This window comes from Calyptranema fuscum S582 (genome assembly GCF_055793305.1).
Genome location: NZ_JBSLYH010000002.1, coordinates 172,473 through 230,143 on the forward strand (window position 1 = coordinate 172,473; position 57,671 = coordinate 230,143).

51 protein-coding genes and 1 tRNA gene (1 of these 52 only partly in view) are annotated in these 57,671 nt (G+C 49.1%); 32 read left to right on the forward strand and 20 right to left on the reverse strand.

The window, feature by feature from the left end:
• The first annotated feature begins 98 nt into the window (after positions 1-98).
• The 5 genes from ACR6Z4_RS02245 to infB all read left to right on the forward strand — a co-directional run bounded on the left by ACR6Z4_RS02245 (position 99) and on the right by infB (position 8,015).
• Positions 99-1,568: a hypothetical protein gene (locus tag ACR6Z4_RS02245; protein WP_479715581.1), complete on the forward strand. Its 1,470-nt coding sequence runs from the start codon at positions 99-101 to the stop codon at positions 1,566-1,568.
• Positions 1,569-1,898: 330 nt separating this feature from the next.
• Positions 1,899-2,366, forward strand: coding sequence for a ribosome maturation factor RimP (gene rimP / locus ACR6Z4_RS02250; protein WP_479715582.1), 468 nt, complete (start codon positions 1,899-1,901; stop codon positions 2,364-2,366).
• Between the two features lie 263 nt (positions 2,367-2,629).
• On the forward strand, positions 2,630-4,084 hold the full coding sequence (gene nusA, locus ACR6Z4_RS02255; RefSeq protein ID WP_479715583.1) for a transcription termination factor NusA: 1,455 nt from the start codon (positions 2,630-2,632) through the stop codon (positions 4,082-4,084).
• A gap of 23 nt (positions 4,085-4,107) precedes the next feature.
• Entirely contained in the window at positions 4,108-4,380 is a 273-nt protein-coding gene (locus tag ACR6Z4_RS02260; protein WP_479715584.1) for a YlxR family protein, read from the forward strand.
• Positions 4,381-4,886: 506 nt separating this feature from the next.
• Positions 4,887-8,015: a translation initiation factor IF-2 gene (gene infB, locus ACR6Z4_RS02265; RefSeq protein ID WP_479715585.1), complete on the forward strand. Its 3,129-nt coding sequence runs from the start codon at positions 4,887-4,889 to the stop codon at positions 8,013-8,015.
• Between the two features lie 97 nt (positions 8,016-8,112).
• Here infB and ACR6Z4_RS02270 read toward each other — a convergent pair whose 3' ends face one another.
• A complete protein-coding gene (locus ACR6Z4_RS02270) occupies positions 8,113-8,880 on the reverse strand; it encodes a trimeric intracellular cation channel family protein (RefSeq protein WP_479715586.1) in 768 nt (255 codons plus the stop codon).
• Between the two features lie 326 nt (positions 8,881-9,206).
• Between ACR6Z4_RS02270 and ACR6Z4_RS02275 the strand changes: the two genes are divergently transcribed.
• On the forward strand, positions 9,207-10,862 hold the full coding sequence (locus ACR6Z4_RS02275) for an alpha-amylase family glycosyl hydrolase (RefSeq protein WP_479715587.1): 1,656 nt from the start codon (positions 9,207-9,209) through the stop codon (positions 10,860-10,862).
• Positions 10,863-11,064: 202 nt separating this feature from the next.
• Here the strand turns inward: ACR6Z4_RS02275 and ruvC are convergent, their stop codons facing one another.
• The 3 genes from ruvC to ACR6Z4_RS02290 form a co-directional block, all read right to left on the reverse strand.
• The gene (gene ruvC / locus ACR6Z4_RS02280; protein WP_479715588.1) at positions 11,065-11,562 is read right to left on the reverse strand and encodes a crossover junction endodeoxyribonuclease RuvC; all 498 of its coding nucleotides are present in this window, start codon (positions 11,560-11,562) and stop codon (positions 11,065-11,067) included.
• A gap of 74 nt (positions 11,563-11,636) precedes the next feature.
• On the reverse strand, positions 11,637-12,743 hold the full coding sequence (gene bchI / locus ACR6Z4_RS02285) for a magnesium chelatase ATPase subunit I (RefSeq protein ID WP_479715589.1): 1,107 nt from the start codon (positions 12,741-12,743) through the stop codon (positions 11,637-11,639).
• A gap of 92 nt (positions 12,744-12,835) precedes the next feature.
• Positions 12,836-13,315, reverse strand: coding sequence for an RrF2 family transcriptional regulator (locus ACR6Z4_RS02290; RefSeq protein ID WP_479715590.1), 480 nt, complete (start codon positions 13,313-13,315; stop codon positions 12,836-12,838).
• Positions 13,316-14,090: 775 nt separating this feature from the next.
• On the opposite strand from ACR6Z4_RS02290, the gene trxA reads away from it, so the two are divergent.
• Both trxA and ACR6Z4_RS02300 read left to right on the forward strand, forming a co-directional pair.
• The gene (trxA, locus tag ACR6Z4_RS02295) at positions 14,091-14,423 is read left to right on the forward strand and encodes a thioredoxin (protein ID WP_479715591.1); all 333 of its coding nucleotides are present in this window, start codon (positions 14,091-14,093) and stop codon (positions 14,421-14,423) included.
• Between the two features lie 466 nt (positions 14,424-14,889).
• The gene (locus ACR6Z4_RS02300; protein ID WP_479715592.1) at positions 14,890-16,056 is read left to right on the forward strand and encodes an LL-diaminopimelate aminotransferase; all 1,167 of its coding nucleotides are present in this window, start codon (positions 14,890-14,892) and stop codon (positions 16,054-16,056) included.
• Between the two features lie 292 nt (positions 16,057-16,348).
• Here ACR6Z4_RS02300 and ACR6Z4_RS02305 read toward each other — a convergent pair whose 3' ends face one another.
• On the reverse strand, positions 16,349-16,483 hold the full coding sequence (locus ACR6Z4_RS02305) for a hypothetical protein (protein ID WP_479715593.1): 135 nt from the start codon (positions 16,481-16,483) through the stop codon (positions 16,349-16,351).
• 136 nt (positions 16,484-16,619) lie between these two features.
• Between ACR6Z4_RS02305 and ACR6Z4_RS02310 the strand changes: the two genes are divergently transcribed.
• On the forward strand, positions 16,620-21,032 hold the full coding sequence (locus tag ACR6Z4_RS02310) for a PAS domain S-box protein (protein ID WP_479715594.1): 4,413 nt from the start codon (positions 16,620-16,622) through the stop codon (positions 21,030-21,032).
• Positions 21,033-21,056: 24 nt separating this feature from the next.
• Positions 21,057-22,154 carry a hybrid sensor histidine kinase/response regulator gene (locus ACR6Z4_RS02315; protein WP_479715595.1) on the forward strand — a complete coding sequence of 366 codons (1,098 nt, stop codon included), beginning with the start codon at positions 21,057-21,059 and terminating at the stop codon, positions 22,152-22,154.
• On the opposite strand, the gene hetL is transcribed toward ACR6Z4_RS02315, so the two are convergent.
• On the reverse strand, positions 22,145-22,852 hold the full coding sequence (gene hetL, locus ACR6Z4_RS02320) for a heterocyst differentiation pentapeptide repeat protein HetL (RefSeq protein WP_479715596.1): 708 nt from the start codon (positions 22,850-22,852) through the stop codon (positions 22,145-22,147). The genes ACR6Z4_RS02315 and hetL overlap by 10 nt on opposite strands.
• 344 nt (positions 22,853-23,196) lie before the next feature.
• On the opposite strand from hetL, the gene ACR6Z4_RS02325 reads away from it, so the two are divergent.
• A complete protein-coding gene (locus ACR6Z4_RS02325; RefSeq protein ID WP_479715597.1) occupies positions 23,197-23,784 on the forward strand; it encodes a Crp/Fnr family transcriptional regulator in 588 nt (195 codons plus the stop codon).
• A 191-nt stretch (positions 23,785-23,975) separates the two neighbouring features.
• On the opposite strand, the gene ACR6Z4_RS02330 is transcribed toward ACR6Z4_RS02325, so the two are convergent.
• From ACR6Z4_RS02330 to ACR6Z4_RS02340, 3 genes are all read right to left on the reverse strand, one after another.
• Positions 23,976-24,431, reverse strand: coding sequence for a ribosomal protein L7/L12 (locus ACR6Z4_RS02330; RefSeq protein WP_479715598.1), 456 nt, complete (start codon positions 24,429-24,431; stop codon positions 23,976-23,978).
• Positions 24,432-24,513: 82 nt separating this feature from the next.
• Positions 24,514-26,763, reverse strand: a complete 2,250-nt coding sequence (locus ACR6Z4_RS02335) for an FdhF/YdeP family oxidoreductase (protein ID WP_479715599.1) — start codon at positions 26,761-26,763, stop codon at positions 24,514-24,516.
• 143 nt (positions 26,764-26,906) lie between these two features.
• The gene (locus ACR6Z4_RS02340; protein ID WP_479715600.1) at positions 26,907-27,743 is read right to left on the reverse strand and encodes an SDR family NAD(P)-dependent oxidoreductase; all 837 of its coding nucleotides are present in this window, start codon (positions 27,741-27,743) and stop codon (positions 26,907-26,909) included.
• Between the two features lie 176 nt (positions 27,744-27,919).
• Here ACR6Z4_RS02340 and ACR6Z4_RS02345 point away from each other — a divergent pair, with 176 nt between their 5' ends.
• Positions 27,920-28,564, forward strand: a complete 645-nt coding sequence (locus ACR6Z4_RS02345; protein ID WP_479715601.1) for a Uma2 family endonuclease — start codon at positions 27,920-27,922, stop codon at positions 28,562-28,564.
• On the opposite strand, the gene ACR6Z4_RS02350 is transcribed toward ACR6Z4_RS02345, so the two are convergent.
• The gene (locus ACR6Z4_RS02350; RefSeq protein ID WP_479715602.1) at positions 28,542-29,060 is read right to left on the reverse strand and encodes a hypothetical protein; all 519 of its coding nucleotides are present in this window, start codon (positions 29,058-29,060) and stop codon (positions 28,542-28,544) included. The two genes, ACR6Z4_RS02345 and ACR6Z4_RS02350, sit on opposite strands and share 23 nt — an antisense overlap.
• 214 nt (positions 29,061-29,274) lie before the next feature.
• On the opposite strand from ACR6Z4_RS02350, the gene cobA reads away from it, so the two are divergent.
• From cobA to ACR6Z4_RS02385, 7 genes are all read left to right on the forward strand, one after another.
• Positions 29,275-30,924 (forward strand): uroporphyrinogen-III C-methyltransferase, encoded by a 1,650-nt coding sequence (gene cobA / locus ACR6Z4_RS02355; RefSeq protein ID WP_479715603.1) that lies wholly within the window; start codon positions 29,275-29,277, stop codon positions 30,922-30,924.
• Positions 30,925-31,098: 174 nt separating this feature from the next.
• The gene (coaE, locus tag ACR6Z4_RS02360) at positions 31,099-31,779 is read left to right on the forward strand and encodes a dephospho-CoA kinase (RefSeq protein ID WP_479715604.1); all 681 of its coding nucleotides are present in this window, start codon (positions 31,099-31,101) and stop codon (positions 31,777-31,779) included.
• 75 nt (positions 31,780-31,854) lie between these two features.
• Positions 31,855-32,412, forward strand: coding sequence for a type III secretion system chaperone family protein (locus ACR6Z4_RS02365; RefSeq protein ID WP_479715605.1), 558 nt, complete (start codon positions 31,855-31,857; stop codon positions 32,410-32,412).
• 260 nt (positions 32,413-32,672) lie between these two features.
• Positions 32,673-33,395, forward strand: a complete 723-nt coding sequence (locus ACR6Z4_RS02370) for a pyridoxine 5'-phosphate synthase (protein ID WP_479715606.1) — start codon at positions 32,673-32,675, stop codon at positions 33,393-33,395.
• Complete coding sequence (locus ACR6Z4_RS02375) at positions 33,392-33,718, forward strand: MgPME-cyclase complex family protein (RefSeq protein ID WP_479715607.1); 327 nt, start codon at positions 33,392-33,394, stop codon at positions 33,716-33,718. The genes ACR6Z4_RS02370 and ACR6Z4_RS02375 overlap by 4 nt, the downstream gene beginning before the upstream one ends.
• A 159-nt stretch (positions 33,719-33,877) precedes the next feature.
• Positions 33,878-34,243: a DUF1818 family protein gene (locus ACR6Z4_RS02380; RefSeq protein WP_479715608.1), complete on the forward strand. Its 366-nt coding sequence runs from the start codon at positions 33,878-33,880 to the stop codon at positions 34,241-34,243.
• Between the two features lie 25 nt (positions 34,244-34,268).
• Positions 34,269-34,342 (forward strand) — tRNA-Pro (locus ACR6Z4_RS02385).
• Positions 34,343-34,806: 464 nt separating this feature from the next.
• Here the strand turns inward: ACR6Z4_RS02385 and ACR6Z4_RS02390 are convergent.
• A complete protein-coding gene (locus ACR6Z4_RS02390; RefSeq protein WP_479715609.1) occupies positions 34,807-35,235 on the reverse strand; it encodes a VOC family protein in 429 nt (142 codons plus the stop codon).
• Between the two features lie 522 nt (positions 35,236-35,757).
• Here ACR6Z4_RS02390 and ACR6Z4_RS02395 point away from each other — a divergent pair.
• The 5 genes from ACR6Z4_RS02395 to ACR6Z4_RS02415 all read left to right on the forward strand — a co-directional run bounded on the left by ACR6Z4_RS02395 (position 35,758) and on the right by ACR6Z4_RS02415 (position 38,463).
• Positions 35,758-35,961, forward strand: a complete 204-nt coding sequence (locus ACR6Z4_RS02395) for a hypothetical protein (RefSeq protein ID WP_479715610.1) — start codon at positions 35,758-35,760, stop codon at positions 35,959-35,961.
• 190 nt (positions 35,962-36,151) lie between these two features.
• Positions 36,152-36,877: a hypothetical protein gene (locus tag ACR6Z4_RS02400; RefSeq protein ID WP_479715611.1), complete on the forward strand. Its 726-nt coding sequence runs from the start codon at positions 36,152-36,154 to the stop codon at positions 36,875-36,877.
• A complete protein-coding gene (locus ACR6Z4_RS02405) occupies positions 36,874-37,029 on the forward strand; it encodes a hypothetical protein (RefSeq protein WP_479715612.1) in 156 nt (51 codons plus the stop codon). Before ACR6Z4_RS02400 ends, ACR6Z4_RS02405 begins: the two co-directional genes overlap by 4 nt.
• Positions 37,030-37,116: 87 nt before the next feature.
• Positions 37,117-37,680, forward strand: coding sequence for a Uma2 family endonuclease (locus ACR6Z4_RS02410; RefSeq protein WP_479715613.1), 564 nt, complete (start codon positions 37,117-37,119; stop codon positions 37,678-37,680).
• 207 nt (positions 37,681-37,887) lie between these two features.
• Complete coding sequence (locus ACR6Z4_RS02415) at positions 37,888-38,463, forward strand: CAP family protein (protein ID WP_479715614.1); 576 nt, start codon at positions 37,888-37,890, stop codon at positions 38,461-38,463.
• Positions 38,464-38,684: 221 nt separating this feature from the next.
• On the opposite strand, the gene ACR6Z4_RS02420 is transcribed toward ACR6Z4_RS02415, so the two are convergent.
• Complete coding sequence (locus ACR6Z4_RS02420; RefSeq protein WP_479715615.1) at positions 38,685-38,999, reverse strand: AzlD domain-containing protein; 315 nt, start codon at positions 38,997-38,999, stop codon at positions 38,685-38,687.
• A gap of 74 nt (positions 39,000-39,073) precedes the next feature.
• The gene (locus tag ACR6Z4_RS02425) at positions 39,074-39,766 is read right to left on the reverse strand and encodes an AzlC family ABC transporter permease (RefSeq protein ID WP_479715616.1); all 693 of its coding nucleotides are present in this window, start codon (positions 39,764-39,766) and stop codon (positions 39,074-39,076) included.
• Between the two features lie 663 nt (positions 39,767-40,429).
• Here ACR6Z4_RS02425 and ACR6Z4_RS02430 point away from each other — a divergent pair.
• Positions 40,430-40,900, forward strand: a complete 471-nt coding sequence (locus ACR6Z4_RS02430; protein ID WP_479715724.1) for a GAF domain-containing protein — start codon at positions 40,430-40,432, stop codon at positions 40,898-40,900.
• A gap of 61 nt (positions 40,901-40,961) precedes the next feature.
• On the forward strand, positions 40,962-41,717 hold the full coding sequence (locus tag ACR6Z4_RS02435) for a sucrose-phosphate phosphatase (RefSeq protein ID WP_479715617.1): 756 nt from the start codon (positions 40,962-40,964) through the stop codon (positions 41,715-41,717).
• Here ACR6Z4_RS02435 and ACR6Z4_RS02440 read toward each other — a convergent pair.
• Positions 41,660-42,415: a glutamine amidotransferase-related protein gene (locus ACR6Z4_RS02440; RefSeq protein WP_479715618.1), complete on the reverse strand. Its 756-nt coding sequence runs from the start codon at positions 42,413-42,415 to the stop codon at positions 41,660-41,662. The two genes, ACR6Z4_RS02435 and ACR6Z4_RS02440, sit on opposite strands and share 58 nt — an antisense overlap.
• 209 nt (positions 42,416-42,624) lie before the next feature.
• Here ACR6Z4_RS02440 and ACR6Z4_RS02445 point away from each other — a divergent pair, with 209 nt between their 5' ends.
• From ACR6Z4_RS02445 to ACR6Z4_RS02455, 3 genes are all read left to right on the forward strand, one after another.
• Positions 42,625-43,095, forward strand: coding sequence for a hypothetical protein (locus ACR6Z4_RS02445; RefSeq protein WP_479715619.1), 471 nt, complete (start codon positions 42,625-42,627; stop codon positions 43,093-43,095).
• Between the two features lie 418 nt (positions 43,096-43,513).
• Positions 43,514-43,804 (forward strand): hypothetical protein, encoded by a 291-nt coding sequence (locus ACR6Z4_RS02450; RefSeq protein ID WP_479715620.1) that lies wholly within the window; start codon positions 43,514-43,516, stop codon positions 43,802-43,804.
• Between the two features lie 312 nt (positions 43,805-44,116).
• Positions 44,117-46,306 carry a pentapeptide repeat-containing protein gene (locus ACR6Z4_RS02455; RefSeq protein ID WP_479715621.1) on the forward strand — a complete coding sequence of 730 codons (2,190 nt, stop codon included), beginning with the start codon at positions 44,117-44,119 and terminating at the stop codon, positions 46,304-46,306.
• A gap of 38 nt (positions 46,307-46,344) precedes the next feature.
• On the opposite strand, the gene rdgB is transcribed toward ACR6Z4_RS02455, so the two are convergent.
• The 5 genes from rdgB to ACR6Z4_RS02480 all read right to left on the reverse strand — a co-directional run bounded on the left by rdgB (position 46,345) and on the right by ACR6Z4_RS02480 (position 54,172).
• Positions 46,345-46,932: an RdgB/HAM1 family non-canonical purine NTP pyrophosphatase gene (gene rdgB / locus ACR6Z4_RS02460; protein WP_479715622.1), complete on the reverse strand. Its 588-nt coding sequence runs from the start codon at positions 46,930-46,932 to the stop codon at positions 46,345-46,347.
• 27 nt (positions 46,933-46,959) lie between these two features.
• Entirely contained in the window at positions 46,960-47,835 is an 876-nt protein-coding gene (locus tag ACR6Z4_RS02465; protein WP_479715623.1) for a lysophospholipase, read from the reverse strand.
• A 323-nt stretch (positions 47,836-48,158) separates the two neighbouring features.
• The gene (locus tag ACR6Z4_RS02470) at positions 48,159-49,832 is read right to left on the reverse strand and encodes an alpha/beta hydrolase (protein WP_479715624.1); all 1,674 of its coding nucleotides are present in this window, start codon (positions 49,830-49,832) and stop codon (positions 48,159-48,161) included.
• 436 nt (positions 49,833-50,268) lie between these two features.
• Positions 50,269-52,017, reverse strand: a complete 1,749-nt coding sequence (locus ACR6Z4_RS02475) for a hypothetical protein (RefSeq protein WP_479715625.1) — start codon at positions 52,015-52,017, stop codon at positions 50,269-50,271.
• 139 nt (positions 52,018-52,156) lie between these two features.
• Positions 52,157-54,172 (reverse strand): protein kinase domain-containing protein, encoded by a 2,016-nt coding sequence (locus tag ACR6Z4_RS02480; RefSeq protein WP_479715626.1) that lies wholly within the window; start codon positions 54,170-54,172, stop codon positions 52,157-52,159.
• A 208-nt stretch (positions 54,173-54,380) separates the two neighbouring features.
• On the opposite strand from ACR6Z4_RS02480, the gene ACR6Z4_RS02485 reads away from it, so the two are divergent.
• Positions 54,381-55,718 (forward strand): 16S rRNA (cytosine(967)-C(5))-methyltransferase, encoded by a 1,338-nt coding sequence (locus tag ACR6Z4_RS02485; protein ID WP_479715627.1) that lies wholly within the window; start codon positions 54,381-54,383, stop codon positions 55,716-55,718.
• Between the two features lie 89 nt (positions 55,719-55,807).
• Here the strand turns inward: ACR6Z4_RS02485 and psb35 are convergent, their stop codons facing one another.
• Positions 55,808-55,999 carry a photosystem II assembly protein Psb35 gene (gene psb35, locus ACR6Z4_RS02490; protein ID WP_479715628.1) on the reverse strand — a complete coding sequence of 64 codons (192 nt, stop codon included), beginning with the start codon at positions 55,997-55,999 and terminating at the stop codon, positions 55,808-55,810.
• Between the two features lie 244 nt (positions 56,000-56,243).
• On the opposite strand from psb35, the gene ACR6Z4_RS02495 reads away from it, so the two are divergent.
• Positions 56,244-56,948 carry an N-acetylmannosamine-6-phosphate 2-epimerase gene (locus ACR6Z4_RS02495; protein WP_479715629.1) on the forward strand — a complete coding sequence of 235 codons (705 nt, stop codon included), beginning with the start codon at positions 56,244-56,246 and terminating at the stop codon, positions 56,946-56,948.
• Positions 56,949-57,116: 168 nt separating this feature from the next.
• Positions 57,117-57,671 carry the 5' portion of a hypothetical protein gene (locus ACR6Z4_RS02500; RefSeq protein ID WP_479715630.1) on the forward strand. Its footprint extends 12 nt past the window's final position, so 555 of the gene's 567 nt are visible here — the first part of the coding sequence; its start codon is at positions 57,117-57,119; its stop codon lies beyond the right edge, outside the window.

The following is a 57,671-nucleotide window of genomic DNA, read 5'->3' on the forward strand; positions in this document are numbered from 1 at the left end:
ATGCCAGTATTTGCCGTTAACCTGCGATGATAAGGTTGCCTGTGGTGCCCCGCTGGTTAAAAGGCTGAGGGCAGTCTTAAGAAATGTAAAAATTCATCATGGCAGCTCTGAGACTTTCTTCTAAATCCACTTCAGTTCGCCGTAAAAATCGGTGGTTTGAAAAAATAATGGCGGCGATCGCCCTTGCTAACCTGGGTCTCGTTGTATTTGACCTGAGTTATATTCCCCTGCGCGATCTTTACCTCAGCCAACTTCCAGATTTTACTAATTGGTATGGTCGCCAATTTAAAGGCATCGAACCACACCGATCGACCGAGGCATATCTAGCAACCGTTGCGCAGCTAGAAGATCAGATCGCGGCTCAAGGGTTAACGGCACCTCAGACGCAGGAATTACTAGCCAATTTGAGCGCGCGTAGCGCAGCAATGGTCGATGAAGATCCCTTCGAAGTTGCCAATAAGTCCGGCACGTTAGAGCGCATCAAAGAGCGAATGCGCGATCACGTCAGTCAAGAAACTGATCAAGAATTAGAATCTTCTAAACTTGCCTTCGAGCTGTTTTGGAGCCAGCGCTTTTTGATGCAGCAGGGGTTCAAACAAGAGATCGATTTTTTTGATGCCAAAATCCGACCGCTGATTGCGACAAACTACTATCGCAATATTGGGTTTGATGGCAGACCGTTAAATCGATTTATCTTAATCGAGTTACCCTTTATTGCCATCTTTGGTTTAGAGTTTTTAGCTCGAACCTGGTATATTCGGCAACGCCACAACACTATCAGTTGGCTAGATGCCATGCTCTGGCGTTGGTATGACCTGTTGTTGCTGATCCCGTTTTCGCTATTTGCTCCTTTATTTGGGCTGTTGCGCGTGATTCCGGTGATCACCCGCATCAATCATTCCAACCTGATCAATTTGGAACCGTTGCGCGATCGCATTACTCGCAGCATCATTGCCAGCTTTGCCGTGGAGTTAACCGAAATCGTCGTCATTCGCATGATCGATCAAGTGCAAACGCTGGTGCGTCAGGGCGATATTGCCCAGGTGCTGCTCAACCCCGATACAGGTCCCCGCTACGTCGATCTCAACAATGTTGATGAAGCCAGCGTTATTACCCAACGTATTTCCAGCACCCTGGTCGATCAAGTCTTACCCAAAGTACAACCAGATATCGAAGCCCTGCTCAACCACACCGTTAACCGGGCACTCGAAGGAATTCCTCTCTATCGAGGGATTCAGCAACTGCCAGGAATGCAGGAGCTGCCACAGCAACTCACCCAACAATTGGTGACAGAGTTATACCAGGCACTCTATGGCGTCCTCAAACGATCTTTAAATGATGAAGCCGGTGCAGAATTAATCCGCCAACTCTTACAAAACTTGAGCAGCACGTTTAGAGCCGAAATCGGTCAAGAAAAAACGGTAAAAGAGATAGAGACCTTGGTCAATGTCTGGCTAGATGAATTCAAAATTAACTATGTCAAACGCCTAGCTACCGAAGACATCGAACAGTTGCGAGAAAAGACACAACGGCTTTACGAAATTACTCAATCTGCCAATAAAAAATAAAATAAAACCCCAGTTTTTGGGTGGCGCGACTGTGCCGCGCCACCCCAAAACGGAGATTTGCTCAACAAGTAGACCAATCAAACGTTTGATCACGGGGTGCAGGGGTTCCACCCCTGCGTGGGGACGCAGCCCCCACACCCCCACTGTCCTAACCATCTACTCAATTGTTATAAAAGAACAGGCGAGTAGGCTAAAGAAGCCTGCAACTCTGGAATTGATCCGCTAAACTAATCTATTAGGCGCAGGCAAGAAATTGCCTGTGCGCTTACTTAGGCATCATTTCGCCGGAAGTGGGTCACAACCCGCTTTTTTTATTGATTTTATTGAGAAATGACTCATCCGTTAATTCCACACGTTATTGATTTGGCAACTCCTGTGGCAACCCATTTGGGGTTGGAGTTGGTCGGTGCTGTTTTTCACACCAACCAGAGTCCGCCCGTTCTGCGCATCGATATTCGCAATCCTCAAACAGATACAAGCCTCAATGACTGTGAACAGATGAGCTTAGCCTTAGAGGCAACGTTAGATGCCTCCGATTTGATTCCCGATGCTTATATTCTGGAGGTCTCTAGCCCAGGTGTGTCGCGATTCCTAAACAGCGATCGCGAATTTATCTCCTTTAAAGGATTTACTGTCACCGTCACCACAACTGAGCCTTATAAAGGACAAAAAAATTGGCAGGGTCAGCTGATCCGTCGAGATGATGCCGCTGTACATCTCAGCCTTAAAGGTCGGGCGATCGCCATTCCCAGAGAGCTAATCAGTGACGTTCAACTTGAGGACAAAAGCGACAACTAACCCATCCCAAGCTTTGAGTTTTAAGTTCTCAGTTTTGCGGGAAACGTCGGGTCACACATGTGCAGATAAACCAGTGAACACCGTCGCCAGTTTATTGCCTCTGACGTGATCCCCACACTCTACTTCAATTCCTTAAATGCTGGATGTCTGAATCGTTCCTGCAAAATTCAAACCTTAAAATTCAAACTTAAACTTCGAATTCTGACATTTCAACGTCCAAAACTCGATTCCAAAACTCAATATATCCTCTGGAGGTTTCTCCTATGTCCATGGTTGCGTTACCCGGACTTCAAGACATGATCGACGGCATTAGCCGTGAACGAAATTTACCGAAACACGCGGTTCAAGCTGCTCTACGAGAAGCATTACTCAAAGGCTACGAGCGCTATCGACGCACTCATCGACCCGATCACTCTAGCTTCGATGAAGAATATTTCAATAACTTTGAAGTTGAATTAGATATTGAAGACGAAGGGTTTCGCGTCCTGGCAACCAAAACCATTGTAGAAACGGTTACCAACCCAGATCACCAAATTGCCTTACAAGAAGTACAAGAAGTTGCTGCCGAAGCCCAGCTCGGAGATACCGTCATTTTAGATGTAACCCCTGACCAAGGTGAATTTGGTCGGATGGCGGCGATCCAAACCAAGCAAGTCCTTGCCCAAAAATTGCGCGATCAACAACGCAAGCTTGTCCAAGAAGAATTTCAGGAACTTGAAGGCAGCGTTTTGCTAGCCAGGGTGCTGAGATTTGAGCGCCAATCCGTGATTATGGCGGTTAGCAGTGGCTTTGGTCAGCCAGAAGTCGAAGCCGAATTGCTAAAACGGGATCAGTTGCCCAACGACAACTATCGCGCCAATGCGACGTTCAAAATTTGGCTAAAAAAAGTCTCTGAAGGTTCCCATCGCGGTCCTCAACTGCTGGTCTCCAGGGCAGATGCTGGTCTGGTGGTCGATTTATTTGCCACAGAAGTGCCTGAAATTGAAGATGAAATCGTTCGCATCGTCGCTGTCGCACGAGAAGCGAACCCGCCGTCTCGGTCGGTCGGACCTCGTACCAAAATCGCTGTTGATACCGTAGAACGCGATGTTGATCCCGTCGGAGCCTGCATTGGCGCAAGGGGATCACGCATTCAAGTCGTTGTAAATGAGCTGCGGGGCGAAAAAATTGACGTCATTCGCTGGTCGCCCGATCCGGCAACCTACATTGCCAATGCCCTCAGTCCGGCAAAGGTGGATGAAGTACGATTGATGAACCCTGAAGATCGTCAAGCCCATGTGTTGGTTCCTGATGATCAGCTCAGCCTAGCCATTGGTAAAGAAGGGCAAAACGTCCGTTTGGCAGCTCGTTTGACGGGTTGGAAGATCGACATCAAAGACTCTGCTAAGTATGACTACGATCTAGAAGATCGGAAAATTGCAGACTTGCTAGAAGAACGCCGTCAAGCCAAGTTAGCCATGCAGGCGGAAGACGACGAGTACGACGAAGACGAATACGACGACGATCAAGACGATCAGGAAACCCAGCAAGCCCAACAAGACCTGCAAGACTCGCAAGGTCAAGAAGATTTTCTGCCGGAAGGCGAAGAATTGCCGGAGCAAGATGACGCAGAAGAGGATAGGGTTGCAGAGGGATCACTACCGGAGGACAGCCCATCCGACGATGGGAAAGATGGGTTTGGCACTGAAATCAGTGCGGCACTAGAGCGCCCCCAATAACGATCGCATTGTAAAAGTCGCGTATGCAGCCTAATTACCGTAGATGTGTCAGTTGTCGCGAAATTAAACCCAAGTCCGATTTCTGGCGAATAGTCAGGCTGCATCCGTCTAAGACGGTACAATTAGATCAGGGTATCGGACGCTCTGCTTATCTTTGCCCTAATTTAGCCTGTTTACAGGCAGCTCAGAAGAAAAATCGTTTAGGGCGATCGCTGAAGGTGCCGGTGCCTGAGTCTATTTACCAGACCCTGGGGCAACGGTTGGCTGAGCAACCAAAAGATATCAAAGGATTTTAGTAACGAGGTCAAGCCGGACAAAATTCCCCACAGCACCCCCCAATCCAGAAATTAATCAATAAGATTGATAAGGGGGTTCGTGGAATAAGACGCAAAGCGCCACAATCAAACAACGCACTTCAAAGAAAGTGCCATACCTTCTAGAACTATATCTGGGTTCATTTCAGAAGAAATGTGCGACGGTTAAGTTAGATTAGTCGTTGAACACGAGACATAATCTGTTTCAATCGTAGAGATGTAAAAATCATCCCAATGATTTTTAACTTTCTGAAATTGATGCAAGATTATACAGTAGTCTTAAATCTTCTGAAGTGTTCAATCTAGCCCTTTAGTCAAAAACTACGACAAGGCTTACCTCTTAATCACCTTAGATTCTATATTCATGGAGTATTGGATTTGAGAAATTACCCAAGGTTAAATTGATCACAATGTAGTTCCTGTAAAGGCAAAAGGTCATTCTTATGTAACAAAAGTTGGAATAAATTGGAACGAAGGGGAAAGTGTGGATGAACAACGGCAAAGTTAGAATATATGAACTATCACGGGAGCTCAATCTGGATAATAGAGACATTTTGGCAGTTTGTGACCAACTCAATATTTCGGTAAAAAGCCATAGCAGCACGATTTCTGATGCTGAGGCAGAACGCATAAGAGCTGCCGCCGAGAAGTACACACCCAGCCACTCTTCCTCTACTACTAAGACACAGTCGTCTAGCTCAGTCTCAAACTCACAACAATCGCGTAAATCAGGCTCACAACCTCCTGTGCGTAAGCAACAAATTTTAGAAATTCGACGGAATCGTTCTCTAACCGAGCCGCCTAAGCGTCCCGATGTTGAACCCTCTACTTCCCAGGGTGAATTGTCTCCCAAACCTGCTGCATCGCCTAATCGCCCTCCGGTTCGTTTAAACCAACCTAGTCGCCAGCCTAAATCAGCTGACGAACTGGCTCAATCGGAGCCAGATATTCTTGATGAAGTGGCTCCAGTTTCACAAGAGCCAGTCGTAGAAGCACCTGCTGCACCTGAAGCAGACGTGGTAGAGGCATCGCTGCCACCCGTGCCGATCGTGGAAGAGGAGTCAGTAGAGCTTTCTGCTCCACCTGCTCGTCCTGAGCGAGCCAGTCGCGCTGTCAACATTCAGCCTGAAATGACGGTGAATCGTCCGATTCTGAAACGTGTTCGCACTGATAGCCCCGATCGGAAACCGGCTGAGACTACGAGTAGTTCGGAGCCATCAACTCGGGTTATTGGTCAGCCTCGCAGAGGGTCTGAAGCCGGAGCGGCGATCGCATCCAGCCCATCCAGACCATCGCCCGGTGGTGAACGAGGCAATGCACCTACGCTAAAACCGAAGCCTGTGATTGAGCTTCGCAGCAAACCAGTGCGTCCAAGTAAAGCTGGTGCTGACTCTGAATCCGGCGACTCAGATCCAAACAGATCTCGGGTTGGTGTGGTTGAGACCCCAGGCGATTTAGAACTTCGTCGTCCTAGTCTTCCTTCCAAAGTCAAGCGGGGCAAGAGCTGGGAAGAGGAAGAAGATGAGCAAGAGCTCGCCAATAAGGTTAGTAAAACGGGAGTCAAGACCAAGCGCAGGTCTCAACCTGTTATTGACGAAGATGAAGATTTAGATGTTATTGACGATCTTGAGGATCTGGATGAGGATACTGACGATCGGGATGAGCTGTCGCCGACCCAGGTGAGCTTGTCGCTGATGCGTCCGCCCAAACCCAAGAATCGTCCGTCGCAGCCTAAACCGGCATCGGCACCGTCTGTGCAAAGGCGTAAACCTGGATCGGGTGATTCTCAACGCAATGCTCGTCGCGATCGCCGTGAGCAAGAAGTGAAAGAGCGCCCCACACAGATTGTGTTGACCGGCAGCTTATCGGTGCACGACCTGGCAGATGCACTGGCAATTCCTGAGACAGACATCATCAAGACGTTGTTCTTCAAAGGTATCGCCGCCAACATCAACCAAATTCTGGACATTCCCACCGCCACCATGGTGGCGCAAGAGTTTGAGGTAGAGGTGGAAACGGCTGAAGCCGAGGCTGAAGCCAAGAAAGTCACCGAGATGATCGACGTGACGGATATGGACAAACTCCAACGCCGTCCGCCTGTTGTCACAATCATGGGACACGTTGACCACGGTAAAACCACCCTGCTGGATTCGATCCGGAAGACTAAGGTGGCGCAAGGTGAAGCCGGTGGCATTACCCAGCATATCGGTGCTTATCATGTCGATGTCGAACATGCGGGTCAAGAACAGCAAGTCGTCTTCCTGGATACTCCGGGTCACGAAGCCTTTACGGCGATGCGGGCACGAGGAGCCAGGGTAACCGACATTGCGGTGCTGGTTGTCGCTGCGGATGACGGTGTTCGTCCTCAGACCATTGAGGCGATTAGCCACGCGAAAGCAGCAGGCGTTCCTATCGTTGTTGCCATCAACAAAATTGATAAGGAAGAAGCCCAGCCTGACCGAGTTAAGCAAGAGTTAACCGAGTTTAACCTGGTGCCTGAAGAATGGGGTGGCGACACGATCATGGTTCCAGTCAGCGCCATCAAAGGCGATAACCTGGATACTTTGCTAGAAATGTTGCTGTTGGTTGCAGAAGTAGAAGATCTGCACGCCAATCCCGACCGTCTCTCTAGAGGTACGGTAATTGAAGCCAACCTGGATAAATCGAGAGGTCCAGTGGCAACCCTGCTGATTCAAAACGGTACGTTGCATGTCGGCGATGTCCTGGTAGCAGGCTCTGTCTTCGGTAAAGTCCGGGCAATGATCGATGACCGGGGTAAGCGGGTGGATGCAGCAACGCCATCCTTCGCGGTTGAAGTCTTAGGCCTCAGCGATGTTCCGGCAGCAGGCGACGAGTTTGAAGTCTTCGCTGAAGAGAAAGAAGCTCGTTCGATTGCATCGGGTCGTGCAGATCAACAACGTCTGTCTCGCTTACAACAAGCGATGGCATCTCGACGGGTCAGCCTCAATACCCTCTCTGCCAAAGCGCAGGAAGGGGAACTGAAGGAACTCAACTTGATCTTGAAAGCAGACGTTCAAGGGTCTGTTGAAGCGATTTTGAATGCCCTGCAACAACTTCCCCAAAAAGAAGTACAGGTGCGGGTCTTGCTGGCTGCTCCGGGTGAAATCACAGAAACTGATGTGGATCTTGCTGCTGCCAGTGATGCTGTCATTATCGGCTTCAACACAACCTTTGCCAGCGGTGCAAGATACGCTGCCGATACGGCAGGGGTGGATGTCCGTGACTACAACATCATCTATAAACTCCTAGAAGATGTCCAGGGTGCCATGGAAGGGTTGTTAGATCCAGAAATGGTAGAAGAGCCATTAGGACGGGTCGAAGTTCGGGCAGTCTTCCCGGTAGGACGGGGCGCAGTGGCTGGTTGCTATATCCAATCGGGTAAAGCCATTCGTAACTGTAGAATACGGGTCAATCGTGGTGGCACGGTTGTCTTTGAAGGAAATCTGGATTCCCTCAAACGGATGAAGGAAGACGTCAAAGAAGTCAATGCTGGCTACGAATGCGGTATTGGGGTGGACAACTTCAAAGACTGGGAAAATGGCGACATTGTCGAAACCTTCCAGTTGGCAACGAAGCGCCGTACCCTCTCTGCTTAGGATCACCGATTCATTTTAAGAGAGTGACGGCTGAGCCGTCACTCCCTTTAAAAGAGCCGAGGTTGACTAAATCTATAATTTTTGGGGCGATCGCACATCAAGGCGATCGCCCTTCTTTTGTTTGAGCATCTCTGGGAGAGACTTCGGCGTCAGTCAGATACCGAGGTGTTGGTAAGGTGATTTTGTAGCGAATCGAGATCATGCGCGACAACACAATCGCGGCAAATCCTATAAACGAGGCGGTCGTTGGATTCATCCCCAAAAACAATCCCCCCAATAAAAGCCAACAACCAAAGAACGAGCATGTGGCATATAACGACGTTTGTGTGCGAAAAATGACGGGGATCTCAGCCAGCAAAACATCGCGCAAGACCCCACCAAACACACCTGTAATCACACCAATTAACGAAGCGACAAAATAGGGCGTCTGGTAGACCAGGGCATAGGATACTCCCGATATGCTAAACAGTGCCAACCCCAACGCATCTACTCCATCAAAGACGTGCCTGAACAGCGGTCGGGAGGGAAAGACCTGGGGGAGATAGACGAAGATAACTGCCAGAACAAACAAGATGACAGGATATTCGGGATAGTTCACCCAAAACAGCGGGCGACGGTTCAACAGAACATCGCGCAACGTTCCGCCCCCAAACGCGGCAACAAAGGCAACGATGTAAGTGCCCACTAAATCCATGCGTTTCTTCCGGGCAGCCAGCATCCCCGAAAATGCTGCCGTAATCACAGCACCCGCTTCGATGAAGTATTCCAAAAACGAGAATCTTTGCAGCTGAGTGGCGATCGCCGCATCCAGGACGGTATCTAAAGACATATCAAAGGTGGGATAGAAGTATTCAGCCTTGCTCAATCCAGCTCTGATACCAATTTTTTATGAAGATGCGCCAAACCCATGACCCCCTATAGTCCCCCTTGGCAAGGGGGACGGCGACAGCCGGGGGTAAAATCAGGCGCAGCCTCATATCAAAACGGTATGAGGTGGGCTGGAAATCCTGCGGATTTCCAGCCCACCTCAGAGCCAAACCAAAATGATTGTGAGATGAATCAGCTGCTTAGGACAACGCAATAAACGTTCTCTCTTGCGACACAGAGTCAACTATTTCTCCTGCTGGATGTTTCTCGACTGTCTACCGCAGACAATCAAACTTAGCTCAATTTCCTTCCCAGGAGAAGTTTATGGCTAGTCGTATTGAATTTAGTTTATTTGCGCCCTATAACAATGCCGCAGCCCTGGTGGGTTGTTTCTCAGATTGGGAAGCGATCGCCATGACCAAAGGTGAAGATGGATATTTTCGCACTCAGGTTGAATTAGAAGACGGCATTTACCAATACAAATATCGAATTCAGAGCAAAAGTTGGTTTTTTGAACCTGACCAATGGGTGGATGTCAACGATCCCTACGCCACCAATATTGACGACCCCACCCAAAATTGTATTATTCAAGTCAAAGATGGGGAGCGCATCATTGATACCTACGTCTGGCAGCATGATGACAAACCCTTACCTGCTGACCATGAATTGGTAATTTATGAAATGCATGTGGGTGACTTTTCTGGGGGTGAAGATGATCCCTATGAACGCGGTAAGTTTCGCCATGTGATTGAGAAATTAGATTATCTGTGCGACCTTGGCATCAACGCGATCGAACTGATGCCTGTAAAGGAATATCCTGGGGATCATAGCTGGGGCTACAATCCTCGTTATTTCTTTGCTTCAGAATCGAGCTACGGCACCACCGACGGCTTAAAACGCCTGGTCGATGAATGTCATGCACGCGGCATCCGCGTGTTGCTGGATGGCGTTTATAACCACTCCGAAATGGAATGCCCGCTGGCTCAGATCGATCACGATTATTGGTATCATCATGAACCCCGCGATCCCGATAACAACTGGGGTCCCGAATTTAACTACGAACACTACGACGAATTATTAGAGACATATCCTGCGCGCCGTTTTATCGGAGATGTGGTGCGTTTTTGGATCAATGAATACCACGTTGACGGTATTCGTTACGACGCCGCACGGCAAATTGCCAACTACGATTTCATGCACTGGATTGTTCAAGAAACGAAACAAGCAGCCGGAACAAAGCCATTTTATAACGTTGCTGAACACATTCCAGATACGCCTGAGATTACGAACGTTGATGGACCGATGGACGGTTGTTGGCACGAAACGTTTTACCACTGTCTCCTATCCCATATTTGCGGAGACAGTTTTGATCTGGACGCGTTAAAAGCAGTTTTAGAACCGAAACGTCGGGGTTATATGGGTGTGACCAATGTGGTCAACTATTTGACCAGCCATGACCACAATCACCTGATGGCAGAATTGGCAGACCGCAATATTTTTGATGAAGCCGCTTTCAAACGGGCAAAGTTAGGAGCGGCTTTGCTGATGACGGCTGTCGGCATTCCCATGATTTGGATGGGAGAAGAATTTGGCGAATATAAGCACAAAACCGTTGAGCAAGCCAAAATTGAGTGGTCGTTGCTCAAGAATGATTTGAATCAGGGATTATTTGACTACTACAAGGGTCTGATTGCTCTACGCAAAGGAAATCATGCGCTTTATACCGATCGCATTAATTTCTTCCATGAGAATCCAGAGGCTAAAGTATTAGCCTATGTTCGTTGGAACGATGAAGGTTCCCGCGTCGTTGTCGTGGCAAATCTCTCAGACCAATTCCTGGCAGGCTATACAGTACCAGAATTTCCAGAGAATGGAACCTGGCATGAATGGACGGGAAACTATGATGTGGAATCGGGTGAGAATAGTATCATGACCGATCTACCTGAGTATGAAGCAAAGGTGTTTGTCTGGCAGCACTAATCTGATGGTGCTGATTTGATTTAGATAAATTGAGTGTGGTGCTGCGCTTCGCGCAGCACCACACTCAATTTATTGAAGGGGAGAACGACCGTCTGCCCCTGTAAACAAGCGCTGTGCAGGTTGATTCAGTACGGTGTTGGGGGGCGCGGAGCGCCCCACAACACCGTTTCTGGACTTAACGACCTTGCACACTGCTATAAGGTCAATTAGTTGCTTCATTAAAGACGGCTGCCAGGGCGATCGCCAATGCATCGGCGGCATCATCTGGTTTTGGAATCGTCTCCAGATTCAGCTCATGGGCAACGGCTTGTTGCACGGCAAATTTATCTGCATTGCCGTAGCCCGTTAACGCTTGTTTGATTTGTGCAGGCGTAAATTCAACAAAGGGAAGTTTGTGCTGTGCTAACACCAGCATGATCACCCCCCGCGCTTGTGCCACCAGGATTGTATTACCCATGCGATAGAAAAATAACTTTTCGATCGCCACCAAATCAGGTTTAACCTGTTCTAGCACGCTATGCAGATCGTCATAAATGATACAGAGGCGATCGCCCACCTCCGTTTTTGCGGGGGTTTGAATCACCCCATAATCCAACGCGGAAATACTCTGAGGTTTAGCACCGGGCGAGCCGGTGCATACAATCGCACCAAACCCCAACGTTGCTAACCCTGGATCAAGCCCCAAGATACGTTTTTCCATACTGTAGCTAATAGCTCATCGCTATCAGCCGAAGAGCAGCTTAAAAAGCCTCACCCATCTAAAATTCTTAATCCCTACCGCACCCCGGCTCCATTGGCTTCAGCATCAACCAGACCAAACACCTGGCTAAAGACTTTATCGACTTTATAGCCAGAATCGATCGATTCCAGGGGATCTTTACGAAGACGGTGACGCAGGCATAAGCCAATTACCCGCCGGATATCGTCTGGGGTTACTTCGGTTCTGCCTTCAAATGCTGTTAGCGCTTTTGCGGCTCGGTTGGTGACAATGTCGCCCCGCAACCCATCGACATCGAGTTCTGAACAAACTTGAGAGATTTTAACCCGTAAGTCGTACTCGATCGAAACAGATTTCAGCAGGTTTTGAGCTTCGACCAGGCGATGCTGCAATTCATCTTGTTGAGCCTGATATTGTTCTAGAAAACGTTGCGGCTCCTGGTCAAATTCGGTTCGTTGTTCGACAATCTGCACGCGTAAAGCCGGTTCTTTGACCGTGCGAATTTCAGCATGCATACCAAAACGATCGAGCAACTGAGGACGCAACTCGCCTTCTTCGGGGTTACCAGACCCTACGAGAACAAAGCGAGCCGGGTGACGAATCGAAATTCCTTCTCGTTCCACCGTGTTCCAACCCGACGCCGCAGAGTCAAGCAAAACATCAACCAAGTGATCATCCAGCAAATTGACTTCATCGACATAGAGAATGCCACGATTTGCCTTTGCTAAAAGCCCTGGTTCAAAGGCTTTGACCCCTTCCGATAAGGCTTTTTCAATGTCAATGGTGCCGCATACTCGGTCTTCTGTTGCGCCCAGGGGCAGATCTACCATCTGCACCTTTTTTTGCGTAATTTTGATGTCTTGTCCCTGCTCTACCCGCTGTTTGACCACATCGCTCATCAAATCGAGGTCGCTAGGGTGGCTGCTGAACGGATCGTCGGCAACTACATCAATTTCGGGTAGCAAATCTGCCAGGGCACGAATGGTAGTAGATTTCCCTGTACCGCGATCGCCCATAATCATTACCCCACCCACTTTAGGGTCAATGACATTGAGCAATAAAGCAAGTTTCATCTCTTCCTGCCCTACGATTGCTGTGAAGGGGAAGACCGCTCGACGAGTAGCAGTGGGGGAGGCAAGGGTAGCAGAAGCAGTAGGACTCACGGAATTACCTGGCAACGAAACATTAACGACTGACCCTATTTAGAATATCAAATAACTTTGATTAAATCGGCAAACAACTTCGTTTACGTCCATCAGATGTAGTACATCGGATTCGTTTGCCGATGAAGATCGCGTCGCTGACACAAATCTTGCAAGGTGTACTGTCCTAATGTGTCTTGTGCTGCTGCTACTGCCTGCTGCCAGATTTCCTTCACCAGGTTTTCTTCTAAGCTTAGCAAGCCAGACCGTTTGGGGTCTGGACTGGCATCGCGTTGAGCAACACCATCTCTAGAAAAATCTCCTTCCACTGCCAACAAAATTTCTAGTAGCGTGATTCGCCAGGGTTCGCGTGCCAAAACATAGCCCCCCTTTGCGCCGCGCTGACTCTGAACAATGCCACTACGACGCAAACTCGTCAAAATTTGCTCTAAATAGCGATTGGGGATAGGTTGCTTGGCAGTAATTTCACTAATCTTCAAGGGTTCTTTGTGGGTATAGCGGCTTGCCATTTCTAGCAACGCCAGGAAGGCGTATTCGACTCTAGCAGACAGTTCCAGGAGAGTACTAGACATCAGGATAAAAGCCTAATCATTATACTACGGTTTTCCGGTCGGATTTTAGTGTTTTATCGTTTTCAAATCATCATACCCTCTTTATGAAAGAAAACAACGGTATCTTGATGGGTTTTTAGTATTTTTTGGGTTCGCCCAGATGGGTTAACGGGAATTCATCCTTGAGTTCAGCCCAATGGGTGAAGGTTGATGCGCGAACGGCATACTATCGTAGGAATGTCTGGGATGGGGAGCGGTTTGTTGGGGGCAATTAAAACCGTGAACCATTCCCAGGCGGCTATACCAGTCCAGACGACTACTTAGATCAGCAGCAGTGATAAATCAGGTAGACATGGACGCGGCACAGACTTAAGGCGATTTTTAGAAAAGGTCATCCCAGCAAATCGTCAGGGCAAAGCATTCGTTTAGATAGGCTTTGGTAAATGGCGAAGACCATGGTTCGAATGCTTCGTATCTACAGGGGTCACATCTTCAGAAATCTCCTACTCCTAAACTCAACCCATCAACCGATACAGAGCCGATACAACCTGGGTAAGCGCAAGAAATTGATCCAAGCTTGAGAATCGTTGCGATTCTAAAAGAATCGTTGCAAAGAGGGCGATTCTCAAAAAGAACTTGAGCTAATCTAATCGCAAAGTTCTATAGACAGTTAATCTAGATTAAGAACCTATTCGGAAAATTAATTTTTTATACCCTCTGGGCACGAAAAATTAATTTTTCTGATCACTGTTTGGATAGGTCTGACGTGCAGTCTGTTAGGAATTGGTATCTAGGTATGAGCAGCCGTGTCTCTGTGATTTCGGATAACGAGTTTGATGAACAGGTTGTGCAATCGAGTGAACCTGTTTTGGTTTATTTTTGGGCATCCTGGTGTGGTCCCTGTCGGCTGATGGCACCCGCAATTGATTGGGCGTCTCAGCAATATAGCGATCGCCTGAAGATCGTCAAGATGGAAATTGATCCAAACCCAAAAACTGTTGCTCAGTGTGGTGTACAAGGGGTTCCGGCGCTGGTGATCTTTCAGGATGGTCAGCAGATTGAAGCTACCGAAGGGGCAATGAGTAAGCAGAAGCTAGAAGAATTTCTGGCGACGCATTTAAATCAGTAAATAGCGATTAGCAATTTAGTTATTGGCAATTAGCCCACTATTGGGGATTGAGCAAAACTCTGATCGAGAGAGTCATGGCTTCGCCATGACTCTCTTAAACCCTGTATGCAGCAACGCCTGGGTGATTGGCTCTGTGATCCCAATGGCTACCCCTTAGATAAAACTCAGACGTTTGTGTTTGCAAGCGCAGCGTTGCTGCGCTTGCAAACATAACTTTTCGGCTTGATAAAATCCCCAACCTCAACACCCCATAGCTATAACGATTTTTAATGAAGCGGAGTCCAGATTATTGTTTGAATGCCATGCTCTGCATGGCATTCAAACAATAATCTGGTTCTAGCCAAGCGCGAAGCGCTACAAACCTTATCTAACGTTTGCAAGTAGAGTTTTTCTTACAGCAAAACTCCGGCTCTAAACTTAAATCAGGTATAACGGCTAACAGCCAATAGCGAACGAGGTCAAAGCAATGGAATTTGCTAAGCGGTTGGAGTTTCTTCAAGCCAATGTGTTTGCGGATATGGATCGGGCGAAAGCCAGGGCAAAAGCGGCAGGCCGTGATCTGATTGATCTGTCTTTAGGATCGTCGGATTTGCCAACTCCTGGTCATGTGTTAGATGCGATCGCCCAATCGCTACCCGATGTCAGCACGCATGGATATCTCCTGTTTCACGGCACCCAGGCATTTCGGCAAGCTGCTGCCCGGTGGTACAGCGATCGGTTTGGGGTTGCTGTCGATCCAGAAACCGAAGTTTTACCCTTGATTGGTTCGCAAGAAGGAACGGCACATTTACCTTTAGCCGTATTGAATCCCGGCGATTTTGCTTTGTTACAAGATCCGGGCTATCCGTCTCATGCCGGGGGCGTTTACCTGGCAGGAGGTCAGGTTTATCCCATGTCTCTGCGAGCTGAAAATGGCTTTCTGCCGATGTTTGATGAAATTCCAGTGGCAGTGTTAGGGCAAGCTCGCATGATGGTGTTGAGCTATCCCCACAACCCCACCACGGCGATCGCCTCATTAGACTTTTTCCAGCAAGCTGTCGCCTTTTGCCAGCAACACAACCTGGTGCTGGTGCATGATTTTCCCTATGTCGATCTGTTTTTTGAGGGAACGGCTCCCCCCTCCGTCTTGCAAGCCGATCCGGATAAGCGGGTATCAATCGAATTTTTTACCCTATCCAAGTCCTATAACATGGGAGGCTTTCGGGTTGGCTATGCGATCGGCAATGCCGATCTGATTCGGGCACTGCGTCAGGTGAAAGCTGTAGTGGATTTCAATCAATATCGCGGCATATTGAACGGGGCGATCGCGGCACTGACGGGTTCGCAGGGAGGAGTAAAACAGGCGGTTGAAACATTTCAGCAACGCCGAGATGCCTTTGTATCGGCATTGCATCGCATTGGCTGGCAAGTGCCCATGCCCACCGCAACCATGTATGTCTGGGCAAAATTGCCAGACCCCTGGGCAACAGACTCAATCCAATTTTGCACCCAATTAGTTGAAGCCACGGGTGTAGCTGTTTCGCCCGGTGCCGGGTTTGGCAAATCGGGTGAGGGTTATGCGCGGTTTGCCTTAGTCCATGAACCGGCGCGTTTGGAAACGGCGGTGTCGCGTATTGCCGAGTTTCTAGGTTAAGCGGTAGGTTGCCAGTCTTTGTAAAGACGCAAGCATATGTTAATAATTGTAAATCGGTGTTGCTCTTGATGCGATCGCTGACATTGAGGTGTTAACGAGCGCAATTCACTAGCACTTCAGGGAATTCTAAGAGTAGGTGCAACTGCCTTAATCCAAAATTTGGCAACGATTACATATAGCAGCCGAAGGGTTCGTTAGGACGGGGGCACGGGGGCTGTGCCTCCGGACAGGGGTTCCACCCCTGCACCCCATCCTCATCGACCATTCCATGGCTATCGAGTAGATCTTTTACTTAACAATCGTAGCCAAACAGGCCTGTTCGCTCGGCTCCCGTTTTAGCAACTTCTGGGGGAAGGAGGTGTTCATCCGTTCTCTTGAGAAACGCAGATTGAGATAACCCCAATTTTTCGAGAAAGTGATGGCTCATCTGCCACTTTCCTGAAAAGAAATATGGGTTCATTGAATCTGCGATCTTTAGCATAGGTAGAAGGATCCCCTTCACCTGGAGATGTAACGTTGAAGCCTCTTCAAAATTTATTTTTTGAAGTACTCGTTAAAAAACTATGCAGACGTTTTCCCCCGCGTTCTTCCGCTCTAATTCTTTTATTCCCCATGGGCATTGCTATCTCTGGAAACCCGAGCTAGTCGGACTTCACCTGCTTGCAGATATCGTAACAGCGATCGCCTATTATTCCATTCCAATTGCCCTGATTTACTTTGTCTTGAAACGGCGAGACTTGCCGTTCAACCGAGTTTTTTTGCTATTCAGCGCCTTCATTGTCGCCTGTGGCACCACCCATCTGATGGCGGTCTGGACACTCTGGCATCCTGATTATTGGCTATCCGGGGCAATTAAAGCCATGACAGCGGGCATTTCGCTGTATACGGCTGTCGTCTTGATCATTTTGATTCCCAACGCTTTAGAATTGCCTGCTTTGGCAGAAACGAATGAACGCCTGGAAACTGAAATTGCCGAACGACAGCGAGTTGAACTCGCCCTGCGCCGCAGTGAAGAAAAGTTTCGAGCATTTTTAGAAAATGCTTCAGAAGCCGTCATTGTCAGCAATACTTATGATGAAATCGTAATTTTTAATACCAAAGCTGAGCAACTATTTGGTTACGACCACACAGAAGTCATGGGGCAGACCATTGACCGCTTATTGCCAGAACACTATCGGCGATGTTATCTTCCTCAGGCTCAGTTAAACGCATCATCAACTGCTGAGGCAACACCGCTATCCATTCAAGACAAAACATCAGACGAAACCATTGCAGTCACTTTGCCAGGAGAAACCACAGAATACCCCCTTAATCTGTGGGCGTTACGAAAAGATGGCACAGAGTTTCCGGTCGAAGTCGGGCTTAGTACTGTAGCGGTGGACGATGAAACGTTTACGTTGATATTTTTAACTGATATTACAGCGCGTCAGCAAGCTGAATCTGCGTTGCGCCAAAGTGAAGAACGCTATCGCTGCCTGGTTAGTGCGACAGCGCATGTCGTGTGGACTGCCGATAGTAACGGTGTAACCACCAGCGTTTCCCCCGCATGGACAGAGCTAACGGGGCAAGAGCAAGCCGCTTCTTTAGACTGGGGCTGGCTAGATTATGTTCATCCCGAGGATCGCGATCGCGTTGCCCAAACCTGGCTTCAGGCTTACACCACCCAGGGGCAATATGAATTGGAATATCGGTTGCGATCGGCAACGGACGACTACCGCATTCTCTCCGTGCGGGGTGTGCCCGTACTCAATTCCGATGGTACTGTGCGGGAATGGATCGGGGTCTATAACGATATTACCGAGCGCAAACAGACGGAAGCGGCATTGTATGAGAGCGAAGCCAAAAGTCGAGCCATTTTGTCAGCGATTCCTGACCTGATGTTTTGTGCCAGTGGAGACGGCGTTTATCTGGGCTATATCACGGGCAATCGCCAGTTTGATATCTTACCCAAAACCTGCGATCCCGTCGGTCAATATATGTCAGAGGTATTGCCCCCTGAGATTGCGCAACGACAACTACAGTACATTCATCAGGCTCTATCCACCCATCAGTTGCAGGTTTACGAACAACAAATTCAGGTAAGAGACCAACTCCAATATGAGGAAATTCGGATCATTCAGAGTGGCGAAAATGAAGTTCTCTTTATGATTCGGGACATTAGCGATCGCAAACGCAGTGAAATTGAACGGCAACAAGCCGAAGAAAGTCTGCGGGAGAGCGAAGCCAGATTTCGCAGCACGTTTGAGCAAGCAGCCGTGGGGATGGCGCATGTGTCGCTCACAGGACAGTTTATTCGCCTCAATCAACGGTTTTGTGAAATTGCCGGATATCCACCAGAAGAGTTGCTAAATCTGACCTTTCAAGATATTACCTACCCAGACGATTTGGCTGCCGATCTGGAACAAGTAGAAAATTTGCTGACGAATAGCATTCAGACCTACTCCATGGAAAAACGCTATATCCGCAAAGATAGCTCCATTGTCTGGGTTAATTTGACTGGCTCGCTCATGCGCGATCGCAACGGTGAACCCGAATACTTTATTGCAGTCATTGAAGATATTACTGCGCGTAAACAAGCCGAAGAAGAACTGCGCCAAACTGCACAACTGCGACTGGAACTGCAATTGCTGGAAAATATCCTGGAAAATTCCCTGGCAGGCTATTGGGATTGGAATATTCCAGCGAATCAAGAATACCTCAGCCCGACCTTCAAGCAGATGTTTGGCTATGCAGAAGACGAGTTGCCCAATCGTCCAGAAAGCTGGAAAAACTTGATTTTTGCCGAAGATTTGCTCAAGATCACAGACTCCTTTACTCGACATGTCAACAGCCGGGGTGCTGTGCCGTTTTATAACGAGGTGCGCTATCGCCACAAAGATGGCTCTACGATTTGGGTGATTGCGTCGGGCAAAGTCATTGAGTGGGACTCAGAGGGCAATCCCTTACGGATGATTGGTTCTCACATCAACATTACCCAGCGTAAACAAATCGAAGAAGCGCTAAAGGAAAGCGAAGAACGCTGGCATCTGGCACTTCAAGGGAGCAATGATGGCATTTGGGATTGGAATCTCAAAATCGATCAAACGTTCTTTTCAACTCGCTGGAAAGAAATGCGAGGGTTTGCGGAGGATGAAATCACACAAGAATTGAAGGAATGGTCTGATCGCATTCATCCCGACGATCGCGATCGCGTTCTTAGTGCTGTGGCAAATCACCTGGCTCGCAAAACGCCCTTTTATCGAGAAGAATATCGGGTACAGCGCAAAGACGGGTCTTATCTGTGGGTGCTCGATCGGGGGCTGGCATCGTGGGATGAAGAGGGGTACCCCAGCCGGATGACGGGTTCTGAGACCGACATTACCGATCGCAAACTGGCTGAAGAACAACTGCAACAAACCAATGAACGGCTTGCCCAAACCAATGCTGAGCTTGCCCAGGCAACTCGTTTGAAAGATGAGTTTCTTGCCAATATGAGCCACGAACTGCGCACCCCATTAAATGCAATTCTTGGCATGTCAGAAGGGTTACAAGAAAATGTATTTGGTACGTTGAATCAACGTCAGTTAAAGGCGATCGCCACGATTGAGCGCAGTGGTAGACATCTGCTGGAGCTGATCAACGACATTCTGGACTTATCTAAAATCGAAGCAGGCAAACTAGAACTGCACCTGAGTGATGTCTCTATCCGCAGCCTTTGTGATGCCAGCGTCACGCTGATTCGACAGATGGCACTGAAAAAAGAGATTAACCTCAGCATTCACATTGTCGATCAACTCAGCAGCGTTCATGCAGACGATCGCCGTCTGCGGCAAGTGTTGATCAATCTGCTGAGCAATGCCGTCAAATTTACCCCTGACGGTGGCTCCGTCTCGCTAGAGGTCTGGCTTGAACAAAATAACCTTTGCTTTTCGGTCACCGATACGGGTATTGGAATTGCCCCTGAAAACATCAGCCAGTTATTTCAACCTTTTATCCAACTTGACAGTAGCCTCAATCGCCAGTATTCCGGTACGGGACTGGGGTTGACCCTGGTTCAACGGATTGTTGATCTGCATGGGGGTACCGTCTCTGTTGTCAGCGAGCTGGGGCGAGGTAGCTGTTTTACTGTACGCATTCCCTATCAAGCCGCAATCCAACCCCCACTGCTGTCAACATCTGAACCGGCGCATCACTACCAGCCGATTGCCAATGCTCCTGTTTTGATTATTGAAGACTCTAGCCCTGCGGCAGAACAACTGACCCGCTATCTGCAAGAATTTGGTATGAGTCCGGTGGTCTACCCCAACGGTAAATCGGTGATTGCTGAAGTGCTGCGGGTTCGACCTATTTTAATTATCTTAGATCTGCAACTACCCATCGTGTCCGGTTGGGATGTGCTGACGCAGATCAAAAGGCATCCGCAAACTAAAGACATTCCGGTTTTGATTATTTCTGTGGTGGACGAACCCGCGAAAGGGCTGGCTGAGGGCGCATTTGACTATTTAATCAAACCCATTACCCGCTGCCAGTTGCAAGCTGCCCTCGATAAATTACCCATTCCAATGCAAACGAAAGGAGCGGTGCCAAGTAGCGGTAGTGTCCCCATGCCTGAACCTGAGGCACCTCTGATTTTGCTGGTAGAAGATAATCGAGCCAATATCGAGACGATGTCTGCCTATTTGGGGAGTCGGGGATATCGTCTGATGCTGGCGCAGAATGGGCAAGAAGCCATTGATGCAGTTCGGGTCAATTGCCCTGACTTGATTGTTATGGATATTCAGATGCCTGTAATGGATGGCTTGACAGCGATGCAATATATCCGCACCGAGTTGCAGCTTGTGGATGTGCCGATTATTGCTCTGACGGCTCTGGCAATGTCGGGCGATCGCAAGTTGTGTCTGGCTGCCGGAGCCAATGAATATATGGCAAAACCTGTCAAACTCAAACAGTTGAACGAAATGATTCAACGATTTGTTCCCTCACCACGCCGGATTTAGATTGCAAACGATCGGAGACGGGTAATGAATTCTCAGCCTTCTATTTTAGTGATTGATGATGAACCTGATAATTTTGATGTGATTGAAACCCTTTTGCAAAATGACATCTATCAGTTTCATTACGCTCCCAGTGGGCGGTATGCGCTCGATCGCCTGGATTATTTTCACCCCGATGTGATTTTGCTCGATGTCATGATGCCCGATTTAGACGGCATAGAGGTGTGTCGGCAAATCAAAGCTCTACCCCAATGGCAAGTCGTTCCGATCATTATGGTCACGGCATTGAGTGGCAAAGAAGATCTGGCAAAATGCCTGTCAGCTGGGGCAAATGACTTCATTAGTAAACCTGTCAGTCGGGTTGAATTATCTGCCCGAGTGCAGTCGATGTTACGCATCAAAAAGCAGTACGACGACCTACAAATTTTGCTCAGACAACGAGAAGATATGGTCAACATGGTCGTGCATGATATGCGGACGCCTTTGACCAATATCTTCCTATTAAGCGGCATTCTTAAAGCTCACAGCGTCTTAACGCAACAACAACAACAGCGGGTTGAACAAATTGCGATCGCCGGACAACAATTGCAATTTATGATTGACAATTTGTTGCTGATGGCAAAAGTAGAATCTGGCACAATGATGCTTAACTATAGCGATGCTGATCTCTGTGCCCTCTGTAGTTCAGCTATTGCGGATATGGAGGCGATCGCCGCTGAAAAACGGTTAACTCTGGTCAGTTATTTACCCGATCCAGGGGGCATGGTAACAGTCGATATCAATATTTTTCGACGGGTATTAGATAATCTACTCGCCAATGCGGTTAAGTTTTCGCCTGAAAATAGTCAAATCAGTGTGCAAGCCAACTATTTGCAAAGGGGTGGTGCCCAAATTCAGATTGCCGATTCTGGACCTGGTGTTCCGGAAGAACTGCAACATACTATTTTTGAAAAATATGAAGTTGGCACGCTCTTTAAAGATGTGCCTCAAATTGGCTTAGGGCTGGCATTTTGCAAAGTGGCGATCGAAGCACATGGCGGCAGTATCTCCGTTCAAAACAACCAACCTCAAGGGGCAGTTTTTACCATATCGCTTTCTGAAGAGCGATCGCTGCTTCAATCATGAACTTTGCCATCGGGCATAATGGCACCCTGCAAGTTGGCATCGGTCAGTGTTACTCCGGTCAGATCGGCATCTCTTAGATTGGTCTGACGTAACAGTGCCCCGGTTAAATCGGCATAACTCAGATCAGCACCTCGCAGATTGGCTTCACTCAAATCTGTGCTGCCGTGTTGGCTGGTGCGGTTGAGATGGGCACGGCAAAGTTTTGCCCCTTCCAGGTTGGCTTGAAATAAAATGACACCATTGAGATAGGCATAACTCAAATCTGCATCGCTTAAAATTGCGCGTTCTAAGTTTGTCACCTGGTCAGCGGTCGATCGCAAATCTGCCTCAAATAAGCTGGCACGCAGCAATCGAGCCCGTACTAAATTGGCACCACTTAAACTGGCTTTCATTAAGTTGGTGCGTTCTAAATTGGCATATTCAAGTTTGGCACCGCTTAGATCGGCTTCTCGCAACACTGCCCGATAAAAGTCGGTTTCTCGTAAGTCTGTTCCCCACAAAATCGCTTCACTGAGATCGGCTTCGCGAAAACTGGCTCGACTAAAGTCTGTTTTGCCCAGGCGAGCCTGACGCAAATCCGCTTGATTCAAATTCACCCCGTGCAGATGAACGTCGTGGAGATCGACCTCTTTGAGATCGACCTTCTGAAAGCTGCGATCGCCTTTTGCATACCGTTCTAGAATTTCATCAACGTCCATAGTGCTCGCCTTTACAATGCTGATTCAACTGTATCGCTTCTTAAGAACAGATTACCGTAGCCAGCCTTGATCCTGATATTGCGAACCGGGCGTTGTTGATTTTGGGAATGAGTTTGAACGCGAAACCTTTAATTCCCCGCTCAAATCCGGTATTGCGTGAGAGCCGCGCTCCGCGCGGCTCTCACGCAATACCGGGTACTTCACATCGTTGGGAATGGCTATATTCCAGGATTTTGCGGTGGGGATCGATGAGCATTCCCCAGAGCATGTTAGGATGTAGGGCATAAATCTACGGTATTCCGACCAAGTTTTAGTAGTTTTATCCGTAACGCAGAGTTTCTATTATGTTTGATTCTTCAACCGCTGTTCTAAAGCCTGTCCCAGCGCGATCGCATTGGTTTGAGCCACGCTCTATTTTGCCCTTGTCGCCCCATAAAATCTGGCGGATTGAAAGTGGAGCGGTGCGGACACTGACCTGGTTAGAAGATGGCTCACTGGTCGTCCTGGGTATCTGGAGTGTTGGCGATCGCATTGGGCTGCCGTTGTCTCAAACTGAACCGTATCAAGTGGAGTGTCTGACCAATGTCAACGTTACCTCCCTGACCGTAGAAGAAATCGATGATAAAGCCGAGATTTTGCTGGCACATTTGCAACAAGCTGAAAAACTCATCACCATTCGCAGTTATAAGCGAGTCGATGTCATGTTGCTGCGGCTGTTGAGCTGGTTGGGAAGACGGTTTGGGCAACAGGTCAAGGATGGTTTGATGATTGATTTACGGTTGACTCATCAAGAGATGGCTGAAATGCTCGGTTCTACTCGTGTTACGGTGACACGGATGCTGAATCAATTAGAACAACAAGGCATCATTCAACGCCTTTCGGTGCAACGCATTATCTTGCATGAAGACGAGATTTGGCACTACGACATTTAAGCCGACTGGCTTGATGATCAGGAGCATAGATTTAATAACCTGCAATTCTTGGGTAAGGGCGCACAGCAGTGCGCCCCTACAGAGAACGTGACTGATAGAAATTATTTAATCCACGATCCTTAGGATGATGGAGGGTTACCTGGGCTTCGCCCAGGCAACCCTCCATTATGATTCTGTTTCTAGCATGGGAATTATCGGAGTAAAACGGTGGCTCCTATGGCTTCTAGCCTTGCTTTTGCGAGGGCGATGTCAACCCGCAGTCGCGTTACATCAATAGGGGTAGACTCCACAATCTCTTTGGCATCTTTCAACCCCATGCCGGTGATCTCGCGAATGACTTTAATGGCGGCAATTTTTTGACGAACGGGGATAGATTCCAGGATCAAACGGGTAGCCCCATCGGGGCTTGATGACCGATCCAAGGATGGGCGATCGCGGATCGGCAGGTCTATCTGCATCTGTTCCAAGACTTTATCCAGGCGATATTCCAAGTCATCGAGGCGTTGGCTGAGTTGGCGTTGGCTACTGAGCAAGGTATCGATGCGGGGGTCTGTGGAATTGAGCGATCGCGGACGCTGATTGCCCAACAGCACGGAAACGACAACACTAGAGGCGATCGCAATTCCAACTACCAACCAAATTTCCATGGCATCCTCTCCAACAAAACATCTAAATCCGTAATATCTATAGCGCTGCGTGGGTTGATTCCGTAAAGTGTAGACACTCTACTTAACGAACTTGCATACGGCTATGAATTCGTTCTAAACGCACCAGGGCGTTGTAATCAGGAACCCCCTCTTGCGATCGCTTTTCTTTGTCCAACAATCCATTCCCTTCGGGCCAATGAATTTGTAGATTGCCGGGTTTCATTGGGGCGAGATAAACGCGTCCGCGAAATTCACCCCGCTCATTTCGTAGTAGCACCGGATCGCCTTGTTTGCAGCCCAACTTTTGAGCATCGCTTGCACTCATATATACCGCATCGCGCAACGCTCCGGTGATGGCGTCTTTTTTGGCTTGCACCATGCTATTAAACTGTTTGCCGCGTCGGGTCGAAACCCAAAAGAAACCGTCCTGGAGCGGATCGGTTGATTCCGCTAGAGCTAGAGAAGTGAAGTGGGCTTTGCCGTCGGGGGTCGGAAAATTCCAGCCGAAGCAGAGATGTGACCCACCATATTGAAACTGATCTCCAGCGTGTTTGAGATGCTGAATTCCGGCATAGGCAGGAATCAGTTGAGCAATCTCTTGGCGAATCGCTGTTGTATCGGCAAACTGAAGCTTTTCGGCTAAATCGGGACGGACGCGTTGGGCTAATTCTAGAAATACTTGCCATTCGGGACGGGCTTCACCAATGCGAGGTCCGGGAATTTCAGGACTGAAAATCACCCGTCGTTCGGTACTGGTTTCAGTCACACCCCCCGGAATTTCATAACGGGTTGTAGCCGGTAGAAGTACTACGGTTTCAGCCGGATCAATCAGCATTTGACTGGAACACATGATATCCAGATGCACTCGCAACGGTACTTGTTTGAGTGCCATTTCTACGTAGTCTGGATCGGGCAGTACTTCCAGGAAGTTGCCCCCTACTGAAACCAGTACATCGAGATTGCCCTTTGCGGCAGACGTCACCATTTCAGCGGCAGTTAGCCCTGGATGGCTGGGAACCTCAAAGCCCCAGCGATCGCCCAACCAAGCGGCATTTTCTGGCGTAATCGGCTTGCCACCCGGCAAAACCGTTGCATAACATCCCATCTCCGCCCCACCCTGGACGCCAGAATGCCCCCGAATGGGCATCAACCCACACCCTTCTCGTCCGACAAAGCCTTTGGTTAACGCCAGATTGATAATGGCACGAACATTGTCTTCACCACATTCATGCTGAGTAATGCCCATACTCCAAACAAACACAGCGGTTTTTGCCTGATTCACCATCTGGGCAAAGGCATACATGTCTGCTCGCGTTGCCCCGGAGAGTTGTTCCAATACGTCCCACGATTGAGCTTCCAGGGTTTGTTTTAATGCTTCAAAGCCAGTGGTATAGTGCTGCACAAAGTAGGGTTCAAACCATTCCTGCGCAATCATATGCTTCAACACACCGTTGAGAAAGGCAATATCTCCCCCCAAATTCACCAGAAAGAAGTCTTCGGCAAACCGGGTACCGAATAGCGCACTTTCTGGAATTGAAGGTACCCAATAGCGCTCCATGCCGGGTTCGCGGTAGGTATTGATCACGACAATGCGAGTGCCTGCTTTTTTTGCCCAGTGCAAGTACTTGACGGTAACGGGTTGATTGTTAGCAACATTCGAGCCAATAAACACCAATAAATCAGTGCCAATCCAATCTTTGTAAGAACATGTGGTTGCGGCTGCGCCAATGGTTGATTTGAGTCCGGCAGTGCTGGGAGAGTGGCAGATGCGAGCGGCATTGTCGATATTGTTACTGCCCATCGCCCGGACGGCTTTTTGGGTGGCGTAATAGGTTTCATTGACCGTGCCACGACTCGTAATATAAAACCCCTGGCGATCGCCCTCTGTTTCTTTAAGGCGGTTGGCAATCACTGCCATTGCCTCATCCCAACTTACCCGTCGAAAGCCCGTTTCTCCCGCGTGACGGATCATCGGGTAGGGCAATCGTCCCATTTCCCGCAACTCAGCACTCTTTTTACCGCGCAACTGCGACACATCTGCCAGTAGATCTGGATCAAAGGCAGGCATCGTATTCATCCGCAATAGCCGCAGCCGGACATTGCAGACATGAATGCCATCTGTTGTCCAGTCTTGCATCCCGGTTGTGCCCAATGCGCAGCCATCACAAACCCCCTGGTTGAGAATCTCCCAGGCAAATTGCCACTGATCCCGATTGACCCAGGCAGCGCGAAAGACTTCCCAATAGTTGTTGGGATATTGTTCGCCTAACCCAAAAGGTTTCCAACTTGCCCAATGTTCAGGTGTCCAGCGTTTTTTTGGCTTCGGCAGCATAGGTCTTTATCGAGATAACAGTAGTCCCATCCTTTATAGCGCTTCGCGCCTGGGTCGATTGTGGTTTTTGAGTGAGAGCCGCGCTCCGCGCGGCTCTCACTCAAAACCTTGTACGTCGCGTCACTGAGAATTGCTATGGTGTTTTACACATCACCTGTCTTACCTGCACGGCGAAGCCGCCACGCCGCCGATTGGGCGATCGCTCGTTTGATCCCACGCGGCATCAGATTCAACACCCGCATCAACCAGCGATAAGGACGATGGGGAAACACCAGCGCATCACCCCGTTCAAATCCCCGCAACGACTCCTCGGCACACTGTTGAGCAGAAATACGAAATCCTTCTAAAAAGCCCCCGATCGCCCTCTGGCTGCCGGTAGATTGATGGATTTCTGTATCCACGGGGCCCGGACACACCTGGGTGACGACGATACCTGTTCCCACCAGTTCTGCTCGCAAACTTTCGCTGAAGCCATTCACAAAATGCTTGGTGCCGGTATACGCGATCGTTCCGGGGATAAAGGCATGAGCTGCCCCAGAGCTGATATTGAGAATGCCACCCTGCCCCTGTTGCACCATCGAGGGCAATAGCCGATGGGTCAGTTGCGCCAGGGCTACAACATTGAGCCGAATCATTTGCTCGACTCGTTGCCAATCAGCTTGTTCATACAACCGTTGCCCTGTTCCCATACCCGCATTATTAACAAGAATGGCGATCGCCCCTACTTTCTCTAATACCGACGTCAGCATCGCATCCACTGCCACCGCATCACTCAGATCACAGACTTCGACGTACACCATCAGCTTGGGATAGATGGCTTGCAATTCCTGACGCAGGGCGTCCAACCGTTCCGCACGACGCGCCACTAGGATCAACGTTTTGGCACGGGCGGCAAATAATCGTGCTAATTCTCGCCCAATCCCAGACGATGCGCCTGTTACTAAAACCACACTGTCATCAATCGGTGGATGCATACTCATGAATACCCGTCAGTTGATAGATCGCTGCTCCGCATACCCGTGCTGGGAGGGTAGTGGTATTCATGTAATGATTTTTTGTGGCGCGGGCGACGCCCGCGCCACAAAAAATCATTACGGTTTTAGGACGACCCTAAGAGTAAGCTGATAGGGAGAGACGATCAACTCATCCCTATCTTATGCTGAGTACGGCAATTCGGTTTCAGCTAGAACCCGGTCAAACAATAACGTTGCATCCCGTTTCCTGGCAGCGATTTGAAGAGATTTTGACCGAATTGGGAGAACGACGTTCTTCCCGAATTGCCTATGCCAACGGAATTTTAGAAATCATGGCACCTTTACCAGAGCACGAGCGCACCAAGGTTTTGATCGCAGATCTGGTCAAACTAGTGCTCAAGGTACAAAAACGAGCCTGGGAGCCGCTCGGTTCTACAACGTTTAAGCGAGAAAGCATGGTCGCCGGAATTGAACCGGACGAATGCTTCTATATTCAACATTACCAGGCAGTAATTGGTAAAGAACGGCTCGATTTAGCGATCGATCCCCCTCCCGATTTAGCCATTGAAACAGATGTCACCTCTAAAACTGAGCGGAGTGCTTACGAAGCTTTAGCCGTGCCGGAGCTATGGATTTATGCCGCTGGCAAATTGATGATATACGTTTTGCAATCGGGGCACTATGTTGAGTCAGAAACGAGTCTTACATTTCCCACGGTGGCGATCGCCCATTGGATTCCATACGTCGTTCAACGCGCCAAGGAGATTGGGGTCAGCCAAGCCTTAGACGAATTTGAACAGCAGCTTAATCAAATGAATAGCCTATAAAGAAAATTTCTACCGGGTTCTCGTTCTCATACAGAATGATATGTCTACCTGTGCCGCGATCGATGCTTTCCCAAAAATCATCAACCACATCGTCAGCCTGATCCGATGCAAGGAGTCTCGATTCAACCAGGGCATGGGTTGGTTGTTCGGTACCAAAAAGGCGGATCAACTCATCGGCGGATAAGGGAAATGACGTACACAACAGATCCATGCCGTCTTGGGTTGATGCCTCCATCGCTTCCGCATAGGGGATTGTAGAGAGCTGCCACAGATCGAGAATCGAACGAGTGCCATCTGCGTCAGAGGCTTCCAGGGCATCTTCTATGGACGAATGCTGTGCGCCTGGGCTGGGGGAATCGGCAGTAATGGGAAATTCTAGGAATGATATGACGGGATGATAACGACCTGCGGCAAATTCTCGCTGGCGTAATGTTTGTAAGGTTGTATTGATGTCGATTTGGTACGGTGTGTAATACCAATAAGGATGTCCGCCCATCGCTTTTACCTCCCAGTTGTGGTGTGTGTTGCAGATTTAGGTATTGTTTTGGCAACGCTCACAGCGCTCACACAACAACCGTAATGTATCCAGGCGGGACGCGCTAGATTTATGGCACTGGAACCAAAGAATTCTAAAGCAGAGCTGCGATCGCTCCAAACCTGTACCCCTTTCATGTCACGCTAATGAATGACCGTTATTTCTCAGACTGACCGTGAAGCAGAGTGGTAAGGTTTATCTGATTGGAGCCGGACCCGGCAATCTGGAATATTTAACTGTACAGGCACACCAATTGCTGCCTCAGGCAGAGGTATTGGTCTACGATGCCCTGGTCGATGAGCAGTTGTTAGCATTAGTGCCACCCGATTGTCTTTTAGTCGATGTCGGCAAACGGGGCGGCGCACCGAGTACCCCACAAGCCGAGATCAATCAATTGTTGGTGCATCATTGCCACCAAGGACGACGGGTGATTCGATTAAAAAGTGGCGATCCGTTTATTTTTGGGCGATCGACCACTGAAATCGAAACATTGAAACAGGCGGGTTGCGATTTTGAAGTCATACCCGGATTATCGTCAGCCCTGGCAGCACCGTTGCTGGCGGATATTCCACTCACCGATCCGGTGTTAAGTCGCTGCTTTGCCGTTATGAGCGCCCACGAACCCGACGAACTCCACTGGGAAGCCCTGGCACAAATTGAAACACTGGTAATTTTAATGGGAACCCGGCAACTGCCGGAGATCTTGCATCAGCTAGAACGCCACGAGCGATCGCCCCAAACTCCGATTGCGGTGATCCGGTGGGCAGGACATCCCGACCAACAGGTGTGGACAGGGACACTGGGGACGATCCTGCAACAAACGGCGTATCAACCCCTTTCCCCGGCGATTATGGTGATTGGTGAAGTCGTAGGGCTGCGTCCTTATCTACAAGCCTCCGCCAAGTCCCCAAGCCCGTCCCCTGTGTCCTCTGCTGCCCTGCCACAGTCTCATCCGCCGCTGGCTGGCAAAACGATTCTGGTAACCCGCTCTGCCGGACAATCTAGCCAGTTTACCCAGTTGCTCGAAACTGAGGGAGCAACGGTGATTGAGATGCCTGCCTTAGAAATCGGGCCGCCATCAAGTTGGGTAGACTTAGATGCTGCGATCGCCCGTCTCAGCGAATTTGACTGGCTGATTCTGACGTCAACCAATGGGGTTGATTATTTCTTTGAACGATTACAACACCAGGGCAAAGATGCGCGGGCGTTGGCGGGTGTAAAGCTGGCTGTAGTGGGTAAGAAAACGGCTCAAAGCTTGAAGCAATATGGGCTGCACCCCGATTTTATTCCTCCTAATTTTGTGGCTGATGCTCTGGTCGAAACCTTCCCAGATAGCGATCGCCTGGCGGGACTTAACATCCTTTTCCCCAGAGTTGAAACGGGGGGCAGAGAAGTATTGGTCAAAGAATTTAGCGACCGAGGGGCTGTTGTCACTGAGGTGCCTGCCTATCAATCGGGCTGTGTGCAAGCGATCGCCCCTGATGCCTTGCACGCTTTACAACAAGGCAGCGTGGATGTCATCACCTTCGCCAGTTCTAAAACCGTGCATTGTTTTTGGCAGCTGTTAGATCGGGCGTTAGGAGGTCAGGATCAGGCGTCGGATATTGGGGATCAGCGTATTTCCGGTTCCCCCGCTTCACCCTCCGACCCGCCATCCCCATCGGCTCACTCTGTCTTAAACGACATCTGTATTGCCTCGATCGGACCTCAAACCTCAACAACCTGCCAGCAGTTGATCGGCAGAGTCGATGTAGAAGCCTCAGAGTATACTTTGGAGGGTCTAACACAGGCAATTGTGCAGTGGGCAGAGAAAAATAGAGGATGAAGGATGAAAAATACAATCTATTTGCCGTGGGCAAGGTCGCCCGTCCAACCATGGAAACGGGTTGAATAGCTCAATCGCAGGTTGAACAGGTGTGCGCTACTTCACAACGTTGAACCTATCAACGTTTAACCCCCAGATTTGGACTGTTGTCTGCCGGAATCGTGTGTTCTTCTGATGAGCGATCGCAATTCTCAATTGGATACAACTTCGCAACGTATTATTGGTTTAACGGGTGGTGTGGGCATGGGCAAAACCACCGTTTCTAACTATTTAGCTACGGCTTTTCAATTGCCGGTCTTGGATGCCGATATTTATGCCCGTGAAGCTGTGCAACCGGGTTCTCAAGTTCTCCAGCAAATTGTCGAGCGCTATGGATCGTGCATCCTTTTGCCCAATGGATACCTCGATCGGGTGCGCATTGGAGAAATCGTTTTCAATAATTCCGCCGAACGACTCTGGTTAGAACAACAAATTCATCCCTATGTGCGCGATCGCTTTGAAGCAGAACTAGCCACATTCCGCACCTCAGGCAATGCCACCCTTGTTCTGGTTGCACCCCTGTTATTCGAAGCCCGCATGACCGATCTGGTGACCGAAATTTGGGTGATTTATTGTCCCGTCAGCCAACAAATTGAGCGTCTTCGGCAACGCCAGGGAGAGAACGGCGATTATCTTAGCCTGGAACAAATTTATGCTCGAATTAATAGTCAAATGGCGATCGAAAAAAAACTTGCCCAAGCCAATGTCATACTCGATAACTCTACCGACGTAGAAACATTATTAAAACAAGTCATCGCCGCTGTTAATCAATCCCCCGTAACAAATTCTGAGGTGCCCAAAACAGTTCACGATTAATTTCTGATTTCACCAGGAAAGCAGACAAGCGATTAATATGAGAAACGGTGAGAATGGCAGGGAAGAGAAAATCGCATGGGCGCGACGTTAGAACAAATCGCACAATACTTAGACAACGCCGGTTGGAAATATAAAATCGACGAGGAAGAGTCTCGCATTCTAACTGGAGTCTATGCTGAACACATCGACAATTTTTTGATTGTCGTTCAGCTCGATGAAGAGGGTGAATTTTTTGAACTCTTTGCACCCCGAGTCCTTTCTGGGGTAAAAGATCATCCCCATAAGTCAGCCATCTTACAAACCATGCTCAGCATTTCGTGGGAAACCAAAATGTTGCAATGGGAGTACGACCCCACCGATGGCGAAATCAGAGCCATTATTGAATTCCCCCTAGAAGACTCGATCCTCACCGAACGTCAATTCAACCGCTGTCTGCACAGCCTAATTCAGATTGTCGATGAAATGGCAATGCCCCGCCTGAAAGCCGTCATGGAAACCGGCGAAGATCCCGGCGATCTGGAAGAAGGCGAACGGTTATTGCTCAAACTCCAGGAAGAAGCCCCTGGCTTATTAACCGTACTAGAAAAGGCAATGGAAGCTCGCAAACGTCGTGGTCGGTTATCGGCTGAGTAATTAGGAATCCGCATTTAGATACTACTGTTTAATAAAATTCCAGTTTTGGTGTGGTGCGGCAAAGCCGAACCAAAGTTCAAGGGCGTGAAGTACACGGTGTTGTGTGAGAGCCGCGCTTCGCGCGGCTCTCACACAACACCCGGAATCTATCCAGGCGCGAAGCTAAGACTATAAATCCAAACAGCATTAACGTTGGTATCGGGAAGGGGAATCAGTTAAAATCCTAAAGCGAGTTTTTCAGGCACAGGAGCGTTTTAAAGTTGCCTACGCTGGGTGTAAATATTGACCACATTGCCACCATCCGGCAAGCCCGACGAACCGTGGAACCCGACCCCATTGCCGCCGCCGTTTTAGCTGAACTGAGCGGAGCCGATGGGATTACGGTGCATTTGCGGGAAGATCGGCGACATATTCAAGATCGGGATGTTCGTTTGCTGCGGCAGACTGTCCGCACCCATCTCAACCTGGAGATGGCAGCGACCGATGAAATGGTTGCGATCGCCCTCGACATCCAACCCGACTACATTACCCTGGTGCCCGAACGCCGTGAGGAAGTGACGACTGAAGGTGGCTTAGATATTGTCGGTCAACAGGCTCGCATGGCAGATGTTGTAGAAACCTTACAAAGTGCCGGGATTCCGGTCAGTCTGTTTATCGATGCTGATCCCGACCAAATTGCGGCATCGGCAGCCGTCAGGGCAAAGTTTATCGAACTGCACACGGGCACCTATGCCGAAGCCACCGATGAACACGATCGTGCTAGAGAATTAGCTGTCTTAGCAGATGGTTGTAAACGGGCGATCGCACTTGGGTTGCGAGTTAATGCCGGACATGGACTGACCTATTGGAATGTCTATCCTGTCGCCTGTCTCGCAGGTATGGAAGAATTGAACATTGGACATACCATCATCAGTCGGGCTGTACTGGTCGGTATGGAACGGGCCGTCAAAGAAATGAAACAAGCAATTCGGGGAGAGTTATGACCACTTATCACTACATCTTAGCCAGCCAACGCTTTTTATTAGAAGAAGAGCCGATGGATGAAGTCTTGCGCGAACGCACGCGAGACTATGGAGAAAAAGGAAAGGAAATCGACTTTTGGGTGATCCAACAGCCTGCCTTTTTAGACGCTCCTGAAATGAGCGAGGTTAAAGCTCAGTGTCCTCAACCTGCGGTCGCCATTGTTTCGACCAATCCGCAGTTCATCACCTGGCTCAGACTCCGATTAGAATTTGTTCTGACTGGAACGTTTGAAGCACCCTCCGAATCCATTCCTAACCCCCTGGCATCGCTCGCATCTGTTTAGAAAACCTAATCCTATTTGAGAGGAGCGGACGGCAGAGCCGTCGCTCCTCTCAAATAGGATTACAGGTTTATGTGTGAGTGCTGCATGAAAAGTGGCACCCCCACCAAATTTCGTAGCTGGAGCAATGCCTGGATTTAATCCAGGTTGGCATCAATAACAATGGCTCGCCAAATCAAACGGGGTGACGGTTGGCGTCTGGGCTGGGATGCAGACGCACCCGACTATTGTGGATTAGTCGGTGGTGATGATTGGGCGATCGAACTGACCGAGGCAGAACTCGACGATTTTTGTCGTTTGCTGCTGCAATTGGCAGACACCCTGCATCAGCTTCAGGCAGAACTTATGGACGAAGAACGCATCAGTTGCGAAGTGGAAAGCGATCGCATTTGGTTAGAAGCAGAAGGATTTCCCCATTGCTATAACCTGCGGCTGCTCGTACTAACCGGGCGGCAGGGCGAAGGTGCCTGGAATGCGATCGTAGTTCCTAACTTGATTCAAGCTGTTCAAACCTTAAAAGTCTTCTAAAGTATGTTATGCTAGTCAAGCGAAACGGGGCGTAGCGCAGCTTGGTAGCGCACCACTTTGGGGTAGTGGGGGTCGTGGGTTCGAATCCCGCCGCTCCGATCTTTGAAAACCGCTCATAATTGGGCGGTTTCAGTGTTTTAAAGTAGCGTTGTTGTGAATAACGCATGCGCCATCAGGCACGGGAAATAAAATCCCATTTTGTTGAGGCGCGGCAGAGCCGCGCCTCAACAAAACGGCTAAAGCGTTTGAGAGTAAGATTGTTCTCTACATTTTTATGGTTCTACGCCATCCAGTTAGGACATCAGGGGGGTGGAGGCACCGCCCCACGCAGGGGTGAAACCCCTGTACCCTCTCCTAACCCTAATGCATACTGCTAGTACAGAAGCGGTGTCATGGGACGCAGAGTGCCCCATGACACCGTCCTGAATCAACCCGCACGGTGCCATAGGAAATGCCACCTGCATTTCAGACTTCAATAGCGGGATGAGTTTGGGCGTAAACCCTTCGGGTTCACGCCCAAATTCATCCCCAAAATCAGCACTGCCACATTTTGAGTGTTTAGTTTACGCAGACGGGTTAGCGTTCAGTTCCTGCTCAAGTTGCTCATCCCAAAAGGCAGCTTCTACCTTGTGTCCGTCTGGGTCACGAACAAAGCATCCATAGTACGGCTCACTATACTCAGACCTGCCCCCCGGCGCACCTTCGTCTTTGCCCCCTGCTGCCAAGGCTGCTTCATAGAAGGCGTGGACAGCCTCTTTTGTAGGAGCAATAAAGCCCACATGGGTACCATTGCCAACTGTTGCAGGTTGCCCATCGAAGGGAGTTCCCACCCAAAATTCTGGGTACTGTTTGCCATAGGCGATCGCACCGGGATGCTCCATCAATCGCCTGCAACCCAGGGTCACTAATACGGCGTCATAAAATGCGATCGCCCGTTCAAAATTATTGGTGCCAAGCGAGATGTGAGAGAGAATGCTGGGATTATTGCTCATATCTAAGTTCTCCGTGAGTTGAGTTGAGATCGGACACGTTAAAGATTTAGAGCGATTTTGGCGTTTGTTTTAGCTCGAAGCGTGATTAAACAACCAAATCCTATCAATTCATGTGTACTATAGCAACTCTCTACGGCGTGAAGTATTACAGCGCTTCGCGCTTGAATATATCTAGATTTTTTGTTGTGTGCCGCGCTCCGCGCGGCACACAACAAAAAATCTGTGGCTTAATCAATTGAAAATGGTTGTAAGTTGCCAGTTTCCTCCTAGAGTCGCTGACAAAGTGCAGGAAAAAGATAACACAGACAGGTTGTTTTGGCGATCGCCCCTCCCTTTTCAAAGAAGTTGTATAGCAGTCGAGGGATTGACTAAGACAAAGCTTATGTGAGAACCCGCGCTCCGCGCGGGTTCTCACACATTCTGATTTAACCGTCTCGACGGTTGCTATAGTGCCTTCTTGACGCCTTGTAGCGCCATGTATTATGTTTGTAGCATGAGATGAAACATAGCGGAGTCAATCCCATGAACACTCAGTCCCTTACTCACACTAATTCTTTCTTGAAGTTCCTAGAGTTCTTAAAAATTCGCCATTCCGCTACATCTAAGCCACTTCAAGATGATTCATTTCATCAGGAAAATCAACGGAATTCTTCTGCCGCTCAACATATGCAAGCACTCCGCCAACTTCAGCAAACTTATTACCTGGAACGGCGTTGCTTTTTCTAATCCCAATCAATCAACATAGCGGTGTGCAAGTTCGTTAAGCACAGAAATACTATTGTGGAGCGCTCCGCGTCCCACATCAGCGTACTCAATCAACCTGCACAGCGCTATATGGAGCGAGGTGAGTTCAATGATGTTTGCAAGTACAAACCCCAACAAAGTTCAGCGCAACTATATGTAGACCATCAAGCATATGAGTGAACATCGTTTGAGCGAAATTGTAATTGAACGTCCTCGCCATGGGATGAGAATTAGTCTCAGAAAGCTGCAAGGGTTTAAGAAACGATTAGATCAGCTTACTGAAGAAGCAACTCAGGATGGATTACTCAGTCCTTACCTGATCAAACCTAGAAACAAGTCTAAATATCTCTCGGATCATCTGGGACCCCTGCGTCGGTTTTTGCGATCGCATGTTGGGCAACCGTGGAATGATGTTTATAGTAAATTGTGTCGTCAATTAGATAGTAGCACCATGACAGGGCAGCATGTTTTGAGTCATGTGTGGGACTATGTTGAACGGCACGTTGAACTGATTGATGGTGTTCCTTATAGCAAGCCCTACCGGGAATTTCATAGACCTTTAGGGAGTCATTGGCGAAATCAATTTTACGTGCATCCTGAAACAGGCATTTTGTGTGCATCTGACAAGCTACCTCGGAAGCAGAAGCGGAGCCAAGTCCAAGTAGACAAGGTGATTCTGGATGATGCTCATCAGTATCACAAACTCAATGAGATTTGGTATTTGATTACATTTGCCGAATTTCCATCCCCACCGACTGAATCTGTGAAAGATGCTTTGCAAGGTTTGATTACTCGAAGTAATACACAGGTGATCAACGGTCGTAACGTATATGCCGTGAGCAAACGGCAGTGTAATAAAAAAGAAATTCGATTCATTCTGAATCAATTACTGCGTTGACTTTTTCTCATTCTTCATGCGATCGCATCTTTCAATCGGTGTTTCAATGTGCGGTAGAGTTTTTCCCAGGTATGGTACTACTCCCGGCACACTCGTCTCATCTGGAGTTGTTGGAGATTTTAGACGGATTGTTGCCAGTGCGATCGGATTAGTAGGGTTAGAATAGGGCATAACTGATCGATCGTCAGTTGTGCCCTTTCTACTTTGCTGAGTTGACGTTGAGCAAGGGGATAGTTCTAGTGGTACAGGTTTCAGAAAAAACAATCACGCTGGAGCAGTTTCTAAAGTTGCCAGAGACAAAGCCAGCCAGCGAATATATTGATGGGCGCATCGTTCAAAAACCAATGCCACAGGGAAAGCATAGTATTCTTCAGGGCGAATTAGTGACCGCAATCAACACGATTGTCAAAAAGCAGAAAGTTGCCTATGCGTTCCCAGAATTGCGCTGTACGTTTGGTGGGCGATCGCTGATTCCTGATATCTCCGTATTTGCCTGGAATCGCATTCCAGTAGATGACAACGGCGATATTGCCAATGTCTTCCCCATTTGCCCAGACTGGACGATTGAAATCCTTTCCCCCGATCAAAGTCCCACGAAGGTAACTGGAAATATTTTGCATTGCCTCAAGCATGGTTGTCAGATGGGTTGGCTAATTGATCCAGAGGAGCGATCGCTCCTCATCTATCCATCTGGGCAGCAACCTGAGTTTTTACAAGACGAACCAGATAGTTTACCTGTTCCCAGTTTGGGTACTGATGTGAGACTCACTATAGGTGATGTCTTTAGCTGGTTAAAGCTATAGAAACAGGGATACCATTACCAATAGGCGTGAGTTTTGTTGAAACAGGTGTAAACCCGTAATTATGTTAAGACAGATAACATATTGAAAAGCTTACGTAGTGCTGCTTTTCAATACATTACCATTCTGATTCTGAGCATGCAGCACTGCATTAGTATAATTGTGTACAGAGAATTTTACCTATATCAAAATCTGAGAAGGAAGGTTTCGATGAATCAGACGCACCTTATCAAAGTCGGTTTTATAGGATTGGCTAGTGCCGTTGTTTTGGGTACATTCAATGCTGGGCAGGTCGTTGGGCAAGCGACTATTGATCTGGCTACTTTTCGTAGCACGGCACTCTCTCAACACAATGCTTATCGGGCTACCCATTATGCTCCTGATATGACCACCAGTGACTCTCTCAACGATAGTGCGCAGCGTTGGGCTGAACACTTGGCAAGCACCGCAACCTTTGACCATAGTGGCATCTCTGGGATTGGAGAGAATCTTTACGTTTCGTACAGCACAGAGGCGTCTGTAGACGCGGCAACCCTGGCTAACGATGCGGTTCAAGCCTGGTATGACGAAGTTGCCAGCTATGACTATGGAAATCCAGGATTTTCCAGCAACACGGGTCATTTTACTCAAGTGGTTTGGAAGGGCAGTACACAAGTCGGTTGTGGTGCAGCTCAGGGAGTGGCAATAGAAGACGGTACTGAGTTCAATGCCTTTTACGTGGTATGTCAATACACCCCTCCTGGGAATATGGAAGGTGCTTACGAAGATAACGTTTTGCAACCGTAGCACCTTGAAGGATTGCGATCGCCAAACCTCTGACATCGAAGCACAAGGTCGTTTAGATTGAATGTTGAAATAGATTGCGATCGCTGACGATGGCGACTTGGGGACTTGCCCCCAAACCCCCTCCGATAAATTACTCAAGGCGCGTTTTAAAACTCGTTTAAAGGCTGTTTTTTTGTGCGCTTCGCGCACGAAAAAACAACCTTTAAAACAGACCCTATAGTTTAAGCCATAGAGATAGATGCGATCGCCCCAAATACCACACATCCGATCGCTACGCCCATAATTAAAGGCATTTGTCTGAGGCTCGCCAGAATCACTGCAAGGCTAGCGGCGATCGCTGCAATGGCTTCCAGCCCATTTCCTGAAGTAGGGTCAATAAAGCTGACTACACTGCCGACTGCCATCACGAAGATCACTGCAAAGGGAAGATGGGTAAGCCAGCTAGCACTAAAGAATTTTGCCGGAATCCATACCCCAGCCGTTCTCATTCCGTAGGTGCCCAATCCTGCTAAAAGAATCATCCACCAAATAGTCATGGGGTTATATCTCCTGTCGAGCAATTTCAAGTGAGTGGATTGTAGAAGGTTGAAAGTCCATCAAGTGCAAAGTGTTACAGCTTGGGTTGAGAAAAGGCTGGCGTTTCAGGCTCGTTTGGCTTCAGCAGATAGGATGCAACCAGCGTAATACTTAAAATCGCCAGCAAAATACCGATTGATCCCCAGGGCTGTGTGATCAAAACAAGGGCGACTCCAATTCCCAAAACCCAGACAATTTCTCGTTGCCATGCTTGTTGAACGGCATTGACCAGCAAACAGAGAAACAAACTGGGCAAAGCAAAAGCTAACCAGCGTTCTGAAACAATCAAGCCAAACTGACACCCCAGCCAGGTGCCCAATATCCACGCTACCCAGCACGATAGATGCAAGCCCAGGTAATAACTAAATGGACGTGCAGCTTCAGACGATTCCAATGCGAAGGTTTCATCGACAATGCCGTGGCATAAAATCCAGCGTTTCCAGGTGTCAAAACGGTTATAGAGGGTTTGGGCAGAGAAACTCATGGGAATATGGCGCAAGTTGATGATCAACACGGTTAAAACAATGCTGAGCCAGGGCAAACCTTGCCGGATCGCTTCAATCACGGCAAATTGCGAGGCTCCCGCAAAAATCCATACCGACATGCCAACCGTTTCCAGCTTCGTTAGCCCCGACTGAACGGCGATCGCCCCAAAACTCATCGCGATCGGTAGAAACCCTGCCACAATTCCAACGGCACGACTGCACCCTCGAACAAACTCATTCATCACAACCTTCCCTGGTATCAACAGCTAGGGTTCATCGTAGAGAAATAAACAGGGTGCCGTCTTGAACGATCTTGCTCTACTTCTCAGGACACCCAATTAACGCAGGGTCACCCATGACGATGAGACTCGGACGTTTACGCGAAACATCGACCCTTCTGATCACTTTTCGGATAAGTTCTAAGATGGGTGTGTGGGCTTCGTTCCCATAAGAGAGCGCAGATCCTATTGCTCCCCTTGAATTTGCTCAATTTTAAAGAGCATTCGTAGTACACCATTGCACATGGCTGTAACCGTTTTGTCAGGATCACAAATTCGATAAAATCCAGACGTTTATGTTGGCAAGCGCGGCGTCGCCGCGCTTGCCAACATAAACGTCGGTTTTATTCAATCACAATCCTGAAGGACTGAATGGACTGTAACCCTCTCTTAGGAATGGTAATTAAATAACGTCGATGATTTGTTGTAGGGGCGAACAGCCGTTCGCCCCTACAAACGATTCAATAGGCGATCTGATTTAATCCACGATCCTTGGGACTGTGTCCCAAATTCTCTGTTGGAAGACTCGTTACGTTAGATGCGATCGCGTGTGAACCTGTGGAAGATAACAATTATTTCAATTCGTCATCATTATCATTCAATACCGATAGTAAGCTACACCATGTAATGGCACGGCTTGCCAACAACCTTGAGCGAGATCATCTGGTTCAACGGTTGCTAAATACGTTGCGATCGCAGCTGGCGGTCGATCGCCTGGTGTTGTATTACTTTTACTATCCCTGGAAAGGGCAAGTCACGTTTGAGGCATTGAGTGATGACCGCTTTTCGATCTTTAGCTCCATGGGGCCAGACGATTGTTTTAACGCAGACTATGCTGAACTGTACCGCTTAGGGCGGTATCGAGCCATTGCCGATATTGAAACAGAACCCATCCATCCGTGCCATCGCGATTTTCTCCGGAGTTTGCAAGTACAAGCCAATTTAGTGGTTCCGATATTGACTCAGCATGGGTTATGGGGGTTGCTTGTTGCCCATAGTTGCCACTCAACCAGGGTATGGACAGATGCCGATATTCAGGCGATGCAAGAAAACGCTGTGATCCTGGCGACTGCACCTTCAATCCGGGGTGGGATTTAATTAATCTGGCTTCACGCTATTAAACTTGTAGACGTTGCTCAGCTGAAAACAGAGGTATAGGGTGGCACAGTTTTTATTCGTGACAGATCTGGATAACACACTGGTTGGCGATGATGCCGCAATGAAACGACTCAACCAACGGTTAGACCAGCATCGGCAAACCTATGGAACAAAAATTGTCTATGCAACTGGGCGATCGCTCACCCTCTATCAAGAATTGCAAGACGAAAAGTCGTTACTCAACCCCGATATCTTAGTCACCTCGGTGGGTACTGAAATTTATCAGGGTGCTGACCGACAACTCGATCAGACCTGGGCAAAAATTTTGAATCAGGACTGGGATCGCGATCGCATTTGGGCGATCGCCGGACACTTTGCCGACCTTGTGCCCCAACCCGATAGCGAACAGGGTGCCTTTAAAGTCAGCTACTATCTATCGGAAACGGTTGCTACCGACCTGTTGCCCGATCTGGACGCCAAATTACAAGCCGCAAGTCTAGCCACCTCGTTGATTTACAGTGGCGGTCAAGACCTCGACATCTTGCCCTACCGTGCTAACAAAGGCAGCGCTGTTGCCTTTTTGCGCCAACAGTTGCAGATCAGCCCTGAGCGAACCGTGACCTGTGGCGATTCGGGGAACGACCTGGCATTCTTTGTTGCCGACGAAAACCGAGGAATTATCGTCGGCAATGCCCGTCCTGAATTGCTGCAATGGCACCATGCCAACCCATCAAACAACCGCTATCTTGCCCAATCTACCTATGCCGCAGGCATCTTAGAAGGTTTAGAATACTTTGGCTTATTGGCAGCGGCATGAGCCATTCCAGCGGTCAGCCAATGGCTGAGAAATGCTTCTAACCACTGGTCTACCTGTGCGGCATAGTGCGCATGACCTTGCCAGTGCCGTTCCAACGACTGTGCCCCCGGTAAGTCCAGTTGTTCGGCGGCTTTACTCGTCCATTTATCAATCAAGGTGTGGGTAATTTCGGGATGAAACTGCACCCCATAGGCGGCTTTGCCATAGCGAAAGGCTTGATTCGAAAACGTTTCACCCTCGGCTAGCAACACCGCATCCGAGGGCAGCTCAAACCCTTCCTTGTGCCAGTGGTAAACATGCAGAGGGTGCGTACCAAAATACGCCTCACCGTCAGCAGTGGGGACGATAGGGTAATAGCCAATTTCCCGCAGCCCTTGAGGATGGGGAGACACCGTCGCCCCCAAAACTTTCGCCAGCATCTGTGCCCCCAAACAAACTCCCAGGAAGGGTTTGCCTGATTCCAAGACGACCGGAATCCACTCTAACTCTGTGCGAATAAACGGTAAGGTATCGCCATCATTGGCACTCATCGGACCTCCAAAAATTACCACAGCATCATGGTTTGCCATGGTGGGCGGCAGTTCATCCTGGGCACTGAGGCAACGAATATCTAACTCATAGCCCTGTTCACGTAGTTTTTGACCCATCAAACCCGGATCAGAATCGGGTTGATGAACGATTAAAAGTGCTTTCTTCACGAGTCTGTCAGTTAACGGGTGTGTAAAATCAGCAGGCGTCTTCTTCAATTGTGAATGATTGTGAATAAATGTTGGTAAGAAAGACTGCACTATTCTCGATAAATACTGCTAAACTACTACGCTGTCAGCGTTGGCTAGTTCTCTTGTCTCCGCGTCATTGATCGATCCCGCGCTAAAATCATTGGCAGTACAAATGTATTTTCAGATTTATGGTTCAGTATACTCTTGCTCAAAGCCCCGAAATCATTTTGACCGTCCCCGGTAAAGATTCTGCCAAAGCTCGTGAAAAAGCGATGGATCAGTTACTTGAACTCATGGAATCGGGTGAATTACCCACCGATTTATCAGAGGGATTTGGTTCCCATCAATTTATTGAAGTAAAGGAGCAACCGCTCGTGAATATTGACGAAGAAGATGCTGTAACTCAGGCGGTTCAGCTCCTGAGCAACCTAGCCAACTTGAAACTGAAAGTGCAAGCATCCCGGACAGAAGCCATGAAAGTGCGGGCGCAGATCGATTCTTTGTTTACCGATGAGGTGGTCGATGAAGACGAGATCAACGCTCTCAAAGAAGGCTTTAAAGCGCTGAAAACCTTTGCACAAGCCAATTTACGCTATCGTGAAGCTCGTGCCCAGGCAGAAGAAGCCCGGACTGTTTTAGATCGGGCATTAAAGCAGTAGGTTAGATGGCGGCAACGCCGCATCATCTATTCCTGAGAGATAGTTTTGCTTGTGAATCTTTTGGGTTTGACACGCAAAACTATCCTGCATCAAATCTGAATCAAGCAGCGCTCAACCCCTGGCTGAGTCAGCGTTTCCTGATGATTTTGCGAGATTTTAAATTCGTTTGCACTTGATTGCGATCGCATTTTTCTAGCACAGAATCCGGGTAGGTTAAAAATAAGGCAAGATCTAGGCGTGGAGGCACCTGTAAGCGTCTGTTGGTGCCCTCCTAGATCTCATCCGAACCCAAGCTAAACTGGCTGGTTTTGGGTATGAATTTGAATGTGAAACCTTCGGTTTCACATTCAAATTCATACCAGAATTCAGCAAGACCCACAATCTAACCTATCGTCCAGTGACCCTGACGGAGGGTGATATGGTTTACAACCCAACCCAACCGGATATTGAAATCATCACAGCCCGAAACGAACGCGAACGCGAATTAACCCTGGAAAAGCGATCGCTTCAGAACCGAATTGCTGAAATCGACCAAACCTTAGACGAATTACACTATCATCCGCATCCTTCGTATTATGGGTTGCCATCCCCTGATCCATCCTCTACGGCAGCAACCGCACCCGGTAAATTTGATGAATTCATGCAATCTGCCTTTGCGATCGCCATTGGCTTAGGGGCAATACTCAGCATTGCCCTGATGATTTTGTAACCATTATCGGCTTCTCAAAGCCCCTCTCCCGCTCTGGGAGAGGGGTTTGGGGTGAGGGCATATCTGTCCTATCAAGCAGTCAAGTCCTGACTTTCGTAGTGCCTATGCTTAGCACTACCCGATCGCACCCAAGTTATGTTACACCTGTAGGGAAATTTACGGATTGTATGGCAGCTTGTAAGAATAAGTTGATCATCTAAACGAGTGCAACGGTTGGAACAAGAGGCTTAAGCCCCTTGCCTGAATGATTGCAACGGTTGGAACAAGAGGCTTAAGCCCCTTGCCTACGAGATCCTTGACCCCCGAATGCCGATGAAAGCTGCCGAGATTATCAACCGTTATGCCCAGGGAGACCGCGATTTTCGGGGCGAAAATTTGCGCGGATGTAACTTTAAGGGGCAAAACCTGAGCGGGGCAGATTTTAGTGGGACAGATATCCGGGGAGCCAATTTTGCCCGGGCAATCTTAACAAAAACAAACTTTAGCTGCACCCAAGCCGGACTGCAAAAACGCTGGGTAGCGGGTCAACTGCTCTTGATCTCTCTGATTGCAGTGCTGACAGGATTTCTTCAAGGTTACTCTGGCTATTGGCTCGCCTATTACTTCCCACGTCCTTGGGCTTTTAACTATAGTGAAATCTGGTTAATTTCAGATAGTACTGTAACAGGCGTTTATTTTACCGTGATCTTCACGGCATCAGTTGCAATTCTCCGGTATGGCTTCACTGCTAGAACAGCTGGACTGATTGTAGTCACAGACATAATTGTAAGCGCAATAGTAGTTACGATTGCAATCACAGGTATAGGCTCAATTTCAGGTGCAGGTGTAGCTGTGCTTGCGCTCGCAGGAGGAGGTGCAGTTGCAGTCGCAGGTATAATCGTAGGCTCGATAGTAGGTGCAATCACACTTATAGACGTAGATAAAACTATAATCGCAGTTGTAATTGAAGTTGGAGTCGCATTAATAGGCGCAATTGTATTAACAGATATAAGTCCCGTTTCCGTTTCCGTTTCTGTTTCGGTCGCACTCGCACTCACGGTCGCACTTGTAGTTCTGTCGTTTATTTTAGGTATTTATTCGGCGCAACGAGCCTTCGGGGGCGATCCCAATTTTTTTGTGATCCGAAATTTTGGGCTGGCATTGGGAGCGCTAGGCGGTACCCGTTTCTATCAAGCGGATCTGACTGATGCAGATTTTAGTAAAGCCCGGTTAAAAAGTACAAATTTTCGCCATGCCACTTTGCATCGGGTCTGCTGGAAAGGGGCAGAGCAGCTTAACCGTGCCCGCATGGGTGAGTCGATTTTGGCAGAGTTGCCCATCCAAGATCTGTTGGTGTCTTTGAATGGCTATGGCAAAGAGTTTCAGAATGCCAATTTGCGGGGAGCCAATTTGGTGGGTGTCAATCTGGAAAAAGCCAATCTCAAGGGAGCCAATCTGAATGAGGCAACGTTACGGGATGCCAACCTTAAGGATGCTAACTTCACCGAAGCGTTGTGTCTGGAGACGGATTTTACTGGGGCATACCTGACGGGTGCTTGTCTTCAGGGCTGGAATATAGATTCCACAACCAAATTCGATCGGGTGGATTGTCAGTATGTGTTTTTACTAGAGAAACCCAATGCTTACGGCAGTCGCGATAGACGACCTCATGACCCCGATAAAGTGTTTCAACCGGGCGATTTTGAGAAGCTGTATCGCAAAATTATCAAAACCGTGGAGTTGTTGTTACGCAATGGCGTCAATCCCGAAGCGTTTCAAGCCGCGTTTCAAAAACTCATGGAAGAAAACCCAGAGATTACGCCAGAGTCGATTCAGGCAATCGAAAAAGTGGGTAATGATGTCAAGCTAACGATCGCCGTTCCTGAAACTGCCGACAAGGGCAACATCGAACGCACCTGGGACACAGAATATACTGCTGTGATACGAGAAGCTGAGAAAAATCGTGCATTGCTGGACGCAGCAAATTCTCATAAGGAAGAGCTTCGAGAACTGGCAACAACGGCAATCAATAATTTAGGCAATATTCTATCGAATTTGACTGTTAGTGCAACTGCTACGGCAGAGGGTAAGGCTATGACCAACAGTTTTGATTCCAGTCGCAAAATTCAGATTGGCGATGTAGGTGGTGATTTTACGGCTACTGGATCACTCAACTTGGGCGACATCAGCGGCAGGGTGACGAATACAATCCAGCAACTCTCCGATGCCCCTAGCGGCGAAATTGGCATCAAGGAATTACTGACCCAACTGCAAGCCATTTTAGAAACTGCTGATCCGGCATTGCTATCGGCAGACGACAAAACCGATGCACTGGAGCAAGTCAAGCTGTTGGCAGAAGCGGCACAAGCCCCAGAACCGGAGAAGACAACTGTGGGGGCAAAGGCAATACGATTTTTACGCCGCATTGTCGATGCAGTACCCACAGCAGTGCCGATGGCAACCGTCTTGGTGACCGAGTTTCATAAATTGTTGGGGGCGATCGCACCGCTGTTAGGGCTGTGAAACCTCAGGCATCGCCCGCGCTACAAAAAATCGCACCTTTATTTAATTTCTGCGGTTAACAGGGTTTTTAAGGGGGGTAGTAATGCTTCAAAGGCTCGACCGCGATGGCTGATGGCGTGTTTCGTGGCAGCAGGCATTTCAGCAAAGGTCATCTGACACTCTGGGACATAAAAGACCGGGTCATAGCCAAACCCACCGTCGCCCTGGGGTGCATACAAAATTTCTCCCCGGCAGATTCCTTCTGTTTCTAAGGCAATCGAACCATCGGGACGTGCGATCGCCACAGCACAGACAAATTTAGCCTGACGGTTGGGGTTATCACCCAGTTCCGTTAACAATCGCCGAATCCGATCGGGTGTATCTTTGCCATAGCGAGCAGAATAAAGCCCTGGTGCGCCATCCAGCGCATCAACCATCAACCCCGAATCATCGGCGATCGCCCATTCACCTAGCGCTTTGGCAACTTCGGAGGCTTTCAGACAGGCATTTTCTAGAAAGTTTGCACCTGTTTCTTCGACCTCGATGTCATCGGGCTTTAAGGCTAATTCACACGGCAAATCGGTCAGATACGCTTGCATCTCTTGGACTTTACCGGGGTTACTGGTGGCAACAATCAGTCGGGGCATAGGGATGAAAAAAATAAGCGGTACGGGTCACAATTTTAGCGGATCGCTGAGATTACAAAGACTCACTTCTCCTTTGACATGGCGATCTAACCAGTTAGCAATATCATGAATCACCTGCGGTGTATACGGGTCAATGTGTAGATCATGACAGCCGCCCGGATAGTTGCGATATTCTCGATCGACCGCTGCAACGTGTTCAAACAGGCGATCGCTATTCTCCGGTAGCGCCACAATATCATCACTGCCATGGAGCGTCAAAATCGGGGTTTGCACCTGAGAAAGCTGAGATTGCACGGATTGAGCTGTTTTCAGAAACTCGGTTGCCAAGCGTGCCGTGCCTTTGGTATGCCGTAGCGGGTCGTTATTGTAGAGCGTCACGATAGTAGGGTCGTGGGAACAGGCATTGCGGGGAATGCCCGTATCCAGGGTAAAACGAGGAAAGATGCGAGAGAGCAACTGCCCAATGATTAGGCGAATGGGAGGAACTCCTGCTGGCTTGAGCACGGGAGCCATAGTAATAATGCCTGCCAGCGTATTGGGATAGTGCAACACATAGTCAAGCAAAATAATGGCACCCAGGCTATGCCCTAGCGCAAAACAGGGGCAGTGAGGATGCTGGTCAACAATGAGCTGTCTGAAGCGATCGAAATCCTGGCGAAATTCATCCCAGCGATTGATATACCCCCGTTGACCGGGCGATCGCCCATGTCCGCGCAGATCGATCGCATAGACGGCATAACCCAGTGGCACAAGCGCAGCTGCAATCGATTGAAATAACTGACTATGGCTTCCCAACCCATGCACAATTGCCAGGGTCGCTTTGGGTTGCATGTCAGGATGCCAGTTTTGATAATACAGCGCTAACCCATCTGCGCCCATCATCGTGCCTTCAGTATGTGGCATAAACCCAGTCTCCAAATCGGTTGATATGGCTAAGGATCGTAGATTTAATAAAACCGAAGATTTATTTTTGTCAGCGCGGCTCCGCTGCGCTGACAAAAATAGACGTCCGGGTTTTAATGAATTTGTGATCCTAAACAGCTAGTAGACCCAATGAAACGTTTGACAACGGGGTGCAGGGGTTCCACCCCTGCGTGGGGGCTGCGCCCCCACACCCCATGGTGCAAAATTTAGTGTTCGCAACACCAGGGCGAGTTTTAAAACTCGCTAAGAAGGTTGTTTTTTCGTGCGCTTCGCACACGAAAAAACAACTTTTAAAACAGATCCTAGGAGTGAATAGATGAATCAATCGCCTGGGCAATTAGGGAGGTTTCCAGGCGTTGCAGGTTTTCTCGGAGGTGTGGGCTAGAGGCTTGACTGAGCAACCAGAGATCATAAGGGCTACGGCTAATAGATGCCGCATAGGCGGCACTTAGAGGAGGAATCGATCGATCGGGAACGGTGAGATGCTGGTTAAAAAATACCAGGCTGAGGCTGTTGATGTAATTCTCAAAAGGTGCATTTTCAGGTGATGAAGAACGATGGGGCGACAGTTTGATCTGCAAATTCAGGTTATTGACCAAGCGTTGCAAGTCTTGAATGTGGGTTTTTCCTTTCATTAATGCTAAATAGTGCTGTGGTGCTTTAAGCCACTGAAAAATGCGGATTTGTTCCAGGGCAAGGGGAGCAGCCGTATCCTGGCTGCCAGCGATTAATAAGGTAGGAATCTGAATTTTTTCAATCCCTTCTGCTCCAAAGACTTCACTTCCCAGCGAATCTAGCACTAAAATTGCCTGAATGCGATCGTCTTGCAAGTTATAGAGCTGTCGTGGTAATTCCAATACCTGACATTGGAGTAACAGCGAGATATTAGGGTCGTCGGCAACGGGGCTGCACGCCCGTTCTAGTTTTTCAAAATGAATATCTGCTCCTGCCAGCGCAAAGGCGGTATAGGCTCCAAAGGAAAACCCCATCAGACCCACTGCGTTGAGGTTGAGTTTTCCGGCAAAGTCTGTTTCATTGCACCGTTCAAGTTGGTTGAGCAGGTAGCTGATATCGCGGGGGCGATCGATGAATTCCGTTAGCTTAAACACTTCTGAAGAATGACCTGCCAGCATATTGCGCACTTGCTCGACATCACTGCCGCAATGGCGAGGAATTGCCACAAAATATCCATGCGACGCGAGATGTTTGCCATAAGCAATCAGATCTTCCGGAGAAGACGCTAAGCCATGAGACTGGATAACGACAGGAATCTTGCCATCGGGCAACGGCGACGGGGCGTAGCACAGAACATCTAACTCGGGTTGAGCAGTGGGTTTCGTCGTCTGCTCAGCAAGATAGGGAGGGAGGACCAGTAAATACTGTTTCACCTCCCAGGTTCCGGGCTGTCGGGCATCCACCGAATAAGCCGTTGTCAACGGTGCGGCATGGGCTTCGGCGATCGCCAGTTCACGAATCACATCAACGGTGGCATCGGCAGTCTGCAACAACAGTTCCACCCGCTTTGCCGTGAACAGAAGTTGATCGATATTGACTTGAATCGTATTGGGCGATCGCCGCAAAATACTGAGCAAAGACAAGCCTTCGGGATCGTTTGCCATCTGCAACAGCAAATCTTTGAGGAGGTGGTGTTTGTTGGGCGCACCGGGCAAATGAAAAAATCGCTCAAACCAGGTGAGTAAGGTTTGACCTAAGGCGGTGTGAAAAAACCGATGAAGTTGAGCAGGGTTTAACTCCATGCGGGTGCCCAAAATGCGCCGACATTTGGCACGGTGGGCAGCATCCGCATCTCCCAGGTAAACATCGCACGCTTTGTTGGCAACAAAGGGCAACTTTTGTGCTTCGAGTAACCCTTTGGTGCGATGAAAAAGCTGTAACGACAACGACTTGAGATATTTGAGGGTTGTTTTTTTGGCTGGCAATGGGGCAGGAGCAGGAGAAGATTCAAAAGAATCCATAGGACACCTCAGCAGACGAGCAATGTGCGTGTCGTCCGTTCCTCTCCTATTTCCAAGATGCCTTAAGCCAGTGCCTTTTGATACAGATAGTAATGATTAGTAATAAGCCCCCTATCCTGAATCATTCGCCGCGCTGTATCTCTCGTTCGGGCATTGCACACATTGATACCAATTTAATTAGCGATCGCACCAGATCCCGTAGGGGCGCATCGCGATGCGCCCTCACAGAAGATTGATATGCCGTACAGTCTGTTTAAATCGGTATGAGAATGATGCGGGAATGTGTCATGCGCAAATCACCCACCATAGGACCACGGCATTGCCGTGACCCTACGAAAATCATTCATTAATCAGGTGTTGAGAGCCGCGCTCCGCGCGGCTCTCAACACCCACAATCGATTCAGGTGTGAGGCATTATCTCCCTGTGGGGATCATCCTACTGTTGCGGTTGATCGGGGGCTGACAAAATACACTGAGCATCCAAAACACTGAGTTTGCGGGTTTTCAGGACAGCGCATGGTTCAATTAGGCTGGGTAAAACGGGGGTAATGCCCTGGGACAGTTGACGGTTGACCCGCCGCACAAGGGGCTGAAATTGTTGTAACCAGCGGGTGACGTTGATTTGTCCGCCATCGCCCTGGGCACGGGTCGAGGTGCTGAAGTCGCGATCGAGCAGCCAAAAATCAATGCCGTATTGACGAATGAAGGTTTTCACGTCGCTCAGGTTGGGGCTATAGCTGGCGTTGATCAGGTCGAGGGTGCGTTGCCGAATTTGGTTGTAGTAGCCCAGGTTGTAGGGAATGCTGTATTCTCGTGCAGTCAAAACCGATCGCTGGGAAAACGCGGGAATGCGATCGGCTTCGGGGGAAATGGCGGCGATCAAACTATCTTTGGGTTGCTGGGCAAAAAATCGGTAGACATTGGCTGAGGTGCCAATGATAAAGGAGGAGTTGGGAAAGTGGTAGAGATGAGGGGAGCCAATCAGAACGATGACCATAACGGCAGTTGTGGCGATCGCCAAGCCGGGGCGAAATTGGGCAGAGGCGGTTTGAATCCAGCGGAAGATAGCATCGAGAATGACTAAGCCTGCGATCGCTCCGGCAAACGCAGAGACAATCTGCCAGCTGCTTTGAGCATAGCGGCTGGGCAAGTAGAGCTTAAATAGCAAGACATGGGCAGCAAAAAACAGAAAGGCAGAGACGATGCCCAATTGCAACAAAATACCAACGTTTTTGACCCGATTGACCAGTGGAAAGAGTCCGGGAAAACGCAAGATGATCGGTAACAAGGGCACGCCTGCCATCCCTAAAGGCATCACCCAGGCAAGCGCCCCAGTGCGCCCACCGCCAATCCAAAATTTCCACCAATCGTCTACAAAAAATTCGTTGCGCCCATTTTCGCCAAACTCGCGCATGGTTTTGGCTTGTGCCAGCGTCACCACAGGATCGTACTGAGAAATCTCCAGCGCATAGGGCAGCATCACCAGAAAGGCAACCCCTAACCCAGTGCCACAAAAAATATAGTCCTGGCGATCGCTCGATAATCGCAAGCCTGACTGCCATTTCACCAGCCGCAGGATCAACACGCCACAGATAATGAAAACAAATTGCGGATAGATTAATCCCGCCAGAGCAATCGTGATCAGACAGGGAAGCAGCGATCGCCGCAACAGGTAATAGAGAAATGCCATGAAAATCGGGTAGACAAAGGCTCTAGCTGTACCCGAACCCAGGTCATCTTGCAGCCATAGGTTTTGATTCAGCATCAGGGCGGCAGCAAATCCCATGGTTGGAATTGGCAACAGCTGCATCCCCACACCAAAGCCATAGGCAGTCGTAATCAACGACAACATCATCGGCAGCAGCTTGTTAAACACCAGTGGACTGATGCCGATCCATGCCATCAAGCGATAGAGCGCCACATAGCCCGCTGGAGCCACCGATTGATAGTAGTCGGCGATCAGGTCATTGGGAAACAAATCGGGGTCTAAAAACCGCATCATCCAAAACACATGCTGGCGGGCATCATCTTGAATGACAAACTCGCCACTAAAGGCAGTATGCAATTCAATCGAGCCATAAATTGCGGTGAACACCAGGCTGAGGATGAGCCAGAAGCGGGTCTGACGAGTCGGGATAGAGTCGGTAGGCGGTAGCCAAAATTGATGCAACTGTTTATTCAACATGCGATCGCCAGTCAGGAAGTCAGAGAAATCAGCTAATAGCTCATTATCACCCTGGTACTACCTCACAACGAGATGTTTTTGTGCGTGAAACCTTCGGTTTCACGCACAAAAACATGGAGTTCCATAAGCCACGCTAAAATTATCGCCCCAGTTGTTGTCTGGCTCGGTCTCTGAGTTGCCGTGCGGCTGTATTGTTGGGTTGAAGTTGCAAGGCTTTGTCGAGAGCGGCGATCGCCTCATCAACTCGCTTGAGATTCCATAGCGTTTGCCCTCTAGCTGCCCAGGCATCGGCAGAGTTGTTCAGCGCAATGCTCTTATTCAGCGCATCGAGTGCCTCGTTGGCACGTCCCAGTTCTTGCAATGCCACGCCCCGTTGCACCCAGGCTTCGGCAAAATCAGGTTTATATTGAATGGCACGTTCGTAAAGCTCCAGGGCTTCTTGCCAGAGCTTTTGTTGCCCATAGGCATTGGCTTTGCCATAGACGGCCTGGGCATAGCGCGAGTCGTAGCTCAGCGCATTATCACAGGCAGCAATTGCTTCGTCGGGACGCTGTAACCCATTGAGACTATCGCAACGCCCCCAGTAAGCCTGGACATAATCTGGCTTCAGGGCGATCGCCTGGTCATAGAGCTTCAGTGCTTCGGTATATTTCTTGGTCAGCCGCAATTGGTCAGCTTGCCGCACGATCGCGATCGCCGCCTGATCTTCACTATAATTTAATGTCTCTGAGGCTAAGGTTTCTGAAACATTCAACCCTCGATTGGCTAAGCCCACCTGCGACTGTTTAATCCGAGATACCCCATAAAAAGCCCCAATTGCCATCACCGATGCAATTCCGGCAGCAATCAAGGTGCTATTGATACCCAGACGCACCCATTCAGATCGATTTTTCGGCAACCTGACCAGCGGCGTCTTCTCCAACCAGTCCTTCGGAATGTAGATAGGAGGCGTTTTGAGCAGACTGGGTTTGGGGGGAACAGGCGGCTCCGTCAGCACTGGATAGGGGGTAGTTTGGCGAACCGCTTTCACCAGCTTCCCCTGGGCAAGGGCAGACATAGACAGCATTTCAGTCGGTGCATTCAGCAATGCGTCCAGTTCAGTCGCATCGGTTGCGGTGGTGTCTACATCGGGTAAGGTAAAGTCGGACGGAGTCGTCTGAAAAATAACATTTTTTAGCCCTTCATCGGACGCTGCATTCGATGCAATGTACGCCCCTGCATGTGACCCAATATCGGTCGGGTCATCGGCAATATCCTCTGCGGTTGTGTAGGTTGGTTGCCAGGGCAGCACCGGGTCGATCAACCAGGTAGAGAGGTGGTTCAGTGCTTCTAACGCTTCAATCGCGCTGGGGTAGCGATCGCGAAAATCATATCGCACCATGCGATCGATCACTTTGAGCAAGTCGCGACTGACATGCGATGCCAGATGATGCCATTCAATTTCGCCATCCACATCATCGCGCAGATGCCGGGGGTTGTAGCCCGTCAAAGCCTGAATCCCCATCATGCCTACCGCGTAGACATCGCTGCTAAAGCGAGGTTTGCCAGCAACCTGCTCGTTGGGCATGTAGCCATGAGTGCCAATAGAAATCGTCAGGTTAGACAATCCTGTTTCAGGATCGATGGTCGGTGCGCCAACCTGTTTCACCGCGCCAAAATCGATCATCACGATCCGGCGATCGCGTTTGCGGCGCATCAGGTTAGACGGCTTCAAATCCCGATGGATGACCTGTTGCTGATGGACAAACACAAGCACCTGCAAAATATCTTGCAACAGGGCGATCGCCCGTCCTTGAGTCCAGGGTTTGCCCTTAATCAATTCTTTCGCCAGCGACTCACCTTCAATGAATTCTTGAGCTAAGTAAAATTCCTGGTTTTCTTCAAAATGCGCCAGCAAGCGGGGAATCTGGTCGTGAATCCCCAGTTTGTAAAGCGCCTGAGCTTCGGTATTAAAACACCGCCGCGCCATTTGCAGCGAATTGGCATCATTGGTTCGGGGTTTCAGTTGCTTGACAACACAGCGTGGATCACCAGGCAGGTGAATATCTTCTGCCAAAAACGTCTGCCCAAATCCACCTTCTCCCAGTTGGCAGATAATCTTGTATCGTCCGCCAATGGGTGGGTTTGAATTAACCTGAGGAAATGAACGACTCATGTTACATTGACTGAAGTTGAAGTTAGGCAAGTGTAAGCTGCTGGCGTCTTTCATGGATCTGAGTCAAGGATTTAACTGACCCTCCGTACCTACCTGCATAAACCCACGTATGATTTCAATATCTATTCTCATTGAATCTCAGACTGCTGCAAGTGTGTTATCTTCGCAGATTCTTCACGTTCAAGCAAACCTTCGTTAGTATACGCTGTTGTTACATAATCCGCGCCAGTTGGCATTTTTAGCGTTGCAATCGGTTCAGCGGGGCGCATTTGCAGATGTCGCTCTAGACAAAGCTTTAAACAAATGGCAAGGGGATGAACGCGATCGCCGTTTAATTACGGAACTAGTATACGGTAGCATTCGCCGACAAAGAACCTTAGATACCCTGATTACACAGTTCGCTAAACGTACATCGGCTCAGCAACCTACGGATCTACGGCTGATTTTGCAGTTAGGATTGTATCAACTCCGTTACCTCAGCCATATTCCGGCATCGGCAGCGGTGAATACGACGGTTGAATTGGCGAAACAAAATGGATTTACCGGATTAGCAGGGTTTGTCAATGGTTTAATGCGGCAGTATGGGCGTGCAGCCGAAATGGGCGATCCATTACACTTGCCCGATGCACCTGTCGAACGCTTAGCCATTCAACAAAGTTATCCCGATTGGATTGTGCAAGTTTGGGTAGACCAGTGGGGTGAGGACGAAACTGGGCGATTGTGCGAATGGTTAAATCGCCCACCCCATATTGATTTACGGATTAATCCGCTGAAAACGGAACTTGATCAGGTCGAAGCGGCGATGCAGGCGCAGGGAATTTTAGTGCAACGTCTGCCGTTGTTGCCGCAAGCCCTGCGGTTAGTCGAAAATGTCGGTGCTATCTGGAAGCTCCCCGGTTTTGAGGAAGGCTGGTGGACGGTACAAGATAGCAGCTCTCAACTCGTCAGCCATGTTCTCGATCCCCAGGCCGGTGAGGTAATTATTGATGCCTGTGCGGCACCGGGTGGCAAAACGACTCATATGACGGAGCTAATGGGCGATCGCGGCACGATTTGGGCGTGCGATCGCAATCCGACCCGCTTAAAAAAACTCCAGCAAAATGTTGAGCGATTACAACTGGCATCCGTACAAATCTGTACCGAAGATAGCCGCAGCGTCAGCCAATTTACGGAGCAGGCAGACCGTGTCTTACTCGATGCGCCGTGTTCGGGGTTGGGCACTCTGCATCGTCATGCGGATGCTCGCTGGCGGCAGTCTCCGGAACGGGTTCAAGAGTTGGCTCAACTGCAACAGGAATTGATCGAGCAAGCCATGACCTGGGTCAAACCGGGAGGGATTTTGGTCTATTCCACCTGCACCCTACATCCACTGGAAAATGAGGCGATCGCCCAGGGCTTTTTAGAACGACACCCCAACTGGCACCTTGACCCTCCTGATCCAGATCGTTTTGCTCCCCTAACTACGGCACAGGGATGGCTAAAAGTTTTGCCTCACCATCAGGATATGGATGGATTTTTTATCGCTCGATTTCGCAGAAACAGTTGAACACACGATCCTAAGGAGTAAGGCGTGAGTGCCCCGCTCCGCGCGGCACTCACGCCTCATTCCTTAAACGATAAAACCTCCACGGGTTTCTAATCTTCTTTAGGAGACTCGACCTTTGGCACGATCGTGGGGCGCTCTTTATCTTCCCAACCGGGCGGGCGTTTGGAGTTGTACCAGGCGATCGAACCAATCGTAACCGCTGCAATAAACCCTACAACATACACCAATGTAAAAGCGGTAGGAAAATCGCCGACAACAGCAAACTCTAGACTAGGCATCATTTCGAGCACTCCTCGGGCGTAGGGTAACTGTCCAAATTGTAAACTTGATTCTTAAGAAAAGTATCTTTTTCTCATTCTACGCCTCTCAGTGCCCAAAGATTTGGTTCCGCCCACATTCTATAGTTCTAAGCAATCTAGTTAGGACATTAGGGGGGTGGGGGCGGTGCCCCCACGCAGGGGTTTCACCCCTGCACCCCGTCCTAACCCGCTATATAATCGATCGCAAAAATAACAGGATGCCTGTATGTCTACAACTCTGCCCGATTCTATTCAAGCCATTCAGCAGGGACTGGTGGTTTCCTGTCAAGCACCTGTGGACTCCCCGCTACATGACCCTATGGTGATTGCGGCGATCGCCCATGCAGCGGTGAATCGGGGAGCTGTGGGAGTACGAATTGATACGCCTGCCCATGTGGAAGCAGTACGGCAACAGGTGTCTGTGCCAATCATTGGCTTGTGGAAACAGCAACTGCCGGGATACGACGTATATATCACACCGCAGTTTCATCATGCCAAGGCGATCGCCCAGGTCGGAGCCGATATTATTGCGATTGATGCAACTCAGCGCGATCGCCCCAATGATGAAACCGTTGCCTCTTTAATTCGCCAGATTCATCATGAGTTGGCGTTGCCTGTTATGGCAGATGTCGATACATTGGCAGCGGCGATCGCCGCCGTAGAAGCGGGGGCAGATCTGGTAGGCACCACTCTCTATGGCTATACCGACGCGACGCGACAGCAGACTCCACCAGGGTTTGACCTGCTGGCACAACTGGTTGAGCAACTGACGGTTCCTGTCATTTGTGAAGGGGGCATCGCGTCTCCGCAGATGGCAGAGCAGGCACTCAACTTAGGTGCCTATGCGGTGGTCGTGGGAACGGCTATTACGGGCATTGATGCCCTGGTATCGAGCTATCAAGCCGTATTTCAACCCACTGCAATTGAGTAAGCCATCGTTATTTTTGTGAGAGCCGCGCTCCGCGCGGCTCTCACGCCAAATTTTATAGCTGAATTGAGTCAGCAATGCCGTCTGACTGAAATCCACCCATCGAATCGACGTCCATTACGATAGAGGAGGGGCGCTATGTTCCCCATGATGTCTCACTCCTTATCTACCATGACGCCTGAGGAAATTTCAACGACGCTGAGAGATATATTTGGGGATGCGGTTCAAGTCGCTGAACCAAACTCCTGGCAAATCGAAGCAGAAAACTTTCGCCTGCTGATCTTGTTATCTGAAGATCAGTCCTGGTTGCGATCGCTGATTACGATTGCCCCAATCCAGCAAGCTCAACCGTATTTAGAACAGCTATTAGAAGCAAATTTTGATGACACCCAAGAAGCTCGCTATGCTTTATATCAAAATGTGTTGTGGGCTGTATTTCAACATAGTCGCATCAGCTTGACAACCGAAGACTTTCAAGCGGCGATCGCACGGCTGATTGCCCTTCATAGCAAAGGCTTATCGGACAGTTTTGACAAACTGGCTGAAACGCAAATTCGCATGATTGTTCGGGCAGCTAAACAGCAAGGGCAATCTCTGGAAACTACCTTGCAAAATATAGAACGCTTCTATCAAGAAGGCGTCATGGGCGACATTGACCAGAAAGCGCCTGAACGAAATCAGGTAGTTGGGGCGTGGCGATATCAACTGGAACGCTTGTGGAATGAA

Bases quoted from the DNA above. Each gene is read 5' to 3' on its own strand.
- hetL (WP_479715596.1), bottom strand. From the start codon at position 22,852: ATGGACGTTGATGAAATTCTAGAACGGTATGCAAAAGGCGATCGCAGC.
- ACR6Z4_RS02340 (WP_479715600.1), bottom strand. From the start codon at position 27,743: ATGAGTATGCATCCACCGATTGATGACAGTGTGGTTTTAGTAACAGGC.
- ACR6Z4_RS02305 (WP_479715593.1), bottom strand. From the start codon at position 16,483: ATGAGCCATCACTTTCTCGAAAAATTGGGGTTATCTCAATCTGCGTTT.
- ACR6Z4_RS02390 (WP_479715609.1), bottom strand. From the start codon at position 35,235: ATGAGCAATAATCCCAGCATTCTCTCTCACATCTCGCTTGGCACCAAT.
- ACR6Z4_RS02380 (WP_479715608.1), top strand. From the start codon at position 33,878: ATGGCTCGCCAAATCAAACGGGGTGACGGTTGGCGTCTGGGCTGGGAT.
- ACR6Z4_RS02415 (WP_479715614.1), top strand. From the start codon at position 37,888: ATGAATCAGACGCACCTTATCAAAGTCGGTTTTATAGGATTGGCTAGT.
- psb35 (WP_479715628.1), bottom strand. From the start codon at position 55,999: ATGATGCCTAGTCTAGAGTTTGCTGTTGTCGGCGATTTTCCTACCGCT.
- coaE (WP_479715604.1), top strand. From the start codon at position 31,099: ATGAGCGATCGCAATTCTCAATTGGATACAACTTCGCAACGTATTATT.
- ruvC (WP_479715588.1), bottom strand. From the start codon at position 11,562: ATGGAAAAACGTATCTTGGGGCTTGATCCAGGGTTAGCAACGTTGGGG.
- ACR6Z4_RS02325 (WP_479715597.1), top strand. From the start codon at position 23,197: ATGTTTGATTCTTCAACCGCTGTTCTAAAGCCTGTCCCAGCGCGATCG.
- ACR6Z4_RS02310 (WP_479715594.1), top strand. From the start codon at position 16,620: ATGCAGACGTTTTCCCCCGCGTTCTTCCGCTCTAATTCTTTTATTCCC.
- ACR6Z4_RS02475 (WP_479715625.1), bottom strand. From the start codon at position 52,017: ATGTTGAATAAACAGTTGCATCAATTTTGGCTACCGCCTACCGACTCT.
- ACR6Z4_RS02335 (WP_479715599.1), bottom strand. From the start codon at position 26,763: ATGCTGCCGAAGCCAAAAAAACGCTGGACACCTGAACATTGGGCAAGT.
- ACR6Z4_RS02275 (WP_479715587.1), top strand. From the start codon at position 9,207: ATGGCTAGTCGTATTGAATTTAGTTTATTTGCGCCCTATAACAATGCC.
- ACR6Z4_RS02455 (WP_479715621.1), top strand. From the start codon at position 44,117: ATGAAAGCTGCCGAGATTATCAACCGTTATGCCCAGGGAGACCGCGAT.
- nusA (WP_479715583.1), top strand. From the start codon at position 2,630: ATGTCCATGGTTGCGTTACCCGGACTTCAAGACATGATCGACGGCATT.
- ACR6Z4_RS02495 (WP_479715629.1), top strand. From the start codon at position 56,244: ATGTCTACAACTCTGCCCGATTCTATTCAAGCCATTCAGCAGGGACTG.
- ACR6Z4_RS02420 (WP_479715615.1), bottom strand. From the start codon at position 38,999: ATGACTATTTGGTGGATGATTCTTTTAGCAGGATTGGGCACCTACGGA.
- ACR6Z4_RS02480 (WP_479715626.1), bottom strand. From the start codon at position 54,172: ATGAGTCGTTCATTTCCTCAGGTTAATTCAAACCCACCCATTGGCGGA.
- ACR6Z4_RS02365 (WP_479715605.1), top strand. From the start codon at position 31,855: ATGGGCGCGACGTTAGAACAAATCGCACAATACTTAGACAACGCCGGT.
- ACR6Z4_RS02260 (WP_479715584.1), top strand. From the start codon at position 4,108: ATGCAGCCTAATTACCGTAGATGTGTCAGTTGTCGCGAAATTAAACCC.
- ACR6Z4_RS02450 (WP_479715620.1), top strand. From the start codon at position 43,514: ATGGTTTACAACCCAACCCAACCGGATATTGAAATCATCACAGCCCGA.
- ACR6Z4_RS02290 (WP_479715590.1), bottom strand. From the start codon at position 13,315: ATGTCTAGTACTCTCCTGGAACTGTCTGCTAGAGTCGAATACGCCTTC.
- infB (WP_479715585.1), top strand. From the start codon at position 4,887: ATGAACAACGGCAAAGTTAGAATATATGAACTATCACGGGAGCTCAAT.
- ACR6Z4_RS02350 (WP_479715602.1), bottom strand. From the start codon at position 29,060: ATGGGCGGACATCCTTATTGGTATTACACACCGTACCAAATCGACATC.
- ACR6Z4_RS02345 (WP_479715601.1), top strand. From the start codon at position 27,920: ATGCTGAGTACGGCAATTCGGTTTCAGCTAGAACCCGGTCAAACAATA.
- ACR6Z4_RS02445 (WP_479715619.1), top strand. From the start codon at position 42,625: ATGGTTCAGTATACTCTTGCTCAAAGCCCCGAAATCATTTTGACCGTC.
- ACR6Z4_RS02300 (WP_479715592.1), top strand. From the start codon at position 14,890: ATGGAATTTGCTAAGCGGTTGGAGTTTCTTCAAGCCAATGTGTTTGCG.
- ACR6Z4_RS02470 (WP_479715624.1), bottom strand. From the start codon at position 49,832: ATGGATTCTTTTGAATCTTCTCCTGCTCCTGCCCCATTGCCAGCCAAA.
- rdgB (WP_479715622.1), bottom strand. From the start codon at position 46,932: ATGCCCCGACTGATTGTTGCCACCAGTAACCCCGGTAAAGTCCAAGAG.
- ACR6Z4_RS02425 (WP_479715616.1), bottom strand. From the start codon at position 39,766: ATGAATGAGTTTGTTCGAGGGTGCAGTCGTGCCGTTGGAATTGTGGCA.
- ACR6Z4_RS02400 (WP_479715611.1), top strand. From the start codon at position 36,152: ATGAGTGAACATCGTTTGAGCGAAATTGTAATTGAACGTCCTCGCCAT.
- trxA (WP_479715591.1), top strand. From the start codon at position 14,091: ATGAGCAGCCGTGTCTCTGTGATTTCGGATAACGAGTTTGATGAACAG.
- ACR6Z4_RS02245 (WP_479715581.1), top strand. From the start codon at position 99: ATGGCAGCTCTGAGACTTTCTTCTAAATCCACTTCAGTTCGCCGTAAA.
- ACR6Z4_RS02465 (WP_479715623.1), bottom strand. From the start codon at position 47,835: ATGCCACATACTGAAGGCACGATGATGGGCGCAGATGGGTTAGCGCTG.
- ACR6Z4_RS02315 (WP_479715595.1), top strand. From the start codon at position 21,057: ATGAATTCTCAGCCTTCTATTTTAGTGATTGATGATGAACCTGATAAT.
- ACR6Z4_RS02430 (WP_479715724.1), top strand. From the start codon at position 40,430: ATGGCACGGCTTGCCAACAACCTTGAGCGAGATCATCTGGTTCAACGG.
- ACR6Z4_RS02395 (WP_479715610.1), top strand. From the start codon at position 35,758: ATGAACACTCAGTCCCTTACTCACACTAATTCTTTCTTGAAGTTCCTA.
- rimP (WP_479715582.1), top strand. From the start codon at position 1,899: ATGACTCATCCGTTAATTCCACACGTTATTGATTTGGCAACTCCTGTG.
- ACR6Z4_RS02375 (WP_479715607.1), top strand. From the start codon at position 33,392: ATGACCACTTATCACTACATCTTAGCCAGCCAACGCTTTTTATTAGAA.
- ACR6Z4_RS02330 (WP_479715598.1), bottom strand. From the start codon at position 24,431: ATGGAAATTTGGTTGGTAGTTGGAATTGCGATCGCCTCTAGTGTTGTC.